Origin of the sequence: Blautia sp. MB18-30 (assembly GCF_023669475.1) — a bacterium.
GTDB classification, from domain to species: Bacteria; Bacillota; Clostridia; order Lachnospirales; family Lachnospiraceae; genus Blautia_A; species Blautia_A fusiformis.
Map to the genome: position 1 here is coordinate 57,672 of NZ_JAMOYY010000010.1, position 50,577 is coordinate 108,248.

Consider the following 50,577-nt stretch of genomic DNA (forward strand, 5'->3'; position numbering starts at 1 on the left):
TTTCTGCCATGCAGGATAAAATGTGTGCATAATGATGCTGCACCCTCAGAACCGGAAGCCCTAGCTCCTCTGCCACCACTGTGGAATTATATTTAGGGTGAAGATCACAGACCACTACCTCCGGCTGCACCTCCAGAAGTGTTTCCAACCGCCCGATCGTTTCCTTCAGGGCTTTTACCGTTCGAAGATCCTCAAGATCTCCCACATAAGGGGAAGGATAAAAACGGTTATCCACACCAATGCAGAAGGTGTTCTTAAGTTCTCCACCTGCTGCGATCACCTGGCCCTTCCAGGGTGTGGAGACCATAAACGGAAGAGGCGCATACCCGCGGGAACGGCGGATCATATAGGGTTCACCCTTATAGAAATCCATCACCGAATCGTCGGCCCGGATACGTATCTTCCTGTTGTGGGAAAGAATGCAGTCACAGAGATGGGAAAGCTCCTCTGCCGCCTCCTCATCATCTCTGCAGATCGGCGCCCCGGAAGTATTTCCGCTGGTCATTACCAGAAGCCCGGGCATCCGGATCCCATCATCGTAATGAAAAAGAAGCAGCTGAACCGGTGCATAGGGAAGCATGACACCCACCTTGGGATTCCCGGGTGCAATGCTCTCACAAAGCCTCGTTTCTCCCGGCAGCTTATCCAACAGCAGGATTGGCTTCTGATGACCGGTAAGGATCTTCTCCTGTTCCCCGCTGACCTTACAAATCTTCTTCACAGCTTCCATATCCTGTGCCATCACTGCAAAAGGCTTCACCGGACGCCGTTTCCGCTGCCGCAGCCGCTGTACAGCCTCCTCACTGGTAGCATCACAGCAAAGGTGAAAACCACCGATCCCTTTGATGGCCACGATTCCGCCGGAAGCAATGATCTTCCTTGTATAAGTGATAGCCTCCCGTCCCCGTTCCTTTCTTCCCGCCAGGTATACCTCAGGGCCACAGTCATTACAGCACACCGGCTGGGCATCATAGCGTCTGGTATCCGGGTTATGGTACTCATCCGCACAGGAGGGACACATGGGAAATTCCTTCATACTGGTCCGTTCACGGTCATAAGGAAGCGAATCCAGGATCGTCAGTCTCGGACCGCAGCAGGTACAGTTGATAAAGGGATGCAGATACCGCCTGTTTTCCGGATCAAACATCTCCGCCTTACATTCATCGCAGATCGCGATATCCGGGGAAACAAAGATTTCCCCCTTTGTCTTCTCACTTTCGATGATATCAAACTGTGTAAATTTCTCCGGATCCTCCACCGGTTCTTCAAGAAGCTTCAGGATAGCGGCACGCTTCGGTGGCTTATTCCCGATATCTGCGATAAAGGCATCCACATCCTGCTGCTTACCCTGAGCAAAAATCTCCACATAGGGTCCTTTATTGGACACACTGCCACGGATTCCTCTTGCCATAGCATGACGGCTCACCGTAGGGCGAAATCCCACTCCCTGTACGATCCCGTAAACACGGATCATTTTCGTAATTTCCCGCTCCATATGTTTCTCCATTCCCTGCAGCTATTTCCACTGATCCGGCTGCAGCATGCATGTAACTTTATGTCCTGCCCTTATGGTCTACCTGCATTTTCCGGATACTGCAAAATGCACTGTATCCACAAACACTCCTGAAAAAGCCTTTGTCATCCGCTTCATACATGGGTCTGCAAAGATCACGTCATATCCGCCCTTCTCTGCCAGTTCCATGTAATCTTCCTCATCCCTTAATGACACATCGCCCTCCTCCAGGAGATCTTTTTCCATGGAAAACCAGCTTGCCACGGTGAGCTCTCCGTCCGCACCACGTTTCCGTAGCTCCTCTCTTATGGAACCGGCCATCACCTGCTGCTGCACGATGAGAATCTTTTTTCCTGTATAATCCATATCAGGAACCAGCTCTTCCGCCAGAGGATATCCCACCTCATAAGGTGTTCCGAAGGTTTTCTCCAGATATCTGGCACATTCCAGTGCCGCAGGAGAAACCACGATATTTTTTTCCACAGAGGAGGCTTTTTTTACCTCATCAAGCCCGTCTCCCATTCCGTAGCAGACTGCTCTCTGTCCTCTGGTACGGAATTTTTCACGGATCTTGTCTGCTGCTTTCAGGTCACTGACATCCTGAGGTGTCATTCCGAGAACTCCTGTCTTACCAGCCTCCACAGGCAGCTTTTCCCGGGCAAAGGCTTTAAAAAGCTCCAGATAAGCCTTCCGCTCTCCCGCATCATAAAGCTCCATTCCGTTGGTATTTACTGCAAGCACCGGAAGATCTGTTTTCTTCTCGCACATCCGCCGCAGTGCCTGATGATCCGTTCCGATCACAGCAGGTACCGGTGTTCCGATAATGGCTGCAAAGCCTGCCTCCACCTTTACTGCTGCATCCACAAGCTTGGCAACCAGGCGGTCATCCCGTCCCAGGATGGCATCCATATCCCGAAGTCCTGCACTGAATACCGCACTTTTCTGTTCAAACCATCTTGGTTCATCAAAGCCGCAGACATTTCCCGCACATCCTCCTGCATCACAGATCACGATGATCCCGCCAAGCTCATACAGCACTGACACGGCTCCGGACTGATCCGGTGCAAAAGGTGTCAGATATTTCCGAAGTCCTCTCATACCTTTTCTCCCTTCTGCAAAACTTTCTCTGTCAGTGTTTCAAACAGCCTGCGTACCCCTGCATAGCCATAGGGCTGCCGGTCCTGATTCCACACGGCATTTGGCTGATCCCGGTGATAATATCCTGCATCCTTTCCTATAGTAAGGTTCACTCCGCTCCCGGACGGATCGTAATACAGCATGGTGGGTTCCATATTGGAAAAAACCTTTGTATTCGGACTCAATTCCGCAAGATGCCGTATGTATACAAAATTCTCGGCTGTGATAGTTCCGTAGATCTCCGGCACCCGGAAACCATACCGCACCAGGGCCAGGGCCAGCTCAAAGGAATCTCCGTTCATGCACTCCCCTACAGCAAAAGACGCATCCGGACAGACCTCCCGGAATCTCTCCACTGCCTCTTCTGCTGTTTTTTTATACACTTCCTGATCAAACGAGACTCCAAGAACCTGTCCCAAGGCACGATACTGATTTTCGATCTTATCTGTCTGGTAGAGCCTCCGAAGCTCAATAAAAGGAATCTTCAGCCGGTCATGAAAATCCTCCGCTGCAAACCTTGCTTCCGGATGAAGCACCAGATTAAAATTGGCCTGTGACATGGTCTGATATTCTTCATAATCCTTACATCTTGAGATCTCATGGATGGTCTTTACGCCTGCCTGCTGCAGCAGCTCATACATCTCACAGTCATCAACCAGCGGCGAAAAAAATCCCAGAAGATTGACCACATTTCCCTTTTTTTTCTGTGGCTCAAGGAGGGAGTATAAGGACTGGCGCACATGGACCATAGGCGGCTTTCTGCCCTCACGTGTCAGTGCGTACATGTAACAGGGGCGCACCGGAATATCCACCTTTTCCTCTGCCTTCCGGCAGACACGTTCCATATCCGTTCCCAGAAGTGCATCCACACAGGTGATACAGATCATCACCACAGACGGCTTCTTCTCACAGCAGTCGCAGATCTCTTTTACCGCTTTCGGGATCTTTTTCAGGTGACGGCCTGTAACAATATCCGTCTCGTCCATCATCAGATAAAAAAATCGATCATTGTACTCCGGCATGGAGCTGATAAGAGAAGTATTTCTTCCGCAGCATCCCGGTGCCACGATCAGCATAATGGAATCCGGCACTGCAAGCCCGGCCCGCTTTACGCCAAAGCCCTCCGCTCCCGGAGAGTTAAATGCCAGAGTTGCCGGAGAGCTGTAGATCAGATGCTTCCCGGAGATCATCTGCGGAGGGATCGCTTCCAGCCCGCCCCGGGCCAGTTCTTCTGCAGTTGCAAAATATGCTTCCTTTTTCATATATCCTCCTTCTCCGTTTCTTCACTTTCCAATAGCTTCCTCGCCAGTGCAAAAAATTTCTCACTGATCTCAGAATTCTCATCTCCCTCGATCACCGTTTTGCCCTGATCCTCCCATCGGATGATCTCGTCACTTCTCGGGATCTCACCCACGACCGGGATATTATTTTTTTTTGCAAAAGCATTTACTTTTTCCGTTTCATTCTCCACATTCCTGTGATTCAGCACGATTCCGAAGATTCTCGCATAGCTTCGATCCTCAAAATTCCGCACAGCACTGGAAATATTATTGGCTGCATAGAGTGCCATTTTCTCTCCGGATGTGACAATGAGTACTTTTTCCGCATAGCCCTCCCGGATCGGTGCCGCAAAACCGCCGCATACTACATCTCCAAGAACATCGTAAAGCACTACATCCGGCTTCCAGGTCTCAAAAAGCTTCAGATCCTCCAGAAGCTGAAAGGTTGCGATGATACCTCTGCCTGCACAGCCAAGTCCCGGCGTGGGGCCGCCGGTCTCAATGCAGAGGACTCCACCAAAGCCCTCCTTTGAAATATCCTCCAGCTTTTCCGGCTCCTCATCCTCTTCCCGCATATAATTCATTACCGGCCGCAGAGGTTCTCCCCCAAGAAGATTGATGGTGGAATCCGCCTTGGGATCACAACCGATCTGGATCACTCTCTTCCCCATGGCTGCAAAAGCCGCCGCCAGGTTGGACGTCACTGTAGACTTTCCGATACCGCCCTTTCCGTATACTGCTACCTTCAGCATAAAATCCTCCCTAATTCATTCTGTCCGCTCCCGCAGATATTTTTCATAAAAAAAGCTCTTTCACGTACAAGGTGAAAGAGTCCCGTATTCCGCTCACAAAACAAAGTCAAGCGGATATTCGCGATCCGCATTTGCTGCTTGTTCATAACCGAATAACTGCTTCGCAGCTGATTCGGTTAAGCTGTGCCGGATGAACAACGATTCCTGCTCGGATATTCCTTGCCGTCAAAGTCTGTTTCCTGCTGTATTTTGTTTTAATGCCTCATCCGGATAGAAAGAAAATATTTCGTTCCGTCTGAATTTTTCTATTTTTATTATACAATGGTGTACATTAGTGAGTCAATTGCAACTCTGACTTTTTATACAAAAAAAGACCCCAAGGCGAAATATTTTTAAGCATTTCGCCGAGAAGTCTCTTCTCTGATCTGCCGGCTCAGAAGCCGCGGCAAAGTTATTCTTATGATAAAGCTTTACTGGATAGAAACTACGTGATATCCTCTGTCTTCCACTACTTTCTTAAGCTCTTCGTTGGAGATCTCTCTGTCGTAGGAAACCACTGCCTCACCTTTTTTCAGGCTTACTTTTGCTGCCGCACCGTCAATGCGGTTGATCGCTCTTGTGACGCTGGCCACACAGTTCTCACAGTGCATGCCTGTGATCTTCATGGTTTTCTCACCCAGCTTGGTTCCATCCAGCTTCTTCTTCGGGATCTCCGGCTTGCTGCCGCCTCCGCAGCAGGCGCCTTCGCCCTTCAGATGTTTATATGCGCCTTTTCCGGCAAACAGCATAATGATGATAACAACGATGACAACAATTGCATTTGCCATGATTTCTTTCCCTCCTGGTTACTTATGCATTCCACTACAGCCGGAGCAGCCGGAACAATGACCGGAGCAGCTGCCGCCACAGCCACCTGTATGTGTGTTACCGGCACAGCCGACACAGCTGAGCCCCTGTTTCTTTCTTGAATAGAGATAACTGATCACAAATACGCCATATGCGATCACCAGTGCCAGTACAATAATATCCGCTATCATACTCATATCTGTCACCCTTTCTTTCGCTGTACAGCCTGTGAACTGCTGCCAGCCTCTGATGAATACTTTTGTAAAAAAACTTCCATATTTCTTCAGGCTTATTATAGCACAGAAGACCAGGTATTTACATCCCCGGTCTCCTGCATTTCTTATCATTTCAGCTGTTCTTACAGCATCATTTCAAAGCTATCATATGTACCGGATCGTTACTGTATGACCGGTTTTCAATTACTCTGCTGCCTGTACAGATCTCTTTGTAACATCGTTCTGGTTCTTGTACGGATCTGGTCTGAACAGAAGGAAGAGCAGGATCGCTGCAAGGATCAGCGCTACGATCGTTCCAATTCCGAAGGAACCGGCACCTGTGACAACAAGACCGATCTGGTATACACAAAGTGTTACAACATAAGCAAAAATGTTCTGGAAGAGAATTGCAAACCAGAACCATTTTCTGGACTGCATCTCATGTGCCATTGTAGAAATAGCTGCAAGGCACGGAGAGTCAAGCAGGTTGAACAGCAGGAAAGAAAATGCTGCTACTGCTGTCGGGAACCATGCTTTGATCGCTGCACCAACGATCATGGTATCCTCTGCATCATCACCAGCTACGTTTGCAAGAACACCCATTGTACTTACGATGGACTCTTTTGCGGAGAATCCGGAGATGGAGGCTGCAACCGGCTGCCATTTGCCAAATCCAAGAGGAGCAAAGATCGGAGCAAGGATACCGCCAAGGATAGCCATGATACTGTCATTGCTGTCCTCAACAAATCCGATTCCGCTTCCTGTATTTCCGATACTGGAAAGGATCCACATGATAACGGTTGCAAGGAAAAGAATGGTACCGGCTTTGATGATGAAGCCTTTCAGTCTCTCCCAAACATGAAGCAGAACTGTCTTTACAGACGGAATGTGATACTGTGGAAGCTCCATTACGAACGGAGCAGGTTTACCGGAGAAAGGTTTTGTTTTCTTCAGGATGATCGCAGCTACAAGAACTGCTACAACACCGATGAAGTACATCAGTGGTGTGATGAAACCAGCAGCTACATAGTCACCGGTTGCATAAGCGGTCATGATACCACCCATAAGGGCGATAACAGGAAGCTTGGCACCACATGGGATAAATGTTGCTGTCATGATCGTCAGACGACGGTCATTATCTGCCTCGATCGTTTTGGAAGCCATGATTCCAGGGATTCCACAGCCGGAGGAGATAAGAAGCGGGATAAAGCTCTTTCCGGAAAGTCCGAAATGACGGAATACACGGTCCATGACGAACGCGATACGAACCATGTAACCGCAATCCTCAAGGATGGAAAGGAACAGGAACAGGATCGCCATCTGCGGAACGAATCCAAGCACTGCACCAAGACCACCGATGATACCATCTGATACAAGGCTTACCAGCCAGTCAGCAACACCGGCATTGCCGAGTCCATCCGATACAACACTCTGGATGGTTCCCACAAAGCTGTCGTTTGTCCAGTCTGTTACCATGGTACCAACTGTTGTTACCGATACATAATAAACGATAAACATGGTAAGGATAAAGATCGGAAGACCGAGAATACGGTTTGTTACGATACGGTCGATCTTATCGGAAACTGTCATCTTATTTCCGCTTCTCTTAACGTTTGCAGAAACAACCTTCTGGATGTACTGATATCTTCCATCCGTTACGATACTCTCTGTATCATCATCCTCTGCCTTCTCAAGGCCAGAAGCAATCTCCTCGATCCTGGACTGTGCAGAAGCCGGAAGGTTCAGACCTTCTTTTACCTTGCTGTCTCTCTCAAGAAGCTTTACTGCATACCATCTCTTGTTCTCCTCAGCGATGTTTGCAGGAACAAATCCCTCGATCTCATTTACAGCTTTTTCTACTGCTTTCGGAAATTCCATCTGCTTCGATGGTACTCTGTGCTGGTTCGCACATTTGATTGCCTCATCAACAACCTCTTTAAGGCCTGTTCCTTTAAGAGCAGAGGTCTCAACGATCGGGCATCCAAGCGCGGAGCTTAAGCCTTTTACATTGATATGGATGTTGTTCTTTTTCAGAAGATCCACCATATTAAGAGCGATAACAACCGGGATACCGATCTCAAGAAGCTGGGTTGCAAGATACAGGTTTCTCTCGATGTTTGTTGCATCCACAAGATCGATGATCACATCCGGTTTCTCTTTCAGAAGATAATCACGGCTGACAACCTCCTCAAGTGTATACGGGGAAAGTGAATAGATACCCGGAAGGTCTGTTACCGTTACATCCTTCTGGTTTTTCAGCTTACCCTCTTTTTTCTCTACAGTAACACCTGGCCAGTTACCAACGTACTGGTTTGCGCCTGTAAGAGCATTGAACATTGTAGTCTTACCACAGTTCGGGTTTCCGGCAAGAGCTATTGTTACAGACATTTTGCATCCTCCTTTTTTCAGGTCAGAGCCTGACGCTCTGTCATTTTTCGAAGCTTATTTACTTTACTTCCACACATGCTGCGTCATGCTTACGCAGGGAAAGCTCATAACCTCTGATGGTGATCTCAACCGGATCTCCAAGAGGAGCTACCTTTCGGATATAAACCTCGCTGCCTTTTGTGATTCCCATATCCATGATACGGCGCTTGTAAGCCGGGTCGCCGGTGATCTTGGAAACAACTACTGTAGAACCTACTGCTGCATCACGTAAAGTCATTTCTCTTTTCCTCCCTGTTCATATTCCAATTCCTAATCTATCCTCAACTGCGCCTTCCGCAGTTTGGGGCAAATCCACTACCGGTCACTGCCTCGCAGTCCGGTCACACCATAATGTGTCTGGCCATTTCCTTATTGACTGCTACTCTGGAATCCTTGACATTTACGATCAGATTGCCGTCAAACTGAGAAATAACTGTCACTTCCGCATTCTCAACAAAACCAAGGCCTGCAAGAAATCTTCTTGTATCCTCCGCTCCGGAAATACGCTTGATCGTGCCAGTATCACCTGACTGTAAAAATAAAATCGGCTGCATGGAATCCCTCCGTTTCTTTCTATTAATTAACTCAGTCTAATTAGTCAGCCCTAACTCATAGGTTAGTTTATACTAAGTTTTTTCGAATGTCAATCCCCTAAATGAAAAAAGTTAATCAAGATTAAGTTTTTATAAACAACATATAAAAAAAGTTCCTGCATTCTGAGGTATTTCTGTCTGGCAGAAGGTTACCTCAGAATGCAGGAACTCTGTTCTGATTCTTTTTCTGTTTGCAGCCTGTTAAGCTAAAAACCCCTTCCGGAACTTTTTCTTTCTTCCGTGCTGCTCATATTTTTATCTCTTAGTGGATCTGATCATTCAAAAGCTTCAGGATCAGATTCTCCGTTTCATTGATTCCGTAGCTTGCACTGTTGATACAAAGATCGTAGTTATCCGGCTTGCCCCACTGAGCTCCGCCGTAAAAATTGTAATACCGTCTGTGCTGGCTGTCCATCTTCTTCAGGAAACGGACTGCCTGCTTCATATTCATCTTCCGTACATCCATAACATGCTGCACACGGATAGCAAAAGGAGCTGTGATAAACAGACTTATATGCGGAATGTGATTGTTCTTGAGGATCGCATCCGCACACCTTCCCATAATGATGCAGTCCTCTTTTGAGGCCAGATCGCAGATCAGGTCACTCATGTTAAAGAATACCGCATCCTGTTTCGGAAGACCATGGTAACGGTTGAATTCCCGGAACCAGCCCTTGGGATCAAATTTATGCTTCTTCTCATATTTATTGAAATCCGCAAAATATTCCGCATCGTTAACCGCGCCCTTTTCCGCCTCAAGACGCCTTAATACCTGATCAAAGATCTCCACATCATAATAGTTGATCCGAAGCTTGTCTGCCAGTCCGAAACCGATATCATTGCCGGCACTTCCCTGTGTACGGCTGATACAGATAACCAGATGGTCATTCTCAGAGATTTTTTCCCTGCGCTTGATCATATGATTCAGTGCCACACGTTCCTTATCCATGATATCCGTAGCAACAAAAGTCTCCGGCAGCGTCAGGATCTCCTGAAAGATCTCATCATATTTCTTCATGAGACGGCTTTTTTCTTCTTTATCCTTGATGGTCCTGGCCATGTTGCTGATCAGTGCCATCTCGCTTCGAAGAAGATGTCCGTCCGGTTTGGTATACATCAGAGCACTTAAGTTCCGGATAGTGCCTTCTCTGTCACCGGTGAAGGTACGTCCAAGGGAAGATCCTACGCTTTCATAAACCTCGCCATCCAGTTCATAAAGTCTGGTGGCAAGTTCTCTGCATTTCTCTCGAATGTTATTATCCTGCATATTGATCCTCCTCCCTTATAAAAAGAATACCAGCATATCGATGATGAACACCGGTACCAGGAAACAAATGGACCATGCCATGTATCCGAAGAAGGACGGCATGTTGATACCATTTTCGTCAGAAAGTGTCTTGACCATAAAGTTCGGAGCATTGCCGATATATGTATTGGCGCCCATAAATACAGCACCGCAGGAAATCGCAGAAAGAAGCTTTACAGGAACCGTTCCCAGCGTTGTTGCGATTCCGTTTGTAAATCCGAGAGTTCCCGCTGTTGTCAGAAATACCAGATAGGTCGGTGTATTATCCAGGAAGCTGGACAAAGCTCCGGTCGCCCAGAACATCTGGTACGGCTCGGTGATACCGAGATTCGGTCCTACTGCTTTCAGAAGCATCAGGGCCGGCTGCATGGTGATAAAAATACCGATGAAAAGTACTGCAACCTCCTTGATCGCACCCCAGGTAAAATGGTTCCGCACACGGATCCTTTTATCTGTTGTTTTAAAGGACAGAAATGCAGCTGCCAGGATCAGGACGATCTCAATGATCGACGGGAGGCTTAAAGTAACCTCGCCGAAAATATGAAGTCCCTTTACATTTCCGGCCGCATCCTGGAATGCAGGCATACCTGGAAGCATTCCGCTTAAGATAACACCCACAACGATCATCACAAGGAAGATGATATTATGAAGACCCTCGATCTTAAACTCGGTACCCGGTTTGCTGATATCCGGTTTACGTCCCTCTGCGATATCCTTCTTGTAAGAGCGCATATCCAAATGATAGAACACAAACAGAAGGATCACCATATTAAAGATAAGTACCGGAAAAAGATGCAGGCTCCAGAAGAACGGAACTCCTCGCATGAAGCCCATCAGAAGCGGCGGATCACCGATCGGTGTCAGGCAGCCACCCATGTTGGATACCATAAAGATGAAAAAGATCATAATATGACCCTTTCTTTTTCTCCAGGAATTCATTTTGATCACCGGACGGACCATCAGCATGCTGGCTCCGGTAGTTCCGATGCAGCTGGAAAGCAGGGTTCCCAGTGCAAGAAGTCCTACATTTACTCTTGGTGAGCCCGCAAAATCACCCTCAACTGTAATGTTACCGGATACACAGAACAGTCCGAATAACAGGATGATAAATGTAAGATAGTCATTGATCACGCACTCAAGTACTGTTTCCGCAGTTTTTCCGGCACCGTAAACAACTGCAAACGGAATGATCATAAGAACGATCCAGAATGCAACCACAACGGGCTGATGTGACTCCCACCACTCACCCTTTACCAGCGGCATCACTGCAACACACAGAAGAAGGCCCGCAAAAGGGATACAAAGCCACACCGGCACACCAGATCCTGTCCCACCGTTTCCGGCTGCCCATACACCCACAGGACATGCCAGAAATACTGTCAGAAAAGTACACATGACGGTTAATAATTTTTTCAAAATTTTCACCCCTCACATAAATTTTTTTACCAGTGAAATTATAACATATGGCGTTCTAAAATCAACTGTGTAGATGTGCAATTTATACTCGAACCCTCTCTCTTTTTTGTGCATTTTGTCGGTGTGTCATAGCAGTTTTTGTTTGTTTTCAAACACACGACCAGATTTTCGAATACTGTTTTCTATATCTGTTATATAATTTATATACATTGTCTCTCTGACAAAAAAGCAGCCGTATTCTCCATCGGCACACTATCCTTTCCGGAAAATACTGCTGCTTTTGTATCTGTTATTTTTTTATTATTCCATACACTCGTCAAGGATCTCTGCCATCTTGTCGATATCCTCTTTTGTGATCACAAGAGGAGGAACAAGGCGGAGAACATCACTTCCTGCTGAGATCACCAGAAGACCCTTTGCAAGAGCTTTTTTCACCACGTCTCCTACCGGACGTCCCTTGATCACGATACCCTGCATGAAGCCTTTGCCTCTTCTTGTTTCTGCACAGTCATGCTTTGCAACCAGTTCGTCCAGCTTCTCCTCAAAATACGGAGTAAGTCCCTGCACATGGGAAAGGATCTGATCTTTTTCAAAAATGTCAAATACCTTGCTGACGGCTGCACATACGAAGGGATTTCCACCGTAAGTGGTTCCGTGGTCGCCTGGCTTCAGGGAGGCTGCAGCTGCTTTTTTGTTCAGCACAAAAGCACCTACCGGAACTCCACAGCCAAGTGCTTTGGCACAGGTCATGATATCCGGCTGTACTCCATATGCCTGCCATGCAAAATAATGCCCGGTACGTCCCATACCGCACTGGATCTCGTCCAGGATCAGAATGATATCCTTCTCATCACAAAGCTTACGTAAGCCTTCCAGGAACTCTTTTGTAGCCGGATAAATACCTCCTTCTCCCTGTACGGTCTCGGTGATGATGGCACAGGTCTTATCTGTGATCTGAGCCTTTACACTCTCAAGATCATTGAAATCTGCAAATTTCACCCCACCCATCAGAGGCTCAAAGGGTTCTCTGTAATGTGCATTGCCTGTCACGGAAAGAGCGCCGATGCTGCGGCCGTGGAAGGAATGGTTCATGGCAATGATCTCATGGTCTGCATGGCCATCTCTTTCGTAGGCATATTTCTTGGCAGCCTTCAGAGCACCCTCAATGGCCTCTGTACCACTGTTTGTGAAGAATGCCTTTTCCATATGGCTTGCCTGTACAAGTTTGGCACCTGCTTCAATGATCGGCTCATTGTAGTACAGGTTGGAAATATGCATCAGCTTGTCGATCTGGGATTTCAGTGCTTCGTCATAGCCCGGATAATGATAGCCCAGGGCATTTACTGCGATACCTGCCGCAAAATCCAGATATTCCTTTCCTTCGGAATCATAGAGGTAACAACCCTCGCCTTTTTCAAAAACTACCGGAAAACGGTTATATGTATGAAGAATACTGGCTTCAGATTCTTCCATCTGTTCATTCATGCTCATTGTAATATTTCTCCCCATCATCTTTTAAAATTGCAGTACCAATACCTTTGTTTGTAAAGATCTCAAGCAGTAAGCTGTGCGGGATCCTTCCATCCAGGATATGGACTCTGTTTACACCATGCTCGATAGCGTCGATACAGTTTTTCAGCTTCGGGATCATACCGCCGCCCACAGTACCATCTGAGATCAGATTCTCAGCCTCATCTACACGAAGCTCGGAGATCAGAGTGGAGGGATCATCTGCATCCCTGTAAACGCCCTCAATATCGGACAGGAAGGCAAGCTTCTCTGCCTCAACTGCCTCTGCAATGGCGCAGGCTGCATCGTCCGCATTGATATTGTAGGAATCAAAATTTTCATCAAAGCCGATTGGGAATACGATCGGAAGGAAATCTCTTTCCAATAGGTCATGAAGGATCTTCGGATTAACCTTTGTAACCTCACCTACGTAGCCGATGTCTTCGCCTTTGGAAAGCTTCTTTTTGCACTGGAGAAGACCGCCGTCCTTACCGCTGACACCTACAGCCTGTACGCCGAGAGATTCTACCAGAGTAACAAGCTCCTTGTTTACTTTTGCAAGAACCATCTCTGCGATCTCCATAGTGTCTTTGTCCGTTACACGGAGACCGTTTACAAAATGCGGCTCCATGCCGACTTTACCGACCCAGCGGCTGATTTCCTTGCCGCCGCCGTGAACAATGATTGGTTTGAAACCGACTAATTTCAGAAGGACTGCGTCCTTGATGACGTTACGCTTTAATTCTTCATCAAGCATGGCGCTTCCGCCGTATTTGATGACTACGATCTTGCGGTTGAACCGCTGGATGTATGGCAGGGCTTCTATGAGAACCTCTGCTTTGTCAAGATATTTCTGATTTACCATGTGGGTGTCTCCTTTTTTTGAAAAATGATATGGATTGAAAAAGGTTTTGTTGTTGTATGTTGGAGGGATTTCTTTTTTATTATAATTTTGTCTCAGCTGACAGCTGTGGATTTGCGAGGAGGGGAGGCACTCGGAGTTCCGAAGGCCGTTTCCCCTCCTCGCGCTCCTCCCCTCCGGCCACGGGGAACGGGCTGTTGCCCTCGTTGCGGGCAAAGCGCCTGCTGCGGACAGGCTGCTGTAGGCAGCCGCTTCCGACGCGCTTTCGCCGAAGGCGAACAGCTCGTCAGTCTGCCTTCGGCTACTGACGTTTAACACGACATAACTTCCAGGCTCCCGCACTGCGGTTCCTCACGTTCGTCACTCAGTTTTCATCGACTGAAGTTCTACACGCCTCAACTTCCAGGCTCCCGCACTACGGGTTCTCACGTTCGTCACTCAGTCTTCGTCGACTGAAGTTCTACATGCCACAGCCAAGCGTGCCCAACGGAGGGGGTTCTTAGGGGGAGCGTGCGGGCTTCGCAACTTTGAGCTCGCTCCCCCTAAGGGTTTTCTCAGCTTACAAACTGAAACAAAACTACAACTAAAATCCACCATAAAAAACATTCTACAAAGCTCTTACATCAAGAACGATAATCCGCATTGATCTTTATGTAATCATAGGTGAGGTCGCATCCCCACGCAGTTGCGGATGCATCTCCCATCTTCATATCCGCGATGGCTGTCACTGCCTCTTCTGAGAGGATCTTAGTTGCTTCCTCTTCGCTGTAGCCTGTAGAAACTCCATTTTCAATGATCTTGATCTTTCCTGCTTTGCTCTCAAAGTAGAGATCTACCTTTTCCGGATCGAACTGGACGCCGGAGTAGCCGAGGGCGCAGAGGATTCTTCCCCAGTTTGCATCGTGGCCGTAAATGGCTGCCTTTGTTAAGGAAGAGGTTACTACGGATTTACTTAAGGTTACGGCTTCTGCCTTGGTGGCTGCGCCGATGACCTTGACCTCGAAGAGTGCAGTTGCGCCTTCTCCGTCACCTGCGATCTTTTTGGCAAGGGTTGTGTTTACGTAGTTAAGAGCTTTTTTGAACTCTTCATAATCTGCGTTTTTCTCTGTGATCTTCGGATTGCTGGCCTGTCCGTTTGCAAGGAGAAGGACAGTATCGTTTGTGGAGGTATCGCCGTCAACGGATACCATGTTGTAGGTGTCCTTGATATCCTCGCTGAGTGCTTCCTGAAGAAGTTCCTTTGAGATATCCACATCACTGGTGATAAATCCAAGCATCGTGCACATGTTGGGGTGGATCATTCCGGAGCCCTTGCACATACCGCCTACCGTTACGGTTTTTCCACCGATCTCGATCTCTACCGCTGCCTCTTTCTTCTCGGTATCTGTTGTCATGATGGCTTTTGCTGCCTCAAGGCCTGCCTCGCGGCTTCCCGCAAGCTTCGGTGCCATGGCTTTTACTCCGTTTGCGATACGGTCGATGGGAAGCTGCATTCCGATGACACCTGTGGATGCTACCAGTACGCTGTCTTCCGGGATCCCAAGGCTTTCGGATGCTGCCTTGGCGGTTTCCCTGCAATAGCCGAATCCTTCCTCACCGGTACATGCGTTGGCGATTCCGCTGTTGCAGATCACAGCTCTTGCACCCGGGTGATTATATACAATGTCCTGATCCCATCTTACAGGAGCTGCTTTTACCACATTGGTCGTGAAGGTTCCTGCAGCCACACAGGGAACCTCACTGAATACCATGGCCATATCGGTACGGCCTTTATATTTGATCTCTGCTGCAGTTGACGCTGCCTTAAAACCTTTTGCGGCTGTAACGCCGCCGTCGATGATCTTCATATTATATATCTCCTCTCAATGGTGATGCCAAATCGAATATCGCAGTTCATTCGTTTAAAGTCCTTCTGCATCCCCCATATTTTATTTGTGATCTGCCTGTTTTACGGGCACATCGGAATCTGTTTCAGTCCTTCGTTCTCGTCAAATCCAAACATCAGGTTCATGTTCTGAACAGCCTGTCCTGCTGCACCCTTTACCAGGTTGTCGATAGCGCCCATCATGATGACTCTCTTTGTTCTCGGATCGATCTTGAAGTTCACGTCCACAAAATTGCTGCCTTCTACATTTCTTGTCTGCGGGCATACATCCTTGTTCAGGACACGTACAAAGAACTCGTCTTTATAATATTTGTCATAGGCTGCTTTTACTTCCTCATAGGTAACATCCTTGGTCAGGGAGGCATATGCTGTTACCAGGATTCCACGGTTCATCGGAACAAGATGCGGGGTAAAATTGATCATCACTTCCTGTCCGCATGCATATCCAAGCTGATCCTCGATCTCCGGTGTATGTCTGTGTGTGGCAACACCGTAAGCTTTGATGCTCTCGTTTACCTCACAGTAGAGATTCGGAACCTTGGCTCCTCTTCCTGCTCCGGAGGTTCCGGACTTGGCATCAATGATAATGGTATTCGGATCAATGAGGCCTTCCTTTAACAGCGGATAAATAGACAGTGTGGAGCATGTCGGATAGCATCCCGGGTTGGCGATCAGCCTTGCATTCTTAATATCCTCACGGTTGATCTCGCAGAGGCCATAAACAGCTTCCTCGATAAACTGCGGAGCCTTATGCTCGATTCCGTACCACTTCTCATATTTTTTCACATCTTTAATACGGAAATCTGCGCTTAAGTCGATCACCTTACATTTGGAAAGGATTTCTTCATTAATAAGGGATGCACAAAGGCCCTGTGGTGTTGCGGTAAAGATCACATCCACCTCATCTGCAAGTGCAGCCATGTTGTCATCCATACATTTGGCATCCACCAGCCTGAAAAAATTCTGATAAATATCTGCATACTGCTGATCTATGTAGCTTCGGGAGCCGAACCATTTGATCTCAACGTCCTTGTGTCCAAGAAGAAGTCTTACGATCTCATTTCCTGCGTATCCTGTCGCACCGATAATTCCTGCTTTAATCATCTTTCACATTCCTCCTCTGCCGTTTTCCTACGGCTTAATACACCCTGCAGAAGCGCTTGCTATTCTTATTTATGCCTCTTTTTTATGTCTTCTGATATCTGAATCTTCTGCACAGGTCAGACGGACATCTTAAACCTGTCTGTACTGCCAGCTCATATGTCCATCTTATCAATGGATAGATTATACATCTTCTCTGCATATTATGCAATAGTCATTTTCTTTGATTTTTCATGGTCTTTTCTGTTTTTCCTGTATTTTCTTATAATATCACCTACTTTCAGATGCATTTTTATGCAAAATTTTTTTCATATTTTTCAAATTATCTCTTGCATATTTATAAAATCTGGTGTATATTAAGCCATGTCGACAGGACAGCCGAAAATTTTGTTTTGTTGTACATGAATATTTATTCACTCTGGTAAAGTTATAAAACAGCATAATTTTTTCCAGATAACGTAAAAAAATTCACCGTCCCGGAAATGTCCGGAGCGATACAAAATCAAAAAAATCCCAGGAGGACATATATTATGAAAGAAAAAGTTGTTTTAGCGTATTCCGGTGGTCTTGATACCACAGCCCTTATCCCGTGGCTGAAAGAAACCTTTGATTATGACGTTGTCTGCTGCTGTGTAAACTGCGGACAAGGAAACGAGCTGGACGGTCTTGAAGAGAGAGCCAAAATGTCCGGTGCTTCCAAATTATATATCGAGGATATCGTCGATGAGTTCTGCGATGATTTCATCATGCCGTGTGTAGAGGCTGGTGCTGTATACGAGCATTCCTATCTTCTCGGAACTTCCATGGCTCGTCCGGTCATTGCCAAGAAGCTGGTTGAGATCGCACGTAAAGAGGGTGCCGTTGCTATCTGCCATGGTGCTACCGGTAAAGGAAATGACCAGATCCGTTTCGAGCTTGGCATCAAGGCTCTCGCTCCGGACATCAAGATCATTGCTCCATGGCGTATGACAGATCTGTGGACCATGCAGTCCCGTGAAGATGAAATCGAGTTCTGTAAGGCTCATGGCATCACTCTTCCATTTGATGCAAGTCACAGCTACAGCCGTGACAGAAACCTCTGGCACATCAGCCATGAGGGACTTGAGCTTGAGGATCCATCCCAGGCTCCGAACTATGATGACATGCTTGTATTAAGTGTAACACCTGAGAAGGCTCCGGATAAAGAAACTGAGATCACCATGACATTCGAGCAGGGTGTTCCGAAAACACTCAACGGAAAAGCAATGAAGGTTTCCGAGATCATCACAGAGCTGAACAAGCTTGGCGGTGAGAACGGCATCGGTATCGTTGATATTGTTGAGAACCGTGTTGTTGGTATGAAATCCCGTGGCGTTTATGAAACTCCTGGCGGAACGATCCTGATGGCAGCACATGACCAGCTTGAGGAGCTGATCCTTGACCGTGAGACAATGGAAGCCAAGAAAAAGCTTGGCAGCCAGTTTGCACAGGTTGTTTACGAAGGAAAATGGTACACACCTCTCCGTGAGGCTATCCAGGCATTTGTTGAGTCCACTCAGAAATATGTTACCGGTGAGGTTAAATTCAAGCTTTACAAAGGAAACATCATCAAGAATGGTACAACCTCTCCGTACAGCCTTTACAATGAGTCTCTTGCTTCCTTCACAACCGGTGATATGTATGATCATCATGATGCAGACGGATTCATCACTCTGTTCGGTCTGCCGCTGAAGGTTCGTGCCATGAAGCTTGCAGAAGTTAAGAATAACCAGAATCAGAACTAATTTTGTTGGACATTGTTCCGACAGATCATAAGAATGCCCCGGGAAGCTATATAAGTTCCCCGGGGTCTTTTGTTATATACTGCTTTGATCACATAATACCTAATAAACGAAAGGATTTTTTATCATGAACTCACAGAAAATGCCTCTGAAAAATTCTCTCTGCCTGCTTCTGGCCGCAACGATCTGGGGAATCGCCTTTGTTGCCCAGAGTGTCGGCATGGAATATGTCGGCCCCTTCACCTTCAACGGCGTCCGTTCCCTGATCGGCGCCGCTGTCCTGGTTCCGGTGCTCTTTATCCTGAACCGTTCCGGAAATAAATCCTCTGCTGCCACAGACTCCGCAATACCGGAATCCTCATCAACCCCTTCAGAAAAAGCTGTATCCCCCACGCCATATAACAGCCGTGACCTGTGGCTGGGCGGCATTGCCTGCGGATTTGCTCTTTTTGCTGCCAGCAGCTTCCAGCAGTTTGGTATCCAGTACACAACAGTAGGAAAAGCCGGCTTCATCACCGCCTGCTACATTGTCATCGTCCCGATCATCGGAATTTTCCTGAAAAAGAAATGCAGTCCCTTTATATGGGCAGCCGTTGTCATGGCACTGGTCGGACTTTATCTTCTCTGCATCACAGACGGATTTTCCATTGGCCTCGGAGATATTCTGGTGCTGGTATGTGCTTTTCTCTTTTCCCTGCACATTCTGGTGATTGACTATTTTTCCCCGAAGGCAGACGGTGTAAAGCTTTCCTGTATCCAGTTTCTGGTCTGCGGGATCCTGTCCATGATCCCGGCACTTATTCTGGAACATCCGCAGATTTCTTCCATTCTCACTGCCTGGCTGCCGATCCTGTATGCTGGTGTGATGTCCTGCGGTGTTGCCTACACCCTGCAGGTCGTAGGCCAGAAAAATGTGAATCCCACAGTTGCTTCTCTGATCCTTTCTCTTGAATCCTGCATCTCCGTGCTTGCAGGCTGGGTGCTCCTGGATCAGAAGCTTTCCATAAAAGAGCTCCTTGGATGTGTCATCATGTTTGCAGCCATCATCCTGGCACAGCTGCCGGAAAAAGAAAAAGATAATAAATAAAAAACAGGCAGCCGGTTTGGTATTTTACCTTCCGGCTGCCTGTCTGCATGTTTCTTAGTCTGCTGTTTCTTCCTTCTTAATAAAGTTATTATAATGTGCCTTGATCTTCTCAAAGCTCTCCTGGCTGATGTCGTGCTCCATCTTGCAGGCATCCTCCATTGCGATCTCTGCCGGAACCCCAAGTCCCTCCAGCATCCTGGCAAGAACAATGTGACGCTCATAAATCTGATTGGCAATCTCTGCCCCCTTCTCCAGAAGTGTCACGGTACCGTAACGGTCCATAGCAATATAACCATCCTCACGAAGAAGCTTCATTGCGTGACTGACGCTTGGCTTGGAAACACCAAGTCTGGTCGCAATATCAATGGAACGGACTCCTCCGCCTTTTTTGGATAAAACCAGAATTGACTCAAGATAATCCTCCGCTGACTGTCTGATTTCCATATAAAATCCTCCCTGCAAAAATTTAACTCTATATAGACCCTCTAAAGGGATCTGAATCCCATTTCTTCCCTGTTCTACAGGCGAATATTAACTTTTAATATACCGCTTAAAGGATGTTGTGTCAAGCATTTCGCACATGTTTATCTTGACATTAAAAATAATTTCCCCGATAATAGTAGCTGAACAATATATCTGTTCTATAGCAGCCCGGAATCCTTTCCAGTAGTGCTGTCTTTTGAACAGTAAAGAAAGGAGATTTTTTATGCTCAAAACCCTTCTGGCCCAGGTCAGGGAGTTTAAAAAGGCATCGTTTCTCACGCCTTTTTTCATGATCCTGGAAGTTCTCTTTGAGACTCTGATCCCCCTGGCCATGGCTTCCATCATTGATAAGGGTGTGGAAGCCGGAAATATCGGCCATATCTATCGGATGGGTGCAGTTATGGTAGCTCTTGCCCTGTGCGGACTCTGGTCCGGCGTCATGGGAGGAAAATACGGAGCACTGGCCTCCACAGGCTTTGCCAGAAACCTCCGAAAAGCCATGTACACCAATATCCAGACCTTTTCTTTTTCCAACATCGACAAATACAGCACTGCCGGCCTGATCACCCGTCTTACCACTGATGTGACCAACCTGCAGAACGCCTATCAGATGATCCTTCGTATGTGTACCCGTGCACCGGCCAGTCTGATCTGTGCCATGGTCATGGCATTTCTTATCAATGCAAAGCTTGCAAGCATCTACCTTGTCGCTGTTATCTTCCTGGGAGGCTGTCTGATCTTTATCATGAGAAAAGCAACGGTATATTTTCAGGCCGTATTCCGTAAATATGACGACCTGAACGCAAGTGTCCAGGAAAACATCGGCGCTGTACGCGTTGTCAAGGCCTATGTCCGCGAAGACTACGAGATCAGCAAATTCCAGAAAGCCTGCAACAAAGTATACGAAATGTTCTTAAGTGCTGAGAAGATCGTTGTCATGAACATGCCCCTGATGCAGTTTACCGTTTATGCCTGTATCCTGGGGATCAGCTGGCTCGGCGCCAAAATGATCGTAGGCAGCTCCCTTACTACCGGTGAGCTTATGAGCCTTCTCACCTACTGCATGAACATTCTCATGAGCCTTATGATGCTTTCCATGGTTTTTGTTATGGTGACAATGAGTATTGCCAGCGCAGAGCGTGTTACGGAAGTCATCAATGATACTGCTGACATCACAGATCCGGAGGATCCGGTAACAGATGTCCCAGACGGAAGTATCGTCTTCGATCATGTAAATTTCAGCTATAAGAAAGACAGTCAGGAACCCGTTCTGAAGGATATCAATCTCTCGATCCGCTCCGGCGAGACCATAGGGATCATCGGTGGTACCGGAAGTGCAAAATCCAGCCTTGTCAACCTGATCAGCCGTCTTTATGACGTAACGGATGGTTCTGTTTCCGTAGGAGGCATTGATGTCCGTAAATACCATCTGGAATCTCTCAGAAATCAGGTTTCCGTTGTTCTTCAGAAGAATGTACTCTTCTCAGGAACCATTCTGGAAAACCTCCGATGGGGTGACAAAAATGCCACTGAGGAGGAATGCCGCCGCGCATGCCAGCTTGCCTGTGCCGATGATTTCATCGAAAAAATGCCTGACAAATACAATACCTTCATTGAACAGGGCGGCTCCAATGTTTCCGGAGGCCAGAAGCAGCGTCTCTGTATTGCCCGCGCTCTTCTGAAGAAGCCGAAGATACTGATCCTGGATGACTCCACCAGTGCGGTAGATACTGCCACAGATGCAAGGATCCGCCGTGCCTTTGCCGAGGAGATCCCGGATACCACCAAGCTGATCATCGCACAGCGTGTTTCCAGCATCCAGAACGCGGACCGGATCATCGTTATGGATAACGGTGAGATCAACGGTTTTGGTACCCACGAGGAGCTTCTTAAGACCAACGCCATTTATCAGGAAGTATTTCATTCACAGACCGGCGGCGCCGGTGATTTTGACGAGGGAGGTGAGCCGGCTTGAAAAAACAGAACATGAAAGGCCCGGGCGGTCCTGGCCCAAGGGGTATGGGAACACCGGAGCAGCCGGGAAAGCTTCTGGGACGCCTTGCCCGTTATATCTTTAAAAACTACAGTATCCATATCGTGATCGTGGTGATCTGCATTTTTGTCAGTGTTCTTGCCAATGTACAGGGAACCATGTTCATGAAAACCCTGATCGACCAGTATATCACACCGCTTCTCTCAGCAGATACACCGGATTTCGGGCCTCTGGCTGCAGCCATCGCACGTGTGGCATGCTTTTACGCCATTGGTGTTATTGCCACCTATACTTATAACCGTATCATGATCAATGTTTCCCAGGGAACCTTACGTAACCTCCGAAACGATATGTTTGCAACGATGGAAACGCTTCCCATCAAATATTTTGACACTCACGCACACGGCGATATCATGTCCATTTACACCAACGACATTGATACCCTGCGCCAGATGATCAGCCAGAGCTTTCCGCAGCTGCTTTCCAGTGTGATCACCATCATCAGTGTTCTTGTAAGTATGCTGATCCTGAATGTTCCGCTTACTGTAGTTACCCTGCTTATGGTTGCCATTATGATGACTGCCAGCCGGAAGCTTGCAGGCTTAAGCGGAAAATATTTCCTGGAGCAGCAGACCAACCTTGGTATTGTCAATGGTTATATCGAAGAGATGATGGAGGGTCAGAAGGTTGTCAAGGTCTTCTGCCATGAAGACGAAAGCATCCGTAAATTTGATGAACTGAACGACCAGCTTTTCACCAGCGCAGACAATGCAAACCGTTTCGCCAACATCCTGATGCCTGTGGTCGCACAGCTTGGAAATGTCAGCTATGTGATCTGCGCCATGGTGGGCGGTATCCTTGCTATCAACGGCATCGGCAGCTTCACACTTGGCGGGCTTGCCAGCTTCCTGACCTTCAATAAGAGCTTCAACATGCCTATCAACCAGGTCAGCCAGCAGTTCAACAGTATTGTTATGGCTCTTGCAGGTGCAAAACGTATCTTTGATCTTTTGGATGAAAAGCCGGAAGTGGATGAAGGCTACGTTACTCTCGTCAATGCCAAAGAGGAAAACGGTGTTCTTACCGAATCCGACAAACGTACCGGCCGCTGGGCATGGAAGCATTTCCACAAAGCTGAGGGTACCACTGATTATATCGAGCTGAAGGGTGATATGGTCCTGGAGGATGTAGACTTTGGTTATAATTCCAACAAGATCGTTCTCCATGACATCAACATGTATGCACAGCCAGGCCAGAAGATTGCTTTTGTAGGCTCTACCGGCGCCGGAAAAACCACCATCACCAATCTTCTGAACCGTTTTTACGACATTCAGAAGGGTAAGATCCGTTATGACGGCATCAACATCACCAAGATCAAAAAAGATGATCTCAGACGCTCCATGGGCATCGTTCTTCAGGATACCAACCTGTTCACAGCAACCGTTATGGAAAATATCCGCTACGGAAAGCTGGATGCCACAGATGAGGAGGTTATCGCAGCAGCAAAGCTTGCCAACGCCGACGGTTTCATCCGCAGGCTTCCGCAGGGTTATAATACCCTTCTCCGCGGAAACGGTGCAAACTTAAGTCAGGGCCAGCGACAGCTTCTCTCCATTGCCCGTGCAGCCGTTGCAGACCCGCCCGTCCTGATCCTGGACGAGGCCACCAGCTCCATTGATACCCGTACCGAAAAGCTTGTACAGGATGGTATGGATAAGCTGATGGAAGGCAGGACGACCTTTGTGATCGCCCACAGACTTTCCACAGTACGCAACAGTGACTGCATCATGGTCCTGGAGCAGGGACACATCATCGAGCGTGGTTCCCACGAGGAGCTGCTTGCACAGAAGGGCCGGTATTATCAGCTGTATAACGGCTGATCCAGGCTCACAGTTATTTTCGATCTAAAATATTCAATACCAAAAACATGCAGGGTGTATCTTTTCTGATAGTCCTGCATGTTTTTTTATGCTATAATCTTTGATTGAAATCTATTTTTCCGGAAAGGAGTCTCCGTATTTTTATATATGAAACAAACTGAAGAATATTACTACGGCAAAATGTCGAAAGATAAACAAAATGTGTACCGTGCAATGCTTCACGGGCTTATGGAGCTTTCTGACGAGTTCCTGATCCCGCAGGTACCAACCACCGATGGAAACTGGCTCTATGATGTATTTTTCCAGCTTCGTCTGGATCACCCGGAGATTTTCTGGGCTGTGGGGTTTAAATACCGTTATTACAAGGACTCGCCAAATCTGATACTGATCCCTGAATATATCTTCGACAAAAATAAAATCCGGGAGCATCAGAAAGCCCTGGGAGCCCGCGTAGACAAGCTTGTGCGCACCGCCATGAAGTTTTCCGAGTGGGATAAGGAAAAATATGTCCATGACTTCATCTGTGAAAATATCCGCTACGACAAGCTGAAAAAGCCATATTCCCACGAGATCATCGGGCCTCTGGGCCATGGTGTCGGTGTCTGCGAGGGAATCGCCAAATCCGTAAAGGTCCTCTGTGATGCCCTTGGTGTATGGTGTATTATCGCCATCTGCGGGAACAATCCGGAAAAAGGGATCAAATACCGTCATACCTGGAACATCGTCCGGATCAACGGACAGTACTATCATCTGGATGCCACTTTCGATAATACTTTGGGCAAAAACGAAGACGGCTCAACCAGTATCCGTTACGATTATTTTAATCTGGATGACAAAAACATCTTTCGTGACCATGAACCACTGATCGCTCCGGCACCTCCCTGCCCGGATGGAAACCACTTTTATTACCGCGAGAAAAAGCTGTCCTTCACCAAATTGGAAGACGTATACAAACGTGCCCTCCAGGCTGCAAAAAAAGGCCGCGAATTCACCTTCCACTGGCGAGGCGGATATCTCACCCGCGAAGTCCTCGCAGACCTTGTAGATCAGATCCAGGCCGCAGGAAAGACACGGGACAAAAAAGCCATCATCACACTCAACTGGCCTCAGGCTGTACTTCGATTTCATTTTGCGGAACAGCAGGCGGAAGGGAAGGTGTTTATTGAGGAAGTGAATGAAGGGGAGAAATTGTAGGGTCATTTATCAAGCGGTTATTCTGATTCAATGTAGATGACAGCTTGATTCAGCTAAAAATTTCTATAGTAAGAATGCTACAGACATATTGCTCATGATCTGTAGCATTTCTGTCCTGGATATTACATAAGTGTCCATAATAAAAAAGACCTTCCATAAATTCAAAATTTACAGAAAGTCTCTCTCTTTTCTGATGCGGATAACAGGACTTGAACCTGCACGGTTGCCCACTGGTACCTAAAACCAGCGCGTCTGCCAATTCCGCCATATCCGCATATTCAATTATATTTTCATCCTGTCTGATGATAAAAAAATAACGGAAAGCAAATGCTTTCCGCTAATGAGGCATCGGGGATTCGAACCCCGGACAACTTGATTAAAAGTCAAGTGCTCTACCGACTGAGCTAATACCCCATAAAAAGGACTGGGCTAGCTGGATTCGAACCAGCGAATGCAGCAGTCAAAGTGCTGTGCCTTACCGCTTGGCGATAGCCCAATGGGCGAAGGGTGGATACAGGGATTCGAACCCTGGGCCTCCAGAGCCACAATCTGGCGCGCTAACCAACTGCGCTATACCCACCACAACGTGCCTGAAGGGATTCGAACCCCCGACCCACGGCTTAGAAGGCCGTTGCTCTATCCAGCTGAGCTACAGACACATGCTCTCTTCTCAGAGAAGCGGGTGATGGGAATCGAACCCACGTATCCAGCTTGGAAGGCTGGTGTTCTACCATTGAACTACACCCGCATGCTTGCGGTAATAAGTTTACAGCAGTCGGGGTGACAGGATTCGAACCTGCGGCCTCCTGGTCCCAAACCAGGCGCTCTAGCCAAGCTGAGCCACACCCCGATGTACCATTTACTTATGGTTTTTATTAAGTTGTTGTCGTCTTCGTTTGTGTTTCGTTTTCGTTTCCTGCCTGACGACAAGTGATATTATATTATAGCAATCTACAAATGTCAACACCTTTTTTGAATTTTTTTAAAAAAACTTTTTTTCACGTTTTTTCCGCCTATTTAAAGGTTTTCTTGTCATTTGCGACTGGCTTATGGTATCATGAAACCATAATTAAAGTCAAGAAAAAAAGCAAATAATAAGGAGATGTTTTTACATGGATATAAAATTATTTCAGCAGAAGCTTAATGACATCTGTGCCATCGCTGAGGAAAACAATAAGCAGCTCTCCCAGCAGCAGATCCGTGATCATTTCGATGAATCGGATCTGAGCACTTCACAGCTTGTAAAGATCCTGCAGTATCTCAAATTAAAGGGGATCACCATCGAAGGCGCCGATGAAGCTGCCGGCGCTGCCAGAGCAGATGCTGTTTCATCCGAATCCAGCGACAAGGACGAGCTTCCGGGTACCCGTGCTGCTCTTACTGCCGAAGAACAGGCTTATCTCAGTGACTATATGGAAAGCTTTTCCCCGGAAGGACTTGATCCGGATGATCTTGCGTCCCTCTTTCATGCCTTTGCAAAGGGTGACACTGCTGCCGAAGGTGCACTGACACAGTTCTACATGGCTCAGGCAGCCCAGATGGCCGCTGAACTGAACTGTGAGGAAATCCACCTGGCCGATCTCATTCAGGAGGCAAATCTGGCCCTTCTGGCGTCTCTCAAAGAGACTGACCCACAGGAAAAAAACGATACCTGGATGCGTGGTCGTATCCGCAGTGGGATCCTTCATGCCATCGAGGAACAGACACAGCAGAAATTCCGTGACGACTATCTGGTATCCAAGGTAGAAAACCTGGAGGCTGCGGTTAAAGAACTCACAGACGATGATGACGCCACCAAATTCACCATTGATGAGCTTGCCGTGATCCTGGATATGAATGTGGATGAGATCCGGGATGTACTTCGCCTTACCGGAGATGATAAATAAAGCTTTCTTCATATTCTTCACAAAAACGGGTCTGACATAGCTTGTCAGACCCGTAATCTTAATATTCTTTATGCTTTTTCTTCCCGTTTCAACTCCGCCGGTTCTGCCAGATGGATCTTTCCTTCCCGAAATATGTGGATAAATACCTCCGCCATATCCGGATCGAACTGTTTTCCTTCCTCTTCTCTTATGATCCGAAGAGCTTTTTCCGCTGGCATCAGTTCTTTATAACAACGTTTGGATGTCATGGCATCAAAGGAATCTGCGATGCAGAGGATCCTTGCAGATGCCGGGATATCTTCTCCCGCGATCCTCCTTGGATAGCCGTTTCCGTCATAACGTTCGTGATGACCGATAACCGCAGGGATAACATAATCCAGCGACGGAAGGTGACGGATGATCCCGATGGACGCCTCCACATGACCTTTCATGATCTCATACTCTTCATCCGTAAGCTTGCCTTCCTTGTTCAGGATATGCTCCGGGATCCCGATCTTTCCAACATCATGAAGAAGCGCCGCCTGACGGATGATCTCCACCATTTCCGTTGTATAGTTCAGCGCCTTCGCAAGACTTGTTGCGTAATAAGCCACATTGTTGGAATGTCCGAAGGTATAATGATCTTTGGTATCAATGGCTGCAGTCAACGCATAGATCGTGGATTCATAGGACTGATAAATATGTTCATGATCGGATTTCTTACCCGCATTTTCTTCATCCAGGCTTTCCTTCAGCATGGTGTCAAAAATCTCGATGCCGTTTTTACCGCTGCGCTTTACATGATATACTGCCAGGTCCGCATTATCCAAGAGCTCCTTTGCTGAGCGTGCCGCATAAGGCGCCGCACTGATCCCCACGCTTACCGTAAGGATCTTCAGCTTGTAGTCTGCAGAATCGTTGCGCATATGCAGGATCTGCTTCTGTATGGATTCTGCCAGATTTCTGGCGGAAAAAATATCGTAATTTGGCATCAGGACCGCAAATTCCTTGGCACTGTGACGTGCCACATATCCCTGTTCTCCCACACTTGCCTGGATGATATCTGCCACCTTTCGAAGTGCAACATCTCCCTGCTGATTTCCGTACAGCTGATTGTACAGCTTGAAATCATCAATATTGAACAGGATCAGTGCAAGCGAACCCTCTTTATTTTTTTCGTATTCCTCATCCAGGATCTCATAAAAATATTTCCGGTTCAGAAGGCCCGTCAGTTCATCGGTCCTTGCCTCAGTCCATGCCGCCTCATAAAGTCTGGCATTTTTGATGGCAATGGAAGCTACCGAACTGACCGAAGACAGCATGGCCAGATCATTATGGTTCAGATTCCTGTGTCCGTCACCGGAAATCGCAATAATCCCGGCCAGATCATCATTCTGGCGAAGACCTGCACAGTATTCGATACCCAGCTCTGAAAACATATGTTTTTCCGACTCCCACATGGATTTGTAGGCTGTGGAAGAACGAAAATCCCGGATCACCACACAGTCCTCATTTCTGGTAAGCCAGGTGACCACCGGATTATCCGCTTTCAGTGAAAAGGTCAGATCGTTCAACGGACGGTTGCTGTAAACAGCCTGATATTCCCCTGATTTTTTGTCTCTCAGACAAATATAGATCCGTCCTGCATTGGTAGTTTCCTTCAACACATTTACCGTATTGCGCAGGATCTCTCCTACCCGGAGTGTCCTGGATACTGACTGGCTAAAATCTTTCAGCTCCTGAGACTGCTGGATCTCTTTTTTGATAAAAACATTGTTCATCAGACATTTCCACAGCACTGTGACCAGCCATGCAGATATAAGAAAAACGAAAGAAAAGATCAGCACATGATACTCACTGGCTGCAGGGAGCAGCATTCGGATATAACTCATCAGGTACGGTGAAAGATTGATAAACAGTACTACCGTCAGGACCACGCCCACACCAAAGCAAACCCCATCTGACGCAAGACGGCGCATCTGGAACAGCCGTCTTCTGGTCAGTGCATAAAGCATCAGGACAGCATTGATCAGACCGCTGACAATATCGATGGGGAATCCGGAAAATACCGGCACTGCCAGCGCAAGGTTTCCCACAAAAATGATCAGTATCCCCACAAGGATCGGTTCGATCTGTTTGCGGTATCCGGGATGTCTCCGGCATCCGCGGTACATGGTGATAAAGATCTGAATAATGGTGATTCCTGCCACCACAAAGAACAGAAGGAACCAGGGTGTGATCTTATAAACAAAATGCGCACCACCGTTTTTACGGATCAGATCCGGCCAGCGCAGGATGATCCCGCCCGGGATGTTGATTGCAAAAAGCAGCAGCATCAAAAGCAATGGGATCTTGCTTTTTCTGCCCATACGCACTCCCATGAATTCACTGATGAACACATAGTAAAAATATGGCAGAAACAGGATTCCGGCCAGAGACACATAATACCACAGGATGTAAGAGGGTCCTGCCTCCATACGCATCAGAAAAGAGCCCAACGTCCAGCAGAGCATTCCTCCCAGCACACACATGAAACTGTTGATGATCCGGCTGCGCTTACCAGCCAGAAGAGTCAGTATCATAAATGTATAGAAAAAAACTGAAATGATTGAAAATGATATATAGCTTTCCATAGTTACTTCCTCATATTCCCGAATCCGATTTCATCCTGCAGTCTCAAAAGTTCCGCCACCTCATAATAAGGAGTGCTCATATGCCGTGGTTTCCGTCCTTTTCTGGACTCATACAGATGAAAGGTACCACAGCGCAGGATGGTCACCACAAGGGGATCCATTCCCAGGATTTTCTTCAGATCCCGGTAATCCTGATCGATATATTTGAAATACGTGGTCAGAAGTTCTTTCAGAATATCCGTGCTCATAGCCTGATACATCAGCGCTTCTTTTTTTACTTCTATATAAAGATGCAGATATGGGCGTTTTTTCTCATTATATTCTTTCACTGCGATCCAATCCGTAACCGGCTGCCCGGACAGCTGGATCACACTTTTGATACCATTTTCCGAAATCCTGGTAAAGCCTGCGATATCAATGATCCACGGAACACGGTCTATGTACTCAAATCTTGGGATCTGTGTCCGATCCTCCTGGTTGGTAAGACCCACGCATCGATACATATCTCCCACACGGTACCTGGCAAAGGCTCCGCCCTTCAACACAGTGATCACAAGCTCATATTTCTCCCCGGGAACAACCTCATCCATAAGATAGGTCGGAGGAGTGAACGTGGGATCCTCATAATTATGGAGCATATCCTTTTCGGTGATAAATTCATAAAAGCAGGTATCCGGGAAAAAGTACATTCCGTTCCTGGTCCAGGTCTCGGTTCCTATAATGGAAGGTTCCGTTCCTGCAAAAAGCTCCATGGGCCGAACTCCCCACATTTCCTCCAGATCATCCTTATAGCACTGGTTGTCGGTTCCTGCCACCATAAATCCCTTCAGGTGAAAAAGGTCTTTCGGAAGAAGCTCCCGTTTCTCCTTCTTACAGATCTTTTTGGCATTCAGGATCCTTTTCAGCATCTTTGGTTTATACTGCAGAAGTTCCGAAAAGGAGGTTTTGCTTTTTCCTGATGATACGCTTCCGGTGAGGCTCTGGCTTACTGCATAGGCCACACTTCCAAGTCCGAAGAAAAATTCCACGTCCTGTTTCATGGCCATCTTGAAGCCCTCTTTGTTCCGCTCACCAAAGCTCATATTTACCGCATCTTCCACTTCCGGAAGAAAACGGATGTCGATATCTTCTTTCAGCGCCAGTGGAAAAAGGCCGGTAGCAAAAGGCAACGGTGCCAGTCCGTAAAGAATCTTGTCCGTTTCCTCCACATCAAATTTGCCCTTTTCACGGCTTGTAGCTAATATGAGGCAGGCAACTACATTGTTCCTGTAGGTATCCAGCATACTTCTTGTGTATGGTGCTACCTTTATCGGATGGCGTCCGCCTTCCCAGGTCGTCTGTATCCAGATGATCGGATTCCCCGGAAGAGTTTCACTTCTCTTCTGGAGGAGCATATCCGCATAATCCTCATAAGTGGTAAGAGGTACCAGCCGACGGAACTCGTCGATCCCGGACGGTCTCCTGCCCTTCAGAATGCTTTTGCCCAGTTCACAGTCTGACCAGAGCTGGATCTGCTCTTCCATCAGACGATTCTGGATCTTCATGTAATCCTGCATTGTCAGATCAAGAAATCCGCAATATTCTTTCCAGATAGCATCATACTGCTGTTTTCGAAGCTTTTCGCCAAGACTCACCGCCTTTTCCCCCCTTTTCGCCATGTTTTTATGCAGGCAGCTGTACTGTTTCGGTCTGGGATCAGAAAGGGAGTTGTCTGCTGATACGCTCCGTAATTACTGAATGTTTCCGGAAACACGATCCTGTCCTGGTAAAAAATGTACAATATATTCCACACAATAAGGACCCCAAAAGCCCCCATTGCCTTCCCGGATCCCAGAAATCCGGCCAGGCAAAAATAAAATCCGGCGAACCACAGAACGCCAGGATGTCGGCAGAGTGCATAAACACCCTCTGTATAGGCCAGCCTTTCATGATTTTCTTTGACATATGTCTCATCAAAGGGCAGCGCAAAAAACAATGTATAGATCAACAGTCCCAGAAACAGGATCGCTGCTGTCAGAAAAACAGCAGAAATAAAAAAAGAACTTCCCCGCCGCGGCCAGCAGCTCCGGATCACCAGACCTGTTGACACTGCGATCAGGAAACATCCTATGCTAAAAAACGGATGAAGAAAGCTTTTTTTCAATCGGATACTGTTATGATCATACAGGAAGCAGCATAAAAAGCCGATACTCCCTATAATAACCGCAGTCATGCGTATTTTCCCCCTTCATTTATGTAAAGCGGACCTTCTCATTCCGCTCTGCTGCATTCTCAGGAACGAGACCCATTCATGGTCAGTACCCTAAAGAATGCTCTATATTACTAAAAAAAACTACTTGTTCATTATATAGCACATAGCTGACTTTCGCAATCGTTTTTGACTAATATATGCTGAATATTGGCACAAATTTTATCAATTATGACAGTTTATTTGTTTTTTCTGCCGGAATCAGAGGTAACGGATCTCTACGTGCATTTCGCCCTTTCCATCTGTCTCCATTACTGCATAGCTTGGACGGCGTCCCCGTTGTCTGGGATAAGCCAGACTTCCGGGATTTACCAGAAGCACACCTGCTTCCTTTTCAACAACCGGTACGTGGATATGTCCGAAAAAAGCCGCATTGCATCCCCTTGAGCGGGCAGCTTCTGCCAGCTGATCAAAGGCCATGGATACACCGTAGTAATGACCGTGAGTTACCAGAATCTTATTTCCCTCGACCTCGATCACATCTTCTCTCGGAAGATCCGAGAAAAAATCATTATTTCCGGACACAATACTGCAGGGACATTCTGCAAGGGCTTCGATATAAAATTCTCTGCCTTCCACATCTCCGCAATGTACCAGCATGTCAAAAGGAGCCTCCCGATTTATCGCGATCTCCAGGTTTTCATCTCTTCCGTGAGTATCGCTTACGATCAGCACCTTCATACAAGCTCTTCCTTTATAAGGCAAAGAGCTTTTCCACGATGGCTGATCCTGTTCTTTTCTTCCATGGAAAGCTCTGCGGAAGTACAGCCATATTCCGGAAGATAAAAGATCGGGTCATAGCCAAAGCCATTCTCCCCTTTTTCCTCGTAGCCGATGCGGCCTTCCATGGCAGCACGGACTGTCTTTCTTCTGCCATCCGGGAAAGCTGCCGCAATAGCACATACAAAACGTGCAGTACGTTTCTCATCAGGTACACCTTCCAGACGCTGGATCAGGTTTGCGTTTTTAATATGATAAGAAGTATCCTCACCCATATAGCGTGCGGAATAGATTCCCGGCTCTTTGTTCAGATAGTCGATCTCCAGACCGGAATCATCTGCCAGAACGATCTCGCCAGTCATTTTACTGATTGCTTCTGCCTTGATCATGGCATTTTCTTCAAAGCTTTTTCCATTTTCATCAATATCCGCATGGATCCCGGCATCCTTCAGGGAAAGGATCTCCAGAGAAGGATCCGCAAGTATCCTTCGGATCTCCTTCATTTTATCCTCATTTCCGGTAGCAAAAATGATCTTTTTCATTCTTTAATACTTCCTTTCTTCGGCGGACGTGGTCCAAGAAACTGGTAATAGTAGGTTTTCATCATTCCATTATAGATCTTACGGTTTTTATCTGCCTTTCGGCCGATGTCATTCTCTGCCTTGTCATAGGCAGTGATCAGATACATGGACCAGCGATCCAGCCCCTTATAGCTTTCACCGATCTCACGGTACAATGCAGGGAGATTGGATTTTTCTTCGATCCGCTCACCATATGGCGGATTTGTCACGATAAAACCAAAGGGTTTGGAATGGCGGAGTTCACTGACCGGGCGCTGCTGGAAATGGATCAGTCTGTCCACTCCTGCCATTTTTGCGTTGGCGCGTGCTGCCTTGATGGCAGCTGCATCGATATCAAAGCCCTGGATATCGGTTTCAATATCAAGATTTACACGTTCTCTGGCTTCTTCTCTTGCATCCTCCCAGCATTCCTTCGGGATCAGATGCTCCCAGCTCTCGGCCAGAAAATGACGGTTCAGTCCCGGCGCCATATCCGCTGCCATCATTGCCGCCTCAATAGGAAAGGTGCCGCTTCCGCAGAACGGATCGACAAGAATACGGTCCTTTTTCCAGGGAGTGAGCATCAAAAGAGCACTGGCAAGCGTCTCGGTAATAGGTGCCTTGACAGTCATCTGGCGATACCCTCTCTTATGGAGGGATACTCCTGAAGTGTCGATTCCGATCAGAGCTACGTCTTTCATAAAGGCCACACGGATAGGAAATTCCGGACCATCTTCCGGAAACCAGGAAATCCCGTAGATGCCTTTGAGACGCTCTACAATGGCTTTTTTCATAATGGACTGGATATCAGATGGACTGAAAAGCTTACTTTTGATGGAGTTTGCCTTGGCTACCCAGAATTTACCGTTTTTCGGTATGTAATTCTCCCATGGGAGAGCCTTGGTCTTTTCAAAAAGCTCATCAAAAGTCTCGGCCTTTACTTCGCCTATTTTCAGAAGCACACGTTCTGTGGTACGAAGGAACAGATTGGCGTCTGCCACACCCTGGGCATCAGCCTCAAAGGTTACTCTTCCGTCTTCCACCCTGGTCACTTCATAGCCAAGATCCAGTATTTCACGCTTCAGCACCGCCTCTGTTCCAAAATGACAGGGCGCCGTTAATTCCCACAGATTCATAAAGTGATCTCCCGTACTGTATTTCCTTCAAAATCTTTAATGGTAAAAATTCCGTTCTCAAGGATTGCATAGGTCGGCGGGTTACCTTCCTTTGGAATGGATACGGAACCTGGGTTCAGAAGGATATAATTCCCCATATTTTCTGCCTTCAGCACATGTGTATGGCCGTGGATCAGAATGTCTCCGTCCATCATCGGCGGAAGATTATCCTTATTATAGATATGACCGTGTGTGGCGTACATCGTTTTTCCTTCGATGGCAAGGATACAGTAATCTGCCATAACCGGGAAGTCCAGGACCATCTGATCCACCTCTGCCTCACAGTTTCCGCGTACTGCATAGATCTGGTTTTTTCTCTCATTTAAAAGGCGGATGACTTCCTTTGGTGCGTATTCCTTCGGAAGGTCATTTCTTGGTCCGTGATAAAGCAGATCTCCCAGAAGCACCAGTCTCTCCGCCTTCTCCTTGTCATATGCTTCCAGCATTTTCCGGCAGTAATATGCCGAACCATGTACATCGGACGCAAACATATATTTCATAAGCTTTTCTCCTTGTAATTTGTATTGGTTTTTATCTCTGTTCTTTACATTATCATGATTTCCTTTAAAATACAAGATTTGTTACAGATATGCATTCGCAATCTATTTTGATATCGTCCGCTTTTTTTATCCGCGCACAAGATTTCTCCCTCTGTAGGCTGCAAATCCACCGATCACGGACCTGGTACGACAGCCCTGTCTTGCCAGGCTCCGGGCAGCCTGCATGCTGGCGCCGCCGCGGTCGCAGTAAAATATCAGCAGCTTATCTTTGGGAAAACGATATTTCTGATCCTGTTTTTTCTCAAGATATTCATCCAGCTCTCTGTATGGAATATTTACCGCGTTCCGGACATGTCCCCTTCTGTAGGCAGCAGGATCCCGGAGATCTATGATAACAGCGTCGCTGCGCTCCACATAATAATCCAGCATTTTTGCAGAGATAGTTTCGATCTGAAACATGGAAAAAATCTCCTCTTTTTGGTATATTATATGGAAGCTTCCGGGTGAATGTTCCCTTATATGTATTTAAGCGGGAAAAGCCATCTCTGACTTTTCCCGCTTTTCTTATCCTTTAATATCTGTCAGAGCCTCTGTCCTTCTCAGAATCATATTCATCGGAAATTTTGTTTCCGTAGCTGCTTTTGGAACTGTTTCTGGAAGAATTTCCCGAACTGTTCCTAGAGCTGTTTTTTCCGCAGTTTCTGGAAGCACTTTCCCCGTGATTTTTTCCTGCATAATTAGACTCATTTCTGTCTGTTTCGTAATTTTTCGCCATTTGAATTACCTCCTGATGAAGTTGATTTTACGGCTTTCCGAAGCTTTCTGCCGCTTTTTATTACAGGAAATAGTATCCCAAAAAGTTTGGAGATTATTCGCCAAAATCATATTGCTTTTTTTTCCAGTTTATATTATAATCATTCTTGTAAAAAGAATTTACCCTTCAAAAATTTTTTTTACATAACCCCTTATTTAATTATTTATACTCCCCTCGAAACACCCGGTAGCTCCCCTACCGGGTGTTTCTCTATACAAAAACAAGCCGCCGGATTGACGATCACAGTCGCTCCGGCAGCTTGTTTTTTATCCGTTGATCGGATTTACATGCACCATACAGTGCTTTACATCTTTGAATTTATTCTCGATCGTATGATGTACATTTTCCGCAATATCATGTGCATCAAAAAGGGAAATATTTCCATCTGCTGCGATTTCGATATCCACATACATCTTGGATCCGAAAAGACGGGTTTTAAGAAGGTCTACTCTTCTGACGCCCGGTACCTTAAGGATCTCTCTCTTCATGGATTCCTCCGTTTTTGCATCACAGGAATGATCTACCATCTTGTCAATGGCATCCCTGAAAATGTCGATCGATGCCTTGGCGATCATAACGCAGATCACGATACTGGCGATCGGGTCTAGGATCGGGTATCCCAGTCTTGCACCTAAAATACCGACAAACGCTCCGATAGAGGAAAGTGCATCTGAACGATGGTGCCATGCATCTGCCATCAGGGCTCCTGAATTGATCTTCTTTGCAGCACCTCTTGTATACCAGAACATCCACTCTTTTACCACAATGGATACCACTGCTGCAATCAGTGCAAGTGTTCCCGGAATGGCAATGGTTCCGCCGGATGTGCTTTTTACGATATCACGGGCACCGGTAATTCCGATCCCGAGACCAGTGACAAGCAGCATTCCTGCAAGGACAATGGAAGAAACACACTCCATTCTTTCATGTCCGTACTGGTGCTCTTTGTCCGATTTCTTTGTAGAAAGACGGACACCGATAATTACGATGAAGGTGCTTCCCACATCTGATGCAGAATGAATGGCATCCGAGATCATCGCTCCTGAATGTGCCACAATACCTGCGATCAGTTTAAATACAGATAATAAAAGGTTTACCAGAATACTGATCCCGGATACCTTCATTGCTGTCTGCTGTTCCCATGAAGCTGTTTTTTCTGTATCATGTATAATTGTTTTGTTTTCTGTGTGTTCCATAAACAGAATCTCCTTTTAAATATATGATCAGGTTCTTCTTATGGCACAACATTTTCCGTGAAAAAACCGGCGGTTCCTTCACTACTCGCTACAGTGCGATTTTCCGCCGGTGTTCTTTCTTTTCTGTATAGGGATATCCCAGCTTCTACCTTCTGTTCCATCCATATTTTGCAGTAAAAAAGACATACCTGCGAAACATACACTGTCCCGCAGATATGTCTGAAAGCAAAGTCACATTCTGCTTCACCTCATATTCCGTGAATGCAGGTTCTTTGCAATTACGTTTAAATCCATATCCGCTGCCGCTTCCTGCGGCCCGGCCCCATGCCTTCGATAAATATTTTCGATTCCGAAAAGCATCGCCTGCTCAGTTTGTACTGTTGATCTCGCATCCTGTTCGAATGTAATGCAGTGCAAAGAGAATTTTTACAGTCTTACGGGTCTCCCGCTTAACTTCTCAGAAAGGATACACCATATGCCCTCTGTTAGTCAAGCCAAAGTTTTTTATTTTACAGGTAGATATCTTCAACTTTCTGTTTATTCCATGTCTGGAAACATGCTTCGCACTGCACAGTTCTATATCAAATAATAGATCCTTAGTTGTTTGTCAAAAAACCGGGAGCGGATAAATCCGCTCCCGGTTAAGTCTACGATCTGTATTCAGTTGGAATGACTGATTATGCCTGCGGGCCAGCTGCAACGAGTGCTTTACCAGCTGCATTTCCTTCATATTTAGCAAAGTTCTTAACGAATCTTGCAGCAAGATCTTTAGCCTTTGTCTCCCACTCTGCAGCATCTGCATATGTGTCACGTGGGTCAAGGATTGCAGGATCTACGCCCGGAAGCTCTGTCGGAACCTCGAAGTTGAAGAATGGGATCTTCTTTGTCGGAGCTTTAAGGATAGATCCGTCAAGGATAGCATCGATGATACCACGAGTATCTTTGATGGAGATACGTTTTCCAGTTCCATTCCATCCTGTGTTAACGAGGTATGCTTTCGCACCGCTCTTCTCCATTCTCTTAACGAGCTCCTCAGCATATTTTGTCGGATGAAGCTCAAGGAATGCCTGTCCGAAGCATGCGGAGAATGTAGGAGTAGGCTCTGTGATTCCACGCTCTGTACCAGCAAGCTTAGCTGTGAATCCGGAAAGGAAGTAGTACTGTGTCTGCTCCGGTGTCAGGATAGATACTGGAGGAAGTACGCCGAATGCATCTGCGGACAGGAAGATAACCTCTTTCGCTGCCGGTGCAGAAGATACAGGGCGAACAATGTTCTCGATGTGGTTGATCGGATAAGAAACACGTGTGTTCTCTGTTACGCTCTTGTCAGCGAAGTCGATCTTGCCCTCAGCATCAAGTGTTACGTTCTCAAGAAGAGCGTTTCTCTTGATCGCATTGTAGATGTCCGGCTCAGACTCTTTGTCAAGGTTGATAACCTTAGCGTAGCATCCACCCTCGAAGTTGAATACTCCGTTGTCATCCCAGCCATGCTCGTCATCACCGATCAGAAGACGCTTAGGATCTGTGGAAAGTGTTGTCTTACCTGTTCCGGAAAGACCGAAGAAGATTGCTGTGTTCTCTCCGTTAAGGTCTGTGTTTGCAGAGCAGTGCATGGAAGCGATGCCCTTCAGCGGCAGATAGTAGTTCATCATGGAGAACATACCTTTCTTCATCTCTCCGCCGTACCATGTATTAACGATAACCTGCTCACGGCTTGTAATGTTGAACATTACAGCTGTCTCAGAGTTAAGTCCTAATTCTTTGTAGTTCTCAACTTTAGCCTTGGATGCGTTGTAAACAACGAAATCCGGCTCAAAGTTCTCAAGCTCCTCAGCTGTCGGCTGAATGAACATGTTTGTTACGAAGTGTGCCTGCCATGCAACCTCAACGATGAAACGGATAGCCATACGTGTGTCTTTGTTAGCTCCGCAGAATGCATCTACTACGAAAAGTTTCTTGTTGGAAAGCTCCTTCTTGGCAAGATCTTTAACTGCATTCCATGCTTCCTGAGTTGCCGGATGGTTATCGTTCTTGTACTCATCGGATGTCCACCAAACTGTGTCCTTGGAGTTCTCATCCATAACGATATATTTGTCTTTAGGGGAACGTCCTGTGTAGATACCTGTCATTACATTGACAGCACCAAGCTCACTGACCTGACCCTTCTCAAATCCTTCAAGCTCCGGTTTGGTCTCTTCCTCAAATAATGTCTCGTAGGAAGGATTGTACACGATCTCAGTTGTTCCGGTAATACCATACTTTGTTAAATCGATTTTTGCCATCTTAACATTTACCTCTCTTCTTTAATAGTAATTATGATAGCCACCTACTGCTGCAGGTTTTTGTCATCCTGCCATAGGAATTGGTCATTCCAACATCCCTATCCACAATTATACATAAATTGTACGTAAAAGCAACCAAAAAAATTCATTTTCCGCAAAAAAATGATAAATCTTTAACAGTGACGTTTTGGTACTGTCAGATTTTACTCCATCTATACTTGACTTTTTCAGAATAATGGCTACAATATATCTGATTATAGTTATTATATATATTTATAATAGTAACTATATGATTTTAATATATAGAAAGAAGTGATTTCTATGTCAGATATTCTGATCAAACGTAATCATATGGAAATCCCTTGGCACAACTACGTAAGTACCAGGAACAGCCAGCCCATCACCGAAGCTTCTCTTTCCGAAAAAGCTTCCCTGATCGGCCGTACAGGCATGATGCTTCTCTCCTGTGGGACCGGTGCCTGGCGGGTACGGAGTTCCATGAATACATTGTCAGAAGCACTTGGTATCACCTGTTCCGCAGATATCGGACTGATGTCTATAAGCTACACCTGCTTTGACGGTGAGAGCAGTTTTTCCCATGCACTTAGTCTGACTACCACCGGCGTAAATACTTCCAGACTGAACAGGCTGGAACATTTTGTCAGTGATTTTCCTGCGGAGGGTATCCATATGAGCGGTGAAGCACTGCACAGTCAGTTAGATGAGATCGAGCGGATCCACGGGCTTTATTCCCCTGCCGCCCTGGGACTGGCTTCTGCACTGGCCTGTGGTGCATTTACTTTTCTTCTGGGCGGTGGCCCGCTGGAAATGATCCTGGCTTTTGCAGGCGCAGGCATCGGAAACGCCATCCGCTGCAAGCTTGGCAAGCATCATTTTACTCTGTTTATGTGCATTGCAGTTTCTGTTTCCTCCGCCTGTCTTGTATATGCAGGCTTCCTGAAGCTGGCAGAGCTTCTGTTCCACATTTCCGTCCAGCATGAGGCCGGGTACATCTGTTCCATGCTGTTTATCATTCCGGGCTTTCCGTTTATCACAAGCGGGATCGACCTTGCCAAGCTGGATATGCGTTCCGGTCTGGAACGACTGGCCTACGCCATTATTGTTGTAATGGTGGCTGCTGTCTCTGCCTGGCTGATGGCACTGCTTCTTCATCTGAAGCCTGTGGATTTCCTGCCTCTGGAGCTTTCGGCAGCTCAGAGGATCCTGTTCCGGCTTCTGGCAAGCTTCTGCGGGGTATTCGGCTTTTCGGTCATGTTCAACAGCCCTGTCCGTCTAGCCGCAGCTGCCGCATTCATCGGCGCACTGTCCAACACTTTACGTCTGGAGCTTGTTGATCTTGCCGGTTTCCCACCTGCTGCCGCGGCTTTTTTCGGAGCACTGACAGCCGGACTTCTGGCCTCCCTCATTAAAACCAAAGTGGGATATCCCAGGATTTCCATTACCGTACCATCCATTGTGATCATGGTTCCCGGACTTTATCTCTACCGGGCAATCTACAATCTGGGAATCATGTCCCTGAATGTTTCCGCCTCCTGGTTTGCAGCTGCGATTCTGATCATCGTTGCTCTTCCCCTGGGCCTTATTTTCGCCAGGATCCTTACGGACAAAATGTTCCGCTACTGCACCTAATTGGCATACAAAAAGGACTGCTTTCTGTAGCTTCCGGTCATCAGCTATCCTTCTGATAACCGGAGCAATACAAAAGCAGTCCTTTTTTGTACATTCTATTTCATTACGATCTCATCCGCGATCCCGATCATTTTTTCCAAGCGGTCCGCAAATTTATGGATGGGGAGAAAAACGCCCAGTCCGTCATAACGTTTTCCACCATCCTCCACAGAATCCTGCCCATAATATACAAAGGCTCTTGGAAGCTTCTTCTGAATTGCCATCATGATATCCCATACAGCCGCATAGGCCTGTGCCTCCGTTTCCTTTTCCCTTACGCTGTCCGGAAGCTCATACACCAGCAGCACACCGATATGTTCGCCCATTTTGTACTCTTCTACTTCCATGGTATCTTCATCATAGGCATGGCGCTTCCGGTAGCCATACGCCAGATACATCTTTACGCCCTGCTTCTCCCTGTATATCCTGCGGAACCGGTCGTAATCCCTATCACTTACATGAATTCCCTTTTCCCGCAGAAAATTTCCTTTTTCATCTGTGAGAAACACCGGATTCTCCTGTCCATCTGCATTGAACCTGAACGGTGCCAGAAAAGAATTTCGCAGAAGATCAAACATACTGTTCTGGCAGATCGCCATAAGGAGAGCTGTCAGATCACGGTTTTTATATGCGTCCAGCAATGCATAGGCGAATTTTTCCGGAGGAAGATATCCGCATTCTATGTCTGTATCCGCATCCATGGATTCATAGAAGGTCTCCGTCAGCCGTCTGCACGCCTCCGGATCCTTCAGGATCTTTTCAAATAAAAGCTCCGCCTTTTCCTCTCTTGGGAATAATGTGCTGTTTTCCACAATTCCTCACCCTTTCTAATCTCTATGTTTACTGGAAAACATCAGAATAAAGCTGATCAGAAGCAAAACATCCGATACCCAGATTGCCGGGATCCCCAGCCTCATGGACAGATTTCCTCCGCCACCGGCTCCAATGGCAAAAAAGAAAATTATTCCGAAATAATAAAGAGCCTGCTTCAGCTGTTCCGGACGTTTTTCACGACAATACACGGACAACGCCGCCGTGCCGCTTCGTAAATTTCCGATGCACATAGTGCTTGCATAGGAATAACCGCCCACCTTCCGGAAGGTCTGTACCTGCATGGCGCAGGAAAAGGATACCAGTACGGTTGCCAGCATATCCAATTCTCCCGGCATAAATCCCACCACAAAAAGGATCAGGATCTCGATCAGCAGGATCATCTGCCTCCAGTGAAGTTTTTTTGCATATTTAAAGGTACTCTGGATCCGCTCCGCCGCTACAACACCAATGGCAAAGGCTAAAACAGGAAACAGATACCTTAAACCGTCTCCCCACTGTCCTGTCATAAAATTTTGGCTCATCAGAACCACGTTGCCTGTCTGGGCGTTGGAAAACACCTCATCTCTTGTAAAGTATGTGTAGGCATCCTGAAATCCGCCGGACATTGCCAGAAATACACTTGTGATAAAAGCTTCTGACATCTGCCGGTCTGCGCTCTGCAGCTTTCTGCCTCCTGAAACCACTCTAAATCACTCCTGTCATTGATTTTTTTCCTCGGGTGTATTATAGTTTGCTCAGAAGCAAATGTAAAAAGTATTATTAATATCGTAAACATATTAAAATCATATCACAGGATGGAGACAATACATGATCACTTACGACTACTACCGGATCTTTTATTATGTAGCCCAGTATAAGAGCTTTACCAAGGCAGCAAGAGCTCTTCACAACAACCAGCCAAATATCACCCGCTGTATGAACAACCTGGAGCAGGAGCTGAAATGTACGCTCTTTCTCCGCTCCAACAAGGGAATCGCACTTACACCGGAAGGCCGCCAGCTTTATGAACACGTTGCCCTGGCTTTTGAGCAGCTGTCCATCGGCGAGGAGGAAATCCGCCAGAACGGAGAGCTGGAGCATGGTCTGGTTTCCATCGGCGCCAGCGAAAATGCCCTGCGTCTGATCCTTCTGGAAAAGCTGGAGCTGTTCCGCGAGCAATATCCCCATGTTCGCCTGCGCCTCTTTAACCATTCTACTCCTCAGGCAGTACAGGCACTGAAAAATTATGCGGTGGATTTCGCTATTGTCACCACTCCGATCTCCATCCGCAAACCTTTACAGAAAAAAAGTCTCCTGCGTTACCGGGAGATCCTTGTATGCGGAAGCAAATATAAGGATCTGACCACTGCCCCTATCAGCATCCATGAGCTTCAGGATCTGCCCTTTGTAGGTCTTGCGGAAGGGACCAGCACCAGAGAAATGTATATGAATTACTTTATGGAAAACCGTGTTTCTTTTCATCCTGACATCGAGGCAGCAACTACAGACCAGGTCCTTCCCATGATCGTCCACAATCTGGGAATCGGCTTTTACCCCGAGCCCCTTGCCCGGGAAGTGATCAATGACGGGAAGATTTTTGCCCTTCAGCTTAAGGAGCCGCTCCCTCAGAGAGAGGTCTGCTTAGTCACAAACAGCAGTACTGCCATGAGTACTGCTGTCAAAAAAGCTATTGAATTTATTGTGTAAATCCCTGAGGCGGATCAGCCATTTACATTTATTGTTCCACTGTCCGCTCAATATGCATGGCAAGATAACCGATCTCGATAGGGTCCAGCTTTTTCCCAAGGCTTTTGCCCAGGCTCTCGCAGACATCCTCTGCGATCCTGTAGGATTCCGGATATTTTTCTTCTATATATTCATTCATATCCAGCTTCAGTGTCTCCCCTGTGGAGACACGGGCTACCATATATTTGATATGGTTCATCATACGGTTGTAGGATAGAGAGATCACATCGATCTTTCTTCCTGTGGCCATCTCGATCATGGCAATGCATTCCCGTACCGTTCTTGCTGTCTGCATGGCAACAGACACCTTTTCATCTCCAAGTGCTGAGTGAATATGAAGTGCCACATATCCCACCTCATGCTCGTCGATCTCAATATCCATCCGCTCCTTCAGGATCTTCTTCAATACCTCCGCCACCTTGAATTCGCTGTAAAAAAGCACCTTGATATCCTCAGTCAGAGGATTGCTGATCTGCTCATGATTCCGGATACGTCCCACTGCAAAGGAAATATGATCAGCAAGGGGAAACAGGATCCTTCTGTCTATGGTATCCCCAAAGGTCTTCTCAGCTTCTCTCAATATCTCATCTGCGATCTCCAGAAATTCCGGTGCTACGCTCTTTGCCAGTTCTTTTGCTGAGCCACGTTCTGTCTCCTGAGCCAGCCTGTAAATAGTACAGTCTGCCGGAGCCTCAAAACGCTGGCTGACCTTCTTTCCAAATCCCACACCTTTTCCCAGAAGTACATATTCCTGGTTTTCTTCCATATTTATGGCAATGATGCCGTTATTGTTCAATACCTTGCTCACTCTGTACATCTTTTTCCCCACCATTTTTATATATCCTGCTGCTTTTCCACATTCCACCACTGTCTGCCCCGGATTTTCAGTCGACATTTTTGTCTGCAGCTGTTGATTTTCTTTATCGTAACAGAATCTTTCTTTTGTGTAAAGCCCTTCTGACAGACAGTTATTTTCTTTGCCACAGGAAAAGCGCGCCCGGGCATTAGGCGCGCTTTTCACAAAACCAATCTTCTATATTATTGCTGAAAAATTTCCTATTCTTCCACAGTCTCTACTGCGAACAGCGGCTCTCCTGCCTTGATCTCTCCATTGGCAAGAAGGCGTACTCTCTGATTATCCTCGATCTCTGTGCAAAGGATCGGAGAACATAAGGACGGAGCGTTTTCTGTAAGATACGGGATGTCAATCTTCATCAACGGCTCGCCTTTTTTTACATGCTGTCCTTGCTCTACCATGATCTCGAAGCCTTTTCCTTCCAGCTTTACAGTGTCAATGCCGATATGGAGGAGCATAGGAAGATCTGTATCTGTCTGGAATCCGATGGCATGCTTTGTGTCAAAAATAAACTCTACCTCGCCGTCTTCCGGAGCACAGATCACCGGGTCCTTCGGTGTGACTACAGCACCCTCTCCCATCATTCCTTCCGCAAAGCCTTCATCCGGCGCTGTGGAAAGGTCTGCAGCGATACCGGTTACCGGGCTGTAGACAATCGCTGTTCTGAGAACCTTTTTCTCCGGCTGCGTGCTGGCTTCGGATGTCGGAGCTGTGTTCTGAGCAGCCTCACCTGTACTTTCTGCTGTACGCTCTGTATCAGACTGAACCTGATTTTCCGCATTGTCTGTTTCTTTCTCATTTGCACCTTCAAAATATTCATTCGGCGCTGTCTCCAGATAATCCTCCAGCTTGGATTTGATCACAGTTACCTGCGGACCGTAGATGATCTGCACGCCCTGACCTTTTTTCACGATTCCTCTGGAACCTGTTGTTTTCAGAATGTCGTCGTTGACTCTTGCTGCATCATGGACGGTGATACGGAGTCTTGTTGCACAGCAGTCCACATCGCTGATGTTTTTCTTTCCTCCAAGGCCGGCTGTGATGGCTTCACTTACCGGGTCTGCAGATGTACTTCCTGCTGCTTCACCGGCTTTTCCGGCTTCTTTTCTCGCGTTTACATCTGCTTTTGTGTAAAGCTTTGTTTCTGTGTCGTCATCCTCACGTCCCGGAGTCTTGAAGTTGAACTTTTTGATCAGGAAGGTGAAGATCACATAATAGAGAATAAAGTAAATGATACCTACCGGGATAATCCTGAGCCAGCTTGTCTTTGCATTTCCCTGAAGGATCCCGAACAGGAACAGATCAAGGAAACCGCCGGAAAAGGTAAGTCCTACTGCAATGTTCAGCATATGTGCGATCATATAAGCCGCACCTGCAAGAACAACCTGTACCGCAAACAATGCAGGAGCTACAAACAGGAAAGAGAACTCCAGTGGCTCTGTGATTCCTGTAAGCATACATGCAAGGGCTGCGGAAAGAAGAAGTCCGCCTGCTGCTTTTTTCTTCTCAGGCTTTGCACAGCGGTACATGGCAAGAGCTGCTCCCGGAAGACCGAAGATCATGAAAATGAACTCTCCGGAAAAATATCTTGTTGCATCTGCGCTGAAATGCGCTACATTTGCGGAATCTGCAAGCTGGGCGAAAAAGATGTTCTGTCCGCCCTGTACCATCTGGCCTGCAACCTCCATAGTCCCGCCAACGGCTGTCTGCCAGAATGGCATATAAAACACGTGATGAAGTCCGAAGGGGATCAGCGCACGTTTGATAATACCGAAGATCAGAGTTCCGATATAGCCGCTGCCTGTTACAAGACCGCCCAGAGCATAAATACCGTTCTGGACTGCCGGCCATACGAAATACATCAGGATTCCCACAAACATATATACAATGGTGGAAATGATGGGCACAAATCTGGAACCGCCGAAGAAGGAAAGTGCGTTTGGAAGCACGATCTTATGAAAACGGTTGTGTAAAGCCGCAACACCAAGGCCGACGATGATACCGCCAAACACACCCATCTGTAAGGACTGGATGCCGCAGACAGAGGTTACAGTACCTTCCAGAACGCTTTTTGCGATCTGTCCGTCTGCTGTGATCTTACCATTTACTACCAGCATACCATTGATGGCTACATTCATAACGAAGTAAGCGATCAGTGCAGAAAGAGCTGCCACCTCTTTCTCTTTTTTTGCCATACCGATGGCCACACCTACTGCAAAGATCAGCGGCAGGTTATCAAATACCGCGCTTCCGACTTTGTTCATAATGATCAGGAGTGCATGTAAAATCGTTCCGTCTCCCAGAATCTTCTGAAGTCCGTAGGTTGCAATGGTTGTTTCATTTGTGAAGGAACTGCCGAATCCAAGAAGCAGGCCTGCCACAGGAAGGATTGCTATGGGAAGCATAAAGGAACGTCCCACTCGCTGCAAAACTCCGAAAATCTTGTCTTTCATGTTTTCTCTCCTTTTCTTTCGACGTTTTGGAGCGGGAGTCTTTTAAGTGGGCAACAAAAAAAGACACCAACCCCCATAAACGTCAAATAATAACATTTATGACTGGTTAATGCCTGCTTATCAGTTACACACCAAATCTGAAATACACTATACGGGTTTTGTTCTTCTGTGTCAAGGAGTAATTTGATTTTTTCCCAAAAATATATCTCCTCATATCACTATCCGCTCCGTTGCCAGCAATCCCTCGTGGAATATTCCCTGTGAACAGCAGCCATATAGCTTCTATTCTCAGAAAGTATGCAGAAACGAAACAGACCGGAAATTCACTTATCTTGACTTTATTCTTACTTATGATAAGATGAACATAGAATGTCCGGCAGCAATGTTTTTTGCCCAGACCACACTATACATTTCATAAAAACGGAGGTACTTTTCCGATGAATACCATCAAGAAATTCATCCACTACTACGGCCCGTACAAAGCGGTCTTTTTTATTGACCTGATCTGTGCAGCCGTTATCAGTCTGGTAGATCTTGCTTATCCCCAGATTCTTCGTACTATGACAAAAACTCTCTTTACACAGGATAAGGATATTATTCTTCATGCCCTCCCTGTGATTGCAGCTTCTCTTTTTGTTATGTACATTGTGCAGAGTCTCTGCAAATATTATGTAACCTATCAGGGACATATGATGGGTGCAAAGATGGAACGTGATATGCGCCGGGAGCTTTTTGACCATTACCAGGAGCTGTCTTTTTCCTATTACAGCAGGAATAATTCCGGTCAGATGATGAGCAAGCTGGTCAGTGACCTTTTTGACATTTCCGAGTTTGCACATCATGGTCCTGAGAATCTTTTTATCTCTCTGGTAAAGATCGTCGGTGCTTTTATCTTCCTGTTCTTTATCAACAAAAAACTTGCACTGCCGCTGATCCTCCTGGTGATCGTGATGTTTGTGTTTTCCTTCCGCCAGAATGCAAAAATGCAGGAAACCTTCATGGAAAACCGGCGTAAGATCGGAGATGTAAATGCCAGTCTTCAGGATACGCTTTCCGGAATCCGCGTGGTGCAATCCTTCGCAAACGAGGACATCGAACGTGCCAAATTTAAGAAAAGCAATGAAGCGTTCCTTGTTTCCAAAAGAGATAATTATCACTGTATGGGAAGCTTCATGAGTTCCAATCTTTTCTTCCAGGGCATGATGTACCTGGTAACTCTTGTTTACGGCGGCTATCTGATCGCTCAGGGTGAAATGCAGACTGCAGATCTTGCCATGTATGCCCTGTATATCGGAATCTTTATCAGCCCCATCCAGATCCTGGTGGAACTTGTGGAAATGATGCAGAAGGGTCTTTCCGGTTTCCGCCGTTTCCTGGATGTGATGGAAACAGAATCCGAGATCAGGGATGCAGACAACGCTGCGGAGCTTACGGACGTGAAAGGACATGTGCGTTACGACCATGTTTCTTTTCATTACAGCGATGATGAAACTCCTGTGCTTTCCGATATCTCTATTGATATCCCGGCTGGAAAATCCATTGCCCTGGTGGGACCTTCCGGAAGCGGAAAAACCACGATCTGCTCTCTCCTGCCCAGATTTTATGATGTGACCGGCGGTTCCATTACTGTAGACGGAAAGGATATCCGCGGGCTGACTCTTAAGAGCCTTCGAAGCCAGATCGGTATGGTACAGCAGGATGTCTATCTTTTTGATGGAACCATCAAGGATAATATTGCCTACGGAAAGCCCGGAGCTTCCGATGAAGAGATCATCAAAGCCGCCAAATGTGCGAGTATCCATGACTTTATCATGGAGCTTCCGGATAAATACGACACTTATGTCGGAGAACGTGGCACACGCCTTTCCGGCGGACAGAAGCAGCGGATCTCCATTGCACGTGTATTCCTTAAGAATCCTCCGATTCTGATCCTGGATGAGGCCACCAGCGCTCTGGATAACGAAAGCGAACGTTGGATCCAGAAGAGTCTGGAGGAGCTTTCAAAAAATCGTACTACCATTACGATCGCGCACCGGCTTTCTACGATCCGTGATGCGGATGAGATCATTGTGATCACGGAGGAGGGTATCGCCGAAAGAGGCACTCATGCTGAACTGCTTGAGAAGAATGGATTGTATGCTGCATATTACAATATGTAGAAAGATACGAGGGAGGCGCTTCGCTGTCCCACTGAGATTTTTATAGGGCAAAATAAAAGGCTGCTGTATACCTTATCAATAGTGATATAGATATATAGCAGTCTTTTTATTTGTCAATTACTATCTTTTCAAAAAATTCAATCAAAGATTACAGCAGATAAACCGGAAGCTCGTCTTTAATTCCTACTGGCTGGTTGTTGTCCGGCTCATCTTTCTTTGGGGTGAGGAATTTGGCCTGGAGTTCGTCGGCGTTTCCTCCGCTGATCACGTTCTGGGCTACAGTTCCTGTTGTTTCTGCTGCAGCTGTTTTCTTTGCTGCGGTTTTACGTGCTGTTGTTTTTCTGGTAGTGGTTTTCTTTGCTGTTGTTTTTGTTGCGGCTGCTTTCTTTGCTGTGGTCTTCTTTGCAGGAGCTTTGGCTGCTGTTTTCTTTGCTGTAGTTTTTTCTGCCGCTTTTTCAGCTGTTTCAGCTTTTACCTCTGACGGCTTCTCTGCTGCTTTAACCTCAGCCTCTTTTACCTCTGTTTTTGTTTCTGTTTTGGATGCTTTTTCTGCATTTACTGCTCTTGCGATGCTTGCTTTACCTACTGACACGATTCATTACCTCCTCTGCCAATGCTATGTACTCTTTTGCGCTGCGGCTGCTTTTTTTGAACTCCACAACTGGTTCACTGCTGTCCTGGGACCATTCGATGGAGCTGTCTACACGGATAAAAGATTCGAAAAGATAGATTCCTTCCATTTCTTTCAGTGTTTCCATAGTCTGTTTGAAATAATTCTTTCTGGCATCTGCCTTGGTTACTACGATTCCCAAAACCTTTAAATCCGGAGCGATCTCCCTGACTTCATTGAGGAAATCAAACATATTTGCAAGACCAAACATACCCCACGGACTTGCCTCTACCGGAACAAGAACATAATCGGATGCACATAAAATATTCATCACCCAGCCGCCAAGAGTAGGCGGTGCATCAATGAGAATGTAATCGTACACTCCGGAATCTTTAACCTTCTGCAGACATTTCCGCAGGATAAACTCTCTCTGCCATTTTGTAAAAAGCTCATATTCCACGGAGCTCATCAGCGTAGACGACGGAACCAGATCCAGATTCTCATACTTCGTATGCACGATAAAATCGCTGAGATCCGACTGATGACCGATAGCATAGTAGAGATTCTTTTCCCCTGCTGCCATCTCAAGCACTTCTTCCTCCGAAAAAAAAGAAAGGGAAAGATTCAGCTGCATATCACCGTCTACCATCAGTACCTTCTTACCCATGCCGGCCAGTGCCGCTCCCACATTGGAACAGCTGGTGGACTTTCCGCTGCCGCCCTTATTATTTGCAAAACAGATCGTTACTGTATTTCCCATTACAGCCTCCCGACAACATAATTTCGTATTTTCTGTCACTTGCCCTTATTATAATATAACGTTCTCCTAAAAACAAGCACATCCCCCATAAAACCACGAAAACCGACAAAATAACCTCACATAAAACAACAGTATATACACCCAAAAACAGCAGGTTCCGGATCACTCCGAAAACCTGCTGTCCTGATTCGCTGACTATTATTATTTTACGATAAAAGATTTTCTCTTGCTGACAACATCGAAGATAACCGCTGCCAGA

At 46.7% G+C, this 50,577-nt stretch carries 43 protein-coding genes, 7 tRNA genes and 1 riboswitch (1 of these 51 cut by a window edge); of the genes, 9 read left to right on the top strand and 41 right to left on the bottom strand.

Going from position 1 to position 50,577, the window contains the following annotated elements; translation table 11 throughout:
• The 15 genes from hypF to argC form a co-directional block, all read right to left on the bottom strand.
• On the bottom strand, positions 1 to 1,495 hold the 5' portion of the coding sequence (hypF, locus tag NCY57_RS06550) for a carbamoyltransferase HypF (protein WP_173739777.1). It extends 878 nt beyond the left edge of the window; the window shows 1,495 of its 2,373 coding nt (coding positions 1-1,495); the start codon lies at positions 1,493 to 1,495; the stop codon falls past the left edge of the window.
• A 78-nt stretch (positions 1,496 to 1,573) separates the two neighbouring features.
• A complete protein-coding gene (locus NCY57_RS06555) occupies positions 1,574 to 2,611 on the bottom strand; it encodes a nitrogenase component 1 (protein WP_250789571.1) in 1,038 nt (345 codons plus the stop codon).
• On the bottom strand, positions 2,608 to 3,912 hold the full coding sequence (locus NCY57_RS06560) for a nitrogenase component 1 (RefSeq protein ID WP_173739779.1): 1,305 nt from the start codon (positions 3,910 to 3,912) through the stop codon (positions 2,608 to 2,610). The genes NCY57_RS06555 and NCY57_RS06560 overlap by 4 nt, the downstream gene beginning before the upstream one ends.
• On the bottom strand, positions 3,909 to 4,682 hold the full coding sequence (locus tag NCY57_RS06565; RefSeq protein WP_173739780.1) for a nucleotide-binding protein: 774 nt from the start codon (positions 4,680 to 4,682) through the stop codon (positions 3,909 to 3,911). Before NCY57_RS06565 ends, NCY57_RS06560 begins: the two co-directional genes overlap by 4 nt.
• Before the next feature lie 470 nt (positions 4,683 to 5,152).
• A complete protein-coding gene (locus NCY57_RS06570; RefSeq protein ID WP_021651583.1) occupies positions 5,153 to 5,509 on the bottom strand; it encodes a heavy-metal-associated domain-containing protein in 357 nt (118 codons plus the stop codon).
• 18 nt (positions 5,510 to 5,527) lie between these two features.
• On the bottom strand, positions 5,528 to 5,875 hold the full coding sequence (locus NCY57_RS06575; RefSeq protein WP_021651584.1) for a FeoB-associated Cys-rich membrane protein: 348 nt from the start codon (positions 5,873 to 5,875) through the stop codon (positions 5,528 to 5,530).
• Positions 5,876 to 5,947: 72 nt separating this feature from the next.
• Positions 5,948 to 8,131 (bottom strand): ferrous iron transport protein B, encoded by a 2,184-nt coding sequence (feoB, locus tag NCY57_RS06580; RefSeq protein ID WP_173739781.1) that lies wholly within the window; start codon positions 8,129 to 8,131, stop codon positions 5,948 to 5,950.
• Between the two features lie 58 nt (positions 8,132 to 8,189).
• A complete protein-coding gene (locus tag NCY57_RS06585; protein ID WP_015525998.1) occupies positions 8,190 to 8,408 on the bottom strand; it encodes a FeoA family protein in 219 nt (72 codons plus the stop codon).
• Between the two features lie 103 nt (positions 8,409 to 8,511).
• Complete coding sequence (locus tag NCY57_RS06590) at positions 8,512 to 8,724, bottom strand: FeoA family protein (RefSeq protein ID WP_015525999.1); 213 nt, start codon at positions 8,722 to 8,724, stop codon at positions 8,512 to 8,514.
• 301 nt (positions 8,725 to 9,025) lie between these two features.
• Positions 9,026 to 10,030: a cytidylate kinase-like family protein gene (locus tag NCY57_RS06595; protein ID WP_022426396.1), complete on the bottom strand. Its 1,005-nt coding sequence runs from the start codon at positions 10,028 to 10,030 to the stop codon at positions 9,026 to 9,028.
• Between the two features lie 15 nt (positions 10,031 to 10,045).
• Positions 10,046 to 11,485 (bottom strand): sodium:proton antiporter, encoded by a 1,440-nt coding sequence (locus NCY57_RS06600; protein ID WP_022426395.1) that lies wholly within the window; start codon positions 11,483 to 11,485, stop codon positions 10,046 to 10,048.
• Positions 11,486 to 11,785: 300 nt separating this feature from the next.
• Complete coding sequence (locus NCY57_RS06605; RefSeq protein ID WP_022426394.1) at positions 11,786 to 12,976, bottom strand: aspartate aminotransferase family protein; 1,191 nt, start codon at positions 12,974 to 12,976, stop codon at positions 11,786 to 11,788.
• Complete coding sequence (gene argB, locus NCY57_RS06610) at positions 12,963 to 13,859, bottom strand: acetylglutamate kinase (RefSeq protein ID WP_022426393.1); 897 nt, start codon at positions 13,857 to 13,859, stop codon at positions 12,963 to 12,965. The genes NCY57_RS06605 and argB overlap by 14 nt, the downstream gene beginning before the upstream one ends.
• A 620-nt stretch (positions 13,860 to 14,479) precedes the next feature.
• Positions 14,480 to 15,703 (bottom strand): bifunctional glutamate N-acetyltransferase/amino-acid acetyltransferase ArgJ, encoded by a 1,224-nt coding sequence (gene argJ, locus NCY57_RS06615; RefSeq protein ID WP_173739782.1) that lies wholly within the window; start codon positions 15,701 to 15,703, stop codon positions 14,480 to 14,482.
• A 101-nt stretch (positions 15,704 to 15,804) separates the two neighbouring features.
• A complete protein-coding gene (gene argC / locus NCY57_RS06620; RefSeq protein WP_015526006.1) occupies positions 15,805 to 16,845 on the bottom strand; it encodes an N-acetyl-gamma-glutamyl-phosphate reductase in 1,041 nt (346 codons plus the stop codon).
• 527 nt (positions 16,846 to 17,372) lie between these two features.
• Here argC and NCY57_RS06625 point away from each other — a divergent pair.
• Positions 17,373 to 18,605 carry an argininosuccinate synthase gene (locus NCY57_RS06625; protein ID WP_015526007.1) on the top strand — a complete coding sequence of 411 codons (1,233 nt, stop codon included), beginning with the start codon at positions 17,373 to 17,375 and terminating at the stop codon, positions 18,603 to 18,605.
• 139 nt (positions 18,606 to 18,744) lie between these two features.
• A complete protein-coding gene (locus NCY57_RS06630; RefSeq protein ID WP_129974606.1) occupies positions 18,745 to 19,689 on the top strand; it encodes a DMT family transporter in 945 nt (314 codons plus the stop codon).
• 54 nt (positions 19,690 to 19,743) lie between these two features.
• On the opposite strand, the gene NCY57_RS06635 is transcribed toward NCY57_RS06630, so the two are convergent.
• Positions 19,744 to 20,133, bottom strand: a complete 390-nt coding sequence (locus tag NCY57_RS06635; protein ID WP_021650299.1) for a metal-dependent transcriptional regulator — start codon at positions 20,131 to 20,133, stop codon at positions 19,744 to 19,746.
• A gap of 262 nt (positions 20,134 to 20,395) precedes the next feature.
• On the opposite strand from NCY57_RS06635, the gene NCY57_RS06640 reads away from it, so the two are divergent.
• From NCY57_RS06640 to NCY57_RS06650, 3 genes are all read left to right on the top strand, one after another.
• Positions 20,396 to 22,147, top strand: coding sequence for an ABC transporter ATP-binding protein (locus tag NCY57_RS06640; protein ID WP_118368619.1), 1,752 nt, complete (start codon positions 20,396 to 20,398; stop codon positions 22,145 to 22,147).
• Positions 22,148 to 22,158: 11 nt separating this feature from the next.
• Positions 22,159 to 24,045, top strand: a complete 1,887-nt coding sequence (locus NCY57_RS06645) for an ABC transporter ATP-binding protein (RefSeq protein WP_250789576.1) — start codon at positions 22,159 to 22,161, stop codon at positions 24,043 to 24,045.
• 147 nt (positions 24,046 to 24,192) lie between these two features.
• Positions 24,193 to 25,239 (top strand): transglutaminase domain-containing protein, encoded by a 1,047-nt coding sequence (locus tag NCY57_RS06650; RefSeq protein ID WP_250789572.1) that lies wholly within the window; start codon positions 24,193 to 24,195, stop codon positions 25,237 to 25,239.
• Between the two features lie 194 nt (positions 25,240 to 25,433).
• On the opposite strand, the gene NCY57_RS06655 is transcribed toward NCY57_RS06650, so the two are convergent.
• The 7 genes from NCY57_RS06655 to NCY57_RS06685 all read right to left on the bottom strand — a co-directional run bounded on the left by NCY57_RS06655 (position 25,434) and on the right by NCY57_RS06685 (position 26,089).
• A tRNA-Leu gene (locus NCY57_RS06655) sits at positions 25,434 to 25,513 on the bottom strand.
• 67 nt (positions 25,514 to 25,580) lie between these two features.
• Positions 25,581 to 25,653: transfer RNA gene (locus tag NCY57_RS06660), tRNA-Lys, on the bottom strand.
• Between the two features lie 10 nt (positions 25,654 to 25,663).
• A tRNA-Gln gene (locus NCY57_RS06665) sits at positions 25,664 to 25,735 on the bottom strand.
• Between the two features lie 10 nt (positions 25,736 to 25,745).
• Positions 25,746 to 25,819 (bottom strand) — tRNA-His (locus tag NCY57_RS06670).
• Between the two features lie 5 nt (positions 25,820 to 25,824).
• Positions 25,825 to 25,898, bottom strand: a tRNA-Arg gene (locus NCY57_RS06675).
• 18 nt (positions 25,899 to 25,916) lie between these two features.
• Positions 25,917 to 25,987 (bottom strand) — tRNA-Gly (locus NCY57_RS06680).
• 27 nt (positions 25,988 to 26,014) lie between these two features.
• Positions 26,015 to 26,089, bottom strand: a tRNA-Pro gene (locus NCY57_RS06685).
• Positions 26,090 to 26,351: 262 nt separating this feature from the next.
• Between NCY57_RS06685 and NCY57_RS06690 the strand changes: the two genes are divergently transcribed.
• Complete coding sequence (locus tag NCY57_RS06690; protein ID WP_173758581.1) at positions 26,352 to 27,125, top strand: hypothetical protein; 774 nt, start codon at positions 26,352 to 26,354, stop codon at positions 27,123 to 27,125.
• Between the two features lie 68 nt (positions 27,126 to 27,193).
• Here NCY57_RS06690 and NCY57_RS06695 read toward each other — a convergent pair whose 3' ends face one another.
• The 11 genes from NCY57_RS06695 to pckA all read right to left on the bottom strand — a co-directional run bounded on the left by NCY57_RS06695 (position 27,194) and on the right by pckA (position 39,232).
• On the bottom strand, positions 27,194 to 29,737 hold the full coding sequence (locus NCY57_RS06695) for a histidine kinase N-terminal 7TM domain-containing diguanylate cyclase/phosphohydrolase (protein ID WP_059086788.1): 2,544 nt from the start codon (positions 29,735 to 29,737) through the stop codon (positions 27,194 to 27,196).
• A gap of 2 nt (positions 29,738 to 29,739) precedes the next feature.
• Positions 29,740 to 31,371, bottom strand: coding sequence for a GH3 family domain-containing protein (locus NCY57_RS06700; RefSeq protein ID WP_114002198.1), 1,632 nt, complete (start codon positions 31,369 to 31,371; stop codon positions 29,740 to 29,742).
• Positions 31,368 to 31,949, bottom strand: coding sequence for a hypothetical protein (locus NCY57_RS06705; RefSeq protein WP_118608104.1), 582 nt, complete (start codon positions 31,947 to 31,949; stop codon positions 31,368 to 31,370). The genes NCY57_RS06700 and NCY57_RS06705 overlap by 4 nt, the downstream gene beginning before the upstream one ends.
• A gap of 237 nt (positions 31,950 to 32,186) precedes the next feature.
• On the bottom strand, positions 32,187 to 32,666 hold the full coding sequence (locus tag NCY57_RS06710) for a metallophosphoesterase family protein (protein ID WP_021650292.1): 480 nt from the start codon (positions 32,664 to 32,666) through the stop codon (positions 32,187 to 32,189).
• Positions 32,663 to 33,247: an XTP/dITP diphosphatase gene (locus NCY57_RS06715; RefSeq protein WP_110103311.1), complete on the bottom strand. Its 585-nt coding sequence runs from the start codon at positions 33,245 to 33,247 to the stop codon at positions 32,663 to 32,665. Before NCY57_RS06715 ends, NCY57_RS06710 begins: the two co-directional genes overlap by 4 nt.
• Positions 33,244 to 34,401 (bottom strand): THUMP domain-containing class I SAM-dependent RNA methyltransferase, encoded by a 1,158-nt coding sequence (locus NCY57_RS06720; RefSeq protein WP_015526018.1) that lies wholly within the window; start codon positions 34,399 to 34,401, stop codon positions 33,244 to 33,246. The genes NCY57_RS06715 and NCY57_RS06720 overlap by 4 nt, the downstream gene beginning before the upstream one ends.
• Positions 34,398 to 34,940 (bottom strand): phosphodiesterase, encoded by a 543-nt coding sequence (gene yfcE / locus NCY57_RS06725; RefSeq protein ID WP_022426532.1) that lies wholly within the window; start codon positions 34,938 to 34,940, stop codon positions 34,398 to 34,400. Before yfcE ends, NCY57_RS06720 begins: the two co-directional genes overlap by 4 nt.
• Before the next feature lie 126 nt (positions 34,941 to 35,066).
• Positions 35,067 to 35,399 carry a rhodanese-like domain-containing protein gene (locus NCY57_RS06730; RefSeq protein ID WP_173739787.1) on the bottom strand — a complete coding sequence of 111 codons (333 nt, stop codon included), beginning with the start codon at positions 35,397 to 35,399 and terminating at the stop codon, positions 35,067 to 35,069.
• 112 nt (positions 35,400 to 35,511) lie between these two features.
• Positions 35,512 to 35,715: a hypothetical protein gene (locus tag NCY57_RS06735; RefSeq protein WP_173739788.1), complete on the bottom strand. Its 204-nt coding sequence runs from the start codon at positions 35,713 to 35,715 to the stop codon at positions 35,512 to 35,514.
• Between the two features lie 305 nt (positions 35,716 to 36,020).
• Positions 36,021 to 36,950, bottom strand: coding sequence for a cation diffusion facilitator family transporter (locus tag NCY57_RS06740; protein ID WP_059086782.1), 930 nt, complete (start codon positions 36,948 to 36,950; stop codon positions 36,021 to 36,023).
• A 200-nt stretch (positions 36,951 to 37,150) separates the two neighbouring features.
• Positions 37,151 to 37,331, bottom strand: a riboswitch (NiCo riboswitch).
• 296 nt (positions 37,332 to 37,627) lie between these two features.
• Positions 37,628 to 39,232 carry a phosphoenolpyruvate carboxykinase (ATP) gene (gene pckA, locus NCY57_RS06745; protein WP_015526024.1) on the bottom strand — a complete coding sequence of 535 codons (1,605 nt, stop codon included), beginning with the start codon at positions 39,230 to 39,232 and terminating at the stop codon, positions 37,628 to 37,630.
• Positions 39,233 to 39,553: 321 nt separating this feature from the next.
• On the opposite strand from pckA, the gene NCY57_RS06750 reads away from it, so the two are divergent.
• Positions 39,554 to 40,882 (top strand): threonine/serine ThrE exporter family protein, encoded by a 1,329-nt coding sequence (locus tag NCY57_RS06750; protein ID WP_059086780.1) that lies wholly within the window; start codon positions 39,554 to 39,556, stop codon positions 40,880 to 40,882.
• Between the two features lie 95 nt (positions 40,883 to 40,977).
• Here the strand turns inward: NCY57_RS06750 and NCY57_RS06755 are convergent, their stop codons facing one another.
• Positions 40,978 to 41,733 carry a DUF4866 domain-containing protein gene (locus NCY57_RS06755; RefSeq protein ID WP_173739789.1) on the bottom strand — a complete coding sequence of 252 codons (756 nt, stop codon included), beginning with the start codon at positions 41,731 to 41,733 and terminating at the stop codon, positions 40,978 to 40,980.
• Positions 41,734 to 41,748: 15 nt separating this feature from the next.
• A complete protein-coding gene (locus tag NCY57_RS06760; RefSeq protein ID WP_118608172.1) occupies positions 41,749 to 42,396 on the bottom strand; it encodes a YoaK family protein in 648 nt (215 codons plus the stop codon).
• 166 nt (positions 42,397 to 42,562) lie between these two features.
• Here NCY57_RS06760 and NCY57_RS06765 point away from each other — a divergent pair, with 166 nt between their 5' ends.
• Positions 42,563 to 43,441, top strand: coding sequence for a LysR family transcriptional regulator (locus tag NCY57_RS06765; protein WP_015526026.1), 879 nt, complete (start codon positions 42,563 to 42,565; stop codon positions 43,439 to 43,441).
• 28 nt (positions 43,442 to 43,469) lie between these two features.
• Here the strand turns inward: NCY57_RS06765 and NCY57_RS06770 are convergent, their stop codons facing one another.
• Together NCY57_RS06770 and NCY57_RS06775 are read right to left on the bottom strand one after the other, a co-directional pair.
• Positions 43,470 to 44,297, bottom strand: coding sequence for a PRD domain-containing protein (locus tag NCY57_RS06770; protein WP_250789577.1), 828 nt, complete (start codon positions 44,295 to 44,297; stop codon positions 43,470 to 43,472).
• A gap of 239 nt (positions 44,298 to 44,536) precedes the next feature.
• The gene (locus tag NCY57_RS06775) at positions 44,537 to 46,789 is read right to left on the bottom strand and encodes a PTS transporter subunit IIABC (RefSeq protein ID WP_022427021.1); all 2,253 of its coding nucleotides are present in this window, start codon (positions 46,787 to 46,789) and stop codon (positions 44,537 to 44,539) included.
• Between the two features lie 437 nt (positions 46,790 to 47,226).
• Between NCY57_RS06775 and NCY57_RS06780 the strand changes: the two genes are divergently transcribed.
• Complete coding sequence (locus tag NCY57_RS06780) at positions 47,227 to 48,948, top strand: ABC transporter ATP-binding protein (protein ID WP_250789573.1); 1,722 nt, start codon at positions 47,227 to 47,229, stop codon at positions 48,946 to 48,948.
• Between the two features lie 148 nt (positions 48,949 to 49,096).
• Here the strand turns inward: NCY57_RS06780 and NCY57_RS06785 are convergent, their stop codons facing one another.
• From NCY57_RS06785 to NCY57_RS06795, 3 genes are all read right to left on the bottom strand, one after another.
• A complete protein-coding gene (locus NCY57_RS06785; RefSeq protein WP_021650455.1) occupies positions 49,097 to 49,540 on the bottom strand; it encodes a hypothetical protein in 444 nt (147 codons plus the stop codon).
• The gene (locus NCY57_RS06790; RefSeq protein ID WP_015526030.1) at positions 49,527 to 50,318 is read right to left on the bottom strand and encodes a ParA family protein; all 792 of its coding nucleotides are present in this window, start codon (positions 50,316 to 50,318) and stop codon (positions 49,527 to 49,529) included. Before NCY57_RS06790 ends, NCY57_RS06785 begins: the two co-directional genes overlap by 14 nt.
• On the bottom strand, positions 50,284 to 50,577 hold a 294-nt coding region (locus NCY57_RS06795), incomplete at its 5' end, for a hypothetical protein (protein ID WP_250789574.1). The genes NCY57_RS06795 and NCY57_RS06790, both read right to left, overlap by 35 nt.

Excerpts from the sequence above, each read along its gene's own strand:
- NCY57_RS06555 (WP_250789571.1), bottom strand. The coding sequence starts at position 2,611 with ATGAGAGGACTTCGGAAATATCTGACACCTTTTGCACCGGATCAGTCC.
- NCY57_RS06560 (WP_173739779.1), bottom strand. The coding sequence starts at position 3,912 with ATGAAAAAGGAAGCATATTTTGCAACTGCAGAAGAACTGGCCCGGGGC.
- NCY57_RS06565 (WP_173739780.1), bottom strand. The coding sequence starts at position 4,682 with ATGCTGAAGGTAGCAGTATACGGAAAGGGCGGTATCGGAAAGTCTACA.
- NCY57_RS06570 (WP_021651583.1), bottom strand. The coding sequence starts at position 5,509 with ATGGCAAATGCAATTGTTGTCATCGTTGTTATCATCATTATGCTGTTT.
- NCY57_RS06575 (WP_021651584.1), bottom strand. The coding sequence starts at position 5,875 with ATGATAAGAAATGCAGGAGACCGGGGATGTAAATACCTGGTCTTCTGT.
- feoB (WP_173739781.1), bottom strand. The coding sequence starts at position 8,131 with ATGTCTGTAACAATAGCTCTTGCCGGAAACCCGAACTGTGGTAAGACT.
- NCY57_RS06585 (WP_015525998.1), bottom strand. The coding sequence starts at position 8,408 with ATGACTTTACGTGATGCAGCAGTAGGTTCTACAGTAGTTGTTTCCAAG.
- NCY57_RS06590 (WP_015525999.1), bottom strand. The coding sequence starts at position 8,724 with ATGCAGCCGATTTTATTTTTACAGTCAGGTGATACTGGCACGATCAAG.
- NCY57_RS06595 (WP_022426396.1), bottom strand. The coding sequence starts at position 10,030 with ATGCAGGATAATAACATTCGAGAGAAATGCAGAGAACTTGCCACCAGA.
- NCY57_RS06605 (WP_022426394.1), bottom strand. The coding sequence starts at position 12,976 with ATGAGCATGAATGAACAGATGGAAGAATCTGAAGCCAGTATTCTTCAT.
- argB (WP_022426393.1), bottom strand. The coding sequence starts at position 13,859 with ATGGTAAATCAGAAATATCTTGACAAAGCAGAGGTTCTCATAGAAGCC.
- argJ (WP_173739782.1), bottom strand. The coding sequence starts at position 15,703 with ATGAAGATCATCGACGGCGGCGTTACAGCCGCAAAAGGTTTTAAGGCA.
- argC (WP_015526006.1), bottom strand. The coding sequence starts at position 16,845 with ATGATTAAAGCAGGAATTATCGGTGCGACAGGATACGCAGGAAATGAG.
- NCY57_RS06625 (WP_015526007.1), top strand. The coding sequence starts at position 17,373 with ATGAAAGAAAAAGTTGTTTTAGCGTATTCCGGTGGTCTTGATACCACA.
- NCY57_RS06630 (WP_129974606.1), top strand. The coding sequence starts at position 18,745 with ATGCCTCTGAAAAATTCTCTCTGCCTGCTTCTGGCCGCAACGATCTGG.
- NCY57_RS06635 (WP_021650299.1), bottom strand. The coding sequence starts at position 20,133 with ATGGAAATCAGACAGTCAGCGGAGGATTATCTTGAGTCAATTCTGGTT.
- NCY57_RS06640 (WP_118368619.1), top strand. The coding sequence starts at position 20,396 with ATGCTCAAAACCCTTCTGGCCCAGGTCAGGGAGTTTAAAAAGGCATCG.
- NCY57_RS06645 (WP_250789576.1), top strand. The coding sequence starts at position 22,159 with ATGAAAGGCCCGGGCGGTCCTGGCCCAAGGGGTATGGGAACACCGGAG.
- NCY57_RS06650 (WP_250789572.1), top strand. The coding sequence starts at position 24,193 with ATGAAACAAACTGAAGAATATTACTACGGCAAAATGTCGAAAGATAAA.
- NCY57_RS06690 (WP_173758581.1), top strand. The coding sequence starts at position 26,352 with ATGGATATAAAATTATTTCAGCAGAAGCTTAATGACATCTGTGCCATC.
- NCY57_RS06695 (WP_059086788.1), bottom strand. The coding sequence starts at position 29,737 with ATGGAAAGCTATATATCATTTTCAATCATTTCAGTTTTTTTCTATACA.
- NCY57_RS06705 (WP_118608104.1), bottom strand. The coding sequence starts at position 31,949 with ATGACTGCGGTTATTATAGGGAGTATCGGCTTTTTATGCTGCTTCCTG.
- NCY57_RS06710 (WP_021650292.1), bottom strand. The coding sequence starts at position 32,666 with ATGAAGGTGCTGATCGTAAGCGATACTCACGGAAGAGATGAAAACCTG.
- NCY57_RS06715 (WP_110103311.1), bottom strand. The coding sequence starts at position 33,247 with ATGAAAAAGATCATTTTTGCTACCGGAAATGAGGATAAAATGAAGGAG.
- NCY57_RS06720 (WP_015526018.1), bottom strand. The coding sequence starts at position 34,401 with ATGAATCTGTGGGAATTAACGGCGCCCTGTCATTTTGGAACAGAGGCG.
- yfcE (WP_022426532.1), bottom strand. The coding sequence starts at position 34,940 with ATGAAATATATGTTTGCGTCCGATGTACATGGTTCGGCATATTACTGC.
- NCY57_RS06730 (WP_173739787.1), bottom strand. The coding sequence starts at position 35,399 with ATGTTTCAGATCGAAACTATCTCTGCAAAAATGCTGGATTATTATGTG.
- NCY57_RS06735 (WP_173739788.1), bottom strand. The coding sequence starts at position 35,715 with ATGGCGAAAAATTACGAAACAGACAGAAATGAGTCTAATTATGCAGGA.
- NCY57_RS06740 (WP_059086782.1), bottom strand. The coding sequence starts at position 36,950 with ATGGAACACACAGAAAACAAAACAATTATACATGATACAGAAAAAACA.
- pckA (WP_015526024.1), bottom strand. The coding sequence starts at position 39,232 with ATGGCAAAAATCGATTTAACAAAGTATGGTATTACCGGAACAACTGAG.
- NCY57_RS06750 (WP_059086780.1), top strand. The coding sequence starts at position 39,554 with ATGTCAGATATTCTGATCAAACGTAATCATATGGAAATCCCTTGGCAC.
- NCY57_RS06760 (WP_118608172.1), bottom strand. The coding sequence starts at position 42,396 with ATGTCAGAAGCTTTTATCACAAGTGTATTTCTGGCAATGTCCGGCGGA.
- NCY57_RS06765 (WP_015526026.1), top strand. The coding sequence starts at position 42,563 with ATGATCACTTACGACTACTACCGGATCTTTTATTATGTAGCCCAGTAT.
- NCY57_RS06770 (WP_250789577.1), bottom strand. The coding sequence starts at position 44,297 with ATGTACAGAGTGAGCAAGGTATTGAACAATAACGGCATCATTGCCATA.
- NCY57_RS06775 (WP_022427021.1), bottom strand. The coding sequence starts at position 46,789 with ATGAAAGACAAGATTTTCGGAGTTTTGCAGCGAGTGGGACGTTCCTTT.
- NCY57_RS06780 (WP_250789573.1), top strand. The coding sequence starts at position 47,227 with ATGAATACCATCAAGAAATTCATCCACTACTACGGCCCGTACAAAGCG.
- NCY57_RS06790 (WP_015526030.1), bottom strand. The coding sequence starts at position 50,318 with ATGGGAAATACAGTAACGATCTGTTTTGCAAATAATAAGGGCGGCAGC.